This is a genomic window from Streptomyces synnematoformans, assembly GCF_039531005.1.
Lineage (GTDB): Bacteria > Actinomycetota > Actinomycetes > Streptomycetales > Streptomycetaceae > Streptomyces > Streptomyces synnematoformans.
This window is the reverse complement of record NZ_BAAAPF010000025.1, coordinates 1-41,470: the sequence shown is the minus strand read 5'-3', so window position 1 is coordinate 41,470 and position 41,470 is coordinate 1. Positions and strand designations below refer to the sequence as shown.

Genomic DNA, 41,470 nt, shown 5'->3' with positions numbered 1-41,470 from the left:
GGGCCAGGGCACGGGCACGGGGCGGGCGTCGGGCGGCGGCAGCGGGTTCTGCTCCGCCTCGACGGGGCCGCCGACGCCCGCACCCCCTCCCCCGCCCTGCGCGCCACCGCCCGCAGGCTGGGCCGCCAACTGCTGCGGGCCGCCCGCGCCGCCTGGCCGGCCGCGGAGCTGGACGCCCTCGCCGAGTCCCGCCCGCGCGGCGTCCACCAGCCCGTCGTCCTGGGCGTCGCCGCGCGGGCCGCGGGCCTCGGCCCTGCCGACGCCTCGTACGCCGCGGTGTACGAGGCGGTCTCCGGGCCGGCGACCGCGACGGTACGGCTCCTCGGCCTGGACCCCTTCGAGGCCACCGCCGTCCTCGCCCGCCTCGCCCCGGAACTGGACGACGTCGCCGCGCGGGCCACGACGGCGGGTGTCCGCGCGGCCGCCGGGGGCCGGACCGACGTGGACGTGCTGCCCGCGGCGGGCGCCCCGCTCCTCGACATCGCCGCAGAGGAGCACGCCGTCCGCACGGCGCGGCTCTTCGCCTCGTAGGCAGACCTCGGCCGACCTCGTACGGACCCCAGGGAGACGGCATGCACCTCGACCACTCCGAGACCACCGCTCCGCAGCACCACACCTCCGGCGCCCCCGCGCGCCGCGTCCTCGGACCCCCGGCACCGGCCGGACGCGCCACCCGGCGCCGCGCCCTGCGCGTCGGGCTCGGCGGTCCGGTGGGCTCCGGCAAGACCGCCACCGTCGCCGCGCTGTGCCGGCTGCTGCACGACGAGCTGTCCCTGGCCGTCGTCACCAACGACATCTACACCCGCGAGGACGCCGAGTTCCTGCTCCGTGAGGCCGTGCTGCCGCCGGAGCGGATCACCGCCGTGGAGACGGGCGCCTGCCCGCACACCGCCATCCGGGACGACATCTCCGCCAACGTCGAGGCGGTCGAGGAACTGGAGGCGGCGGTGGGGCCCCTGGACGTGGTCCTGGTGGAGTCCGGCGGCGACAACCTCACGGCCACGTTCTCCCGCGGCCTGGCCGACGCGCAGCTCTTCGTCATCGACGTCGCGGGCGGTGACGACATCCCCCGCAAGGGCGGCCCCGGTGTCACCACGGCCGACCTGCTCGTCGTCAACAAGACCGACCTCGCCCCCTACGTCGGCTCCGACCTGGCACGCATGGCGCGGGACGCGCGGGCCCAACGCGGCGGAAAGCCGGTCGTGTTCACCTCGCTGGCGCAGGAGGGCGGTGTGCGGCCGGTCGCGGACTGGCTGCGCGAGCGCGTCGCCTCGTGGCGCGCGGCGTGACGGACGCCGCCGCGGCGCCCACCGCCGAAGTCCGCCCATCGGACGGAACCCGTGCCACCGCCGAAGTCCGTCCCCAGGGCGGAACCCGTGCCACCGGCGGAGTCCGGGCGCACGCCCGCATCACCGCCGCCCCCGACGCGCGCGGCGGTACCGCGCTCCCGGAGCTGGCCGGGGACGGGCCCATCGCCCTGCGCCGGGTCCGCGCGGGCGCGGGGGAGGCGCGGGTGTGTCTGGTCGGCGCGATGGCCGGCCCGCTGGGCGGCGACCGGGTGCGGCTCGACGTACGGGTGGAGGCCGGCGCCGCCCTGCGGGTCACCAGCGCCGCCGCGACCCTGGCCCTCCCGGGCACCGCCGGCGAGCCCGCCCGCTACGACGTGTCCCTCGCCGTCGGCGACGGCGCCGAGCTGCACTGGCTGCCCGAGCCGCTGGTCTCCGTCCGCGGCAGCCGGCTCCACGCGACGTACCGCATCGACCTCGCCCCCACCGCGCGCCTGGTGTTCCGCGAGGAGCAGGTACTCGGCCGCACCGGCGAGCCGCCCGGCCGCCTCGTCTCACGCCTCACGGTACGCAGCGGCGGCCGCCCGCTCCTCGACCAGGCCACCGACTACGGCCCCGGCGCCCCCGCCTGGGACGGCCCCGCCGTACTCGCCGACAACCGCGCCACCGGACAACTGCTCGTCGCCGCCCCCGGGTTCGCCGCCACCCCCGCGAAACCGCACGTCCTCGCCCCCGCCCAAGCCGCGCTCACCCCCCTCCCGGGCCCCGCCGCACTCACCACCGCCGTAGCCCCCGACGCCCTACGTCTACGCACCCTGCTCGACGAGGCCCGCACCCACACCACCGCCGCATACGAAGCCCGCTAGCTCCGCAAGTCCCGACCCCGGCGTTCCACGAAGGCCGTCCGGACCTACCGCCCCCAGCCGGGGCACGGTCCACCACCTGTACCCGACCCGGTAACACTAAGCCGGGTGCCCCGCCTAGCCGGGGCCGCACGGGAGGACTACCAGCAGCCATACATCGAGCAGACCTTCTGTAGCCAGCACGCCACACTCCGCTCCAAGGAGAGCACCTCCCGGTCGAGCAGCGCCACAACGCACTCACTCGCCAACTGCATAACTGCCGAGATCAGGCTCGTGTACGACAACACGCCCCGCGCGGAGCACCAGTACCGCAGTCCTCGGCACGAGAGGACATGTCATATCTCCGTGACAGGCCTGATGCCCCAGACGGCCACCGGGCACTACTTCACCAGCCGGCTCACCGCCGGCGATATGGACTTCACCCTGCTCAGCTGCTCCACCGGCTTCGGCACGTTCGCCGAAGCCCAGGCGGCCGACCCGGAGCACACCACTGGCTGACCACCGTCGCGCTGCGTGCTGCACGTGGAGTGGTCGTCCTGACGTCGTGTGCGCTGACCCTGGTATGGCCGGGGTTCAACACGAACCACCAGTAGATCATCGACCTGCACACGCAACGCAAAGCTGCACTGCAGAAGCTCCGCGATGCCTACCAGGCCCACCAGAGCCGTCCATCGGCCACCGGCCGGCTGAGCTCCGCACGAGGTTCCGGGCGCCGATTCCGCAGACTTGGGCCGGACGCCCCGGTTCCGCAGGCAGGATGAGAACGCAGGCTCCCGCGCGGTGGCGGCAGCGCGACAGGAGGCCGTTGCGTGGGTGAGGGGTGTGGTCATGTTTCAGCGTCATCTTCACCGTCATGACGATGTCAACCTGGTGATGTCCGCTCTGCGTGGTGATCCCCAGCGTCTGCTCGTTCTGATCGCGCTGGGTGCGGCGCTGCGCAGTGACGTCGCCTCCGCTTTACGTGAGGTCATCGCGACCGGCGCCTGGATGCAGAATTTCCGTGTCCGCAGGGAAGCAGCCCACTGGCGTCATGAACCCCGGTTCCAGCCTTTCCTCGATCACGGGTTCGAAAGACGGCGAGATCGCGGGCCCAAGTACGAGCACCTGCAGGCGGCCCTGCTGACGTACCCCGAGACGCGCGCCGCGCTCCTCCGAGTGTATGAGGCGGAATGCCCGCAGCACTGCCGCACCGAGACCGCCGCTCTCGCCGAAGACCGGCATATCGATGACTACCGGGAGGCGCTGTTCGGCTGGTACGCCGCAATCCAGTACGCGCACGCCTGCCTGGTGCGGGCCGTACGCTGGTGGGAGCATCAGGATCCGCATCACCCGCGCGATCCAGACGCGTCGGAGAGCTTCACAGACTGGATGGCGGCGACCGGGCATCACCGAGGAACCCGGGCCGGCCAGGACACCACGTCGGCCACCCACGCCCTTCAGGAACTCATCCTCATGATGCACGCCTGGAGTCCACATACCCTCGATGCCATAGACGTGGCCTTCCGCAAGACAGAGGGAGAGAACGCCTCCCATGCTTGGGGCGGCGGTTTTGAGCCCGCTGGCCGCCCCGAGGCCCAGGCAGCCGCAGAGGCACTTGCGAGCATCCTTTCCTCGGAGGAACGCCAGCAAGTGCGAGACATCATCAACGGCCTTGAATCCGACGCCTCATGGGACCGCGACATGGACCTGGCAGTCGACGTCATGCTGCCCTGCACCAGCGACCAGCACCGCTCCTACAGCGCCGACACCGGGGAACGCGAGGCCTGCGCCAATGCCCGCGGCCGTGTCTTCCAAGAGGCGTCCCAGTCCTGGAGTGAAGGCATCGACCGCGCGGTCTCCGCTTCCCGACTGGCCCGGTTCCTTCTCGGGGCCCGTGCCGACCGCGTCGACGCAGCCCTGGCGGCGGCCCGTGCAGACGTTTCCCGTGACGCTGCCGAGAGGGCACCTCAGATCTGGCATGACAACGCCAAGATCCTCAGCGGTATCCGTGAGGCCGTCGGCCTCGACATCGACAGAGCCGCCGGATTCCTGGGCATCAAGCGAGCCACACTCCAGCGATTCGAACAGGCTGCGGGCAAGGTCCCTGGACGCCGGATCTCCGTCGGCTATCTCCAGTTGCTCACGCTCACCTGTGCCGAGCAGGGTCAGCCGGTACCCGACAGCATCCCGCAGCCCATCTCCGAGCCGGCAATCTCGCTGCCGACCGCCTTGTGACGCTCACTCCACCCACTGGCGAGGAGAACCGTGTTCGAAGAAGTCCATCAACGTCCCTGCGGTCGCCCCACCAAGTCCGGCAGCCCGTGCCGCGCTCAGTTCTCCGGCCCCGGATTCGCCTGCAAGATACACACCACCGAGCACGAGAGAGCCCTCGTGGAGGCCTATCAGCAAGGCCTTCAAGCCGGCCGAACACAAGCACGGGAATGGGAGCGGAGCGCCGCCGCCTCGCGTGTCGAACACCTTGAGCAGCAGATCCGTACGCTACAGGAACAGCTGGACGCCAAGACCCGCCGCTACGAAGTCGACGGCGACCAAATCGTCACGGTCGACGGCTACGGATACCGCTGGAGAGGCGCCGACCCACTCGAAGTCGGAGACCGTGTGCTCTTACCCGAGAACCATGTCAGCGCCCTGCGCCATGGCCCCGGCCCTTTCCCCGGGACCGTGACGGCGCTGGGCACCACCTATTCCGGGGCCCTCAGCACCATCACCTCCCGAGCCCTCGATACCACCCCTCGCCAGACCACCTGAACCACTCAAAGCGGTGGCTTCCCAGCCGCCGCCATCACGACGAGCCAGAAGTCACCGTGGACAACCGAACCCAGGCAGCGGAGGTCATCCGTGAAGCGCGATCGTGCCACGTCACTCCTCAAAGACATGCTCGACCGACTCGAGGAGGGCGGCTGGCCGCTGGACCTCATCGACGAGATCCTCGTCTTCGGATCGTACGCTCGCGGCGCACTGAACCCGGCAGACGTCGACGTCGTTGTCGAGCACCGCACCGACGAGCGTCTCACCTCCGAGTTCGTCCACGCCCTGTCCTACGGCCGTGACCCGTCTGCATCGATGAAACGCGCCCTCAAAGGAAGCAGCCGCGGCCTGCAGATCCACTTCCGCGAACGCAAGACCCTGGAAGAGGAAGGGTTCGAGATGACCCTGCTGTGGAGCCGGGGCGAACCTGTCTCCGCCGCACGCACCCGGCTCGAAACGCTCACGCCCGATCCGTCAGCAGGTCGCGCCCCTCGGGATCACATGATCGAAGCCTTCGACGGCATCGACCGCTGGGTGCCCCGCCCGGTCCGGATCGACCTCATCGACCTGGTTCACCGCAAAGCGGCCACCATCGAGCAACTCCAACTGCCCGACGCCCAACCCACCGATCCAGCAGCTCTCCAGGCCCTCACCCGATGGAGCGAGACAAGCCCCCTAGGTCGGGCCGCAGCTGCAGTCCTCGCCCACCTCGAACGCACTTCTCGCCCCCTCGACTCCGTCTACCTCCACGGAGCTCCAGTACTCGGCAGTCGCTACAGCGATACAACCTGGCAGGTCGGCATCGGATTCGGTTGGCGCTACTACCAGAGCATCGTTCACCATCTGCAGGAGGGCGATGAATGGTTCGAGGTCGTCCGCCCGACACGCACCCAGCCCCTTCACACCCTCCACATCACCGTCCAGGACCGTGCGGCCCTGCCACGCTCTTGACGGGCATTCGCACCCTGTGGCGGCGCCGCCACGCTCGATCTTGGAGGCCACTGAACCGTTCTGGCATCATCGGAGGCTCGATTACATGAACGTCACACGGCCGCCTGTCGGTGGCTTTGCCACCCTTCTCCCTGAACCCACTGCGGGTGGTGCACTGAGGATAGGGCTAAGTCAGAGGATGCCTTTACGTTTGGCCCAGGTGATGAATTCACCGGGCGGGCACGGGTAGCGCATGCCAGTACTGATGAGTGCGTCGACCAGGGCCGTAGCCGCGTACTCGGTGGTGTGGCCAACTCGGACTGACTCGGCGACGATGCGCAGAGAGCCGTATACCTCCAGTCCGCCCGTCCGGCCGATCCGTCGAGCGTCGCGGTCGTCGATGACAGCGATGGCGTCGTGTGTTTCGGCGTAGGCGAGCACCGTGGCTTCCCCTTGATTGGACCTCTGGCCGGAGACCCGCTCCATCCACCGGACCAGCGCGTGGATCTCCTCCAGACCGTCGACGTGCACGATCTCCAGCCATCCCAAACCATCGAGGGGCAGTTGGTGATAGAGCAGCTCGTCGATGACTGCCTGTGTGGTCAAGTTGCGTCGACGCCCCTCGCCCGCATTCCGGGCCATGTCCCCCAAGATATCGATCTTTTCGGCCTTGATCGCGTGGTGGAGTGGAGATGTGTCCCAGACGAGCACCTGTGCGTCGGACGCCTCCGGCGTGCCGACGGTAGAGGTCAAGGCAGGCTCTCCTCCAGCTGGCGACTGGGGAGCTCGTCTTCCCGGATGGCGCCGTAGAGGAGCTCGACGGCTCGCGGCGCCGTAACTGCTCCTTCGCTCCACGCCGACATCACCGCACGCCGCCACTGGGCACCTGTGGCTCCCCCTTCCAGGTCCGGCGCCGGCGTGCTGCCGTATACCGCCAGGAAGTCGCCGCGTACGGGCGTATCCGCCTTCTGCCGCCTGGCTTCACCTCTGTCCAGCACTCCCAAGTGGACAGCCCTGTTCACCACGGCTCTCCAAGAGAGACGGAAGCGAGCCGCCAAGTCGACCATGACCGATCTGGCGGACTGGCCGCTGTCGACGCTCTCCCAGGCGCGGAGCAGGTCGTCTGCGGGTAGCAGGAACTCCTCGGTGAACTGGTCGATGATCTGCTCGCGCTCATCGCGTCCTGCGGCTACGCCAGCGTCGCTGTGGTACTCGTCCTGCAGCAGGTGGTGGCCGAGTTCATGTACTGCAGTCCATCGGCGCCTGCCTGGATCGGCCTTGCCGCTGATCACAGCTACACCGTAGCCGTCGAGGAGGAGCGAGGCGCCCTCGGCTTCCTCGTCAACGACCGTCAGGTAGAGGCCGAGTCGTTCCAGTACGTCGGCCAGAGGACCGAGAGGCCCACTCGGCGCGTCCACGGCCCTCCTTGCGGCCTGTGCGAGGGCAACTGGATCGGCCTCGGCGGCACCCCGTTGCACGCCGGGTTCCGGCTGCGGCGGTGCAAGGAAAGCATGGGTGATCAACCACTGGGCGTGGCGGGCATGCTCCTCCAAGTGGGCGTCAAGACGGTAACGCGCTCGTTCAGCGACGTCTGCCATCTCCTCCAAAGCGCTACGCCGGGAGACCAGCGAAGTCGGTGGCCTCGACACCAGATGCGCAAGCGGCACCTCCAAGGCGTCGGCGAGATGGAACAGCTCGAGAGCTGTGATCCGCCGGTCTCCGGCCTCTATGCGCACGACAGCCGTCCGATCCAGGCCTACCTTCGAGGCCAGATCGCCCTGGCTCAGGCCGGCGGCTAGGCGCGCTTCGGCGATGCGGCCGCCTACTTCGACCCAGCTCTGCGCCCCATCCATGTGTGTGATTTTTGCACACCCCGAGGCGAGGCGCCAGCGTATCCTTGTGACCTGCGAATTCTTGCCAGGTGAGGTGAGGCGTCAGCTGGTTGCCAGTGACGAGTCCGCGTGGATTGGAGTGCTGACCCGGTCTCCTCGCTCTTGCCAGATCGACCGGAACGGGTGTCGGAATATTTCGTGCTCTCGTCTGAGGCCCGAGATTCGTGCTGCTCTCCTCCCGTACCGACGCCTACACCAGCCACGTCGTCCTCGACGTGCGCTACCAGCCGCCACGCCACGAGGGCGGCGAGGGCAGCCTCGCCTTGACTGGGCTCCGCCGCCTCTTCGGGAAGGCTCCCGGCTGCCTCGGCGTCACCTGGGACGGCCTGTTTCGCGGCGTCCACCGGGCCGCCATCGCCGACAAGGGCCACCTCGCGATCAACAAACAGCAGGCACCGTCCACCCCCGCCGCCTCGACCCCTTACACCACCGACAAGTGCCACCACGACCTCTGGACCACGGAACGCGGCCGGGTCACCGAACGGCACATCACCGACGGCGGCACCACCACGCCTCGGCCTCCTGCCGATCCTTAAACTCGAACGCCGCCCCACAGCCCGCAGCTACCGCTGATACCACCTCGTATCCATCCCGTGCCGGCACGGCGACCACACGGTGCGCATCCGAGTTGCCTCGAACAGCACATCCGACAAACCCGAGAAAATAGACCGCGCCGAGAAGCTGCTCCAGATCCCGGAGGGCACGGCCACCTTCCAGAAGATCAAGGGACGCCGCGTCGACGCAGAGTCCACGAACGCCTCTCTCGACTCCTTCTTCTGGAATCGCCGCATGATCGCGTACGGGCCCACCCGCCAGACACTGGTCATGCTCGGCTTCGCCATGTCACAGAAGGCGACCAGCCGACTCATCCACTACCGATGCAGCCACTGAGCCCTCACCGCATCCGCCTCGCCCGGTCCGCTACGCTGTCCCCGGTGTCTCTCTCAGTCGACGCTGGGGCAGGGCCGGGGACGGCGTGTATGTGTCCCCGCCCCCAGCTGAGGCCAAGCGGTAGGCACCACCGACGTGCGATGATCTTGGTGAGAGATCCCCCGCGGGATTTTCTACAAGGACTTCAACACGTCCCGCCTCCGTAGCTCAGGGGATAGAGCACCGCTCTCCTAAAGCGGGTGTCGCAGGTTCGAATCCTGCCGGGGGCACCGCTCATTACCGCTCTGACCTGGGGCAACGGTCCGGGCTTCGCGACCGTTCGCGACCCTCGGAAACCGTTCGCGACTCAAGATCGACTCCCAGTTCGCTCCCAGACGTCCGGACACAACAGGCCACCCCCGCCCGGACCCGGCGGCGAACTGGTGCGTGTGCGGGTCGCTTCGCCGGGATGCCGACCCGTGGCGTGCGTGAGGGTACGTCTTCGATCAGCGGTCGATGGCGGCCATGTTGTAGCGCTCGCCGGAGGCCCGGGGCAGGTCGTTGAGGCGGGTGACGTGGGCGGCGGTCAGCTCGATGTGGTCGGCGGCGGCGTTCTCCTCCAGCCGGGCGGCTCGCTTGGTGCCGGGGATGGGCGCGATGTCGTCGCCCTGGGCGAGCAGCCAGGCCAGGGCGACCTGCGCCGGCGTGGTGTCGATCTCGGCGGCCACGGCCCGGACCTCGTCGACGATCCGCAGATTGCGTTCCAGGTTGCTGTCGGCGAAGCGGTGGTTGGTGCGGCGCCAGTCGTCGGCGTCGAGATCGTCCAGAGAGCGGATGTGGCCGGTCAGGAAGCCGCGGCCCAGCGGGGAGTACGGCACGAAGCCGATACCCAGTTCGCGCAGGACGGGCAGGATCCCGGCCTCCGGGTCGCGGGTCCACAGGGAGTACTCGGACTGCACCGCGGTGACCGGATGCACGGCGTGGGCGCGGCGGATCGTGGCGGGGCCGGCCTCCGACAGGCCGATGTGACGGATCTTGCCTTCGGCCACCAGTTCGGCCAGCGCGCCGACGGTCTCTTCGATGGGCGTGCCGGGGTCCACCCGGTGCTGGTAGTAGAGGTCGATGTGGTCGGTACCCAGGCGCTGCAGTGATCCCTCCACGGCCAGGCGGATGTTGGCCGGGGTGCTGTCCGGAACCGGGCCACCGGCGTGGGAGATCAGTCCAAACTTGGTCGCCAGCACGACCTCGTCCCGGCGCCCCTGCACGGCCCGGCCGACCAGCCTCTCGTTGACGAAGGGGCCGTACCCCTCGGCGGTGTCGATATGGGTGACCCCGAGGTCGAGGGCGCGGTGGATCGTGCGGATCGACTCGTCGTCGAACTGGCCGGCGCCGGTGTAGAACGCCGACATTCCCATGGCTCCGAGACCGATGCGCGAGACGTTGAGGCTGCCGAGCGAAACGGTTTTCATGGCGCGGACTTCCCTTCCCTATAATTAAGTACCGGTCGGTTCAGAAACCACCGTAGCACATCAGCACCGATCGGTACTGAACTGCGTTCGCCACCTGGACAGGATGAAAACTGCTGGTCAGCGTGGATCTGTACCGAGAGGTACGCTTGCGGCATGGGCGACTCCCGTAGGGCCGCTATGGGCCGGCCTCGAGAATTCGACATCGACCAGGCGCTGGAACGCGCGATGCGGGTGTTCTGGGCGAGAGGTTACGAAGGCGCAAGCCTCACCGAGCTGACCGGCGCCATGGGGATCACCAAGACGAGCATGTATGCGGCCTTCGGCAACAAGGAACAGTTGTTCCGCAAGGCCCTCCAGCGCTACGGCGCGGGGCCGGCCGCCTATGCCACGCGCGCCCTGGAGGAGCCCACCGCACGGGCCGTGGCCTTGGCCTTCCTCCGCGGAGCGGTCTGCACCACGACCCCTCCCGGCGGCCCCTCCGGGTGCCTGACCGTGCAGGGTGCGCTGGCGTCGAGCGACGAGAGCCGGGCCGTCCACGACCTGCTTGTCGACTGGCGCAACGACGCGGGGGTCCGCCTTGAGGAGCGCTTCCGGCACGCCGTCAACGAGGGTGATCTTCCGCGCGACGTCGACCCTCGACGTCTTGCCCGGTTCGTCATGACGATGGGTTTCGGCATCGCGGTGCAGGCCGCCAACGGCCTCGGCCCTGCGGAGCTGGATGAGATCGTCGACACGGCGATGCTCAGCTGGCCCGCGTAGCGGCCGGACTCCTTCGCTCGTGACGGTGCGGCAGGCGGCTTCCGCGCGCCGGGGTCGGGGCCCGGGCCGCCCCGGGCCCCCGCCGCTACGCCGCCCGGGGGTCCGCCGGGAGCAGCGCCGCTGCTGTCTCGCGTGCGTACAGCGCCGGGGCGCGGCTGTGGGAGATGGCGGCGCAGGTGAGGGAGCCGGCGTAGAGGACGAGGAAGCGGTTGGTCACGGCGTCCGGGTCGGGGGTGCCCGTGGCGGCGATCAGGTCGCGGAGGTACGCGCCCACGGCGCGCTGGTGGTCGTGGACCGCGGCGGCGGCGCGGGCGCTCTCCGCGCCGACCTCGTTGAAGGCGTTCGTGAACGGGCAGCCGCGGAAGCCCGGCTCGCCGAACCACCAGTGCAGCCAGTCGAAGACCGCCAGCACCCGCTCCCGCGGGCGCCCGGTTGCCTCCCCGGCGACGTACTCCGCGAGCGCCCCGCGCACCCGCCGGTCGCGGTCCCGGAGGTATGCCTCGACCAGCTCGTCCTTGGAGGCGTAGCAGCGGTAGAGGCGTTTGAGGGAGACGCCCGCGGCGTCGCGGATACGGTCCATGCCGACCGCGCGGATGCCGTGGGTGTAGAAGAGTTCGCCGGCCGCTTCGAGCACGCGCTCCCGGGCGGCCTCGTTGTCCGCGTCCATGTCCCCTGCTCCGTTCGCCCGCGTTCCCGCCGTCACGCCGCTACGCCGCCACACCGCCTCGCCGCACGTCGGTGACAACGTACCGGCGCTGTCCCGATCCGGTACCGGCGGAGTCCCGCCGCTTGAGAACGACCGTTCTCCACATTACTGTCTGCTGCGAGAACGGTCGTTCCCCGGCCGTTCCACACCGTCGGTGCCGGCGGGCCCGGAACAGGGGACCGGGCCGGCGGGCACCGGCGGCACCTCCCGGCCCGTGCCGGGTTTGCGTTGGAGTGTCCTCCAGGTCGTAGCGTCCGCGACATGACGCACTCGATTACTCCGCAGCAGCGCACCGGCTCCGGCTTCGACGCCCGGAGCACCACCGCCGACGTCCTGCGCGGCGTCGACCTGGGCGGCCGGCTCGCCGTCGTCACCGGCGGCTACGTCGGCCTGGGGCTGGAGACGACCCGCGCGTTCGTACGGGCCGGGGCCCGCGTCGTCGTACCGGCCCGGCGGCGTGACGTCGCCGAGAAGGCGCTCGACGGCCTCGCCGCCCCCGAAGGCCCCGGCGGCGTCGAGGTCGACGAGCTGGACCTCGCCGACCAGGACAGCATCCGCCGCTTCGCCGACCGCTTCCTCGACTCCGGCCGCTCCCTCGACCTCCTCGTCACCAACGCCGGCGTCATGGCCAGCCCCGAAACCCGCGTCGGACCCGCGGGCTGGGAGGGGCAGTTCGCCGTCAACCACCTCGGCCACCACGCCCTCGCCGGCCGCCTCCACCCCGCCCTCGTCCGCGACGGCGGCGCCCGCGTCGTCGCCCTGTCCTCCCGCGGCCACCACCTCTCCGGCATCCGCTGGCACGACCCGCACTTCCGCGCCGAGCCGTACGACAAGTGGGCGGCCTACGGCCAGTCGAAGACCGCCAACGCGCTCTTCGCCGTCCACCTCGACGCCCTCGGCCGGGACTCCGGCGTACGGGCCTTCAGCGTGCACCCCGGGATGATCCTCACCGAACTCGTGCGCCACGTCCCGCACGAGGAGCAGGTCGCGCAGGGCTGGTTCGACGCGGACGGCAATCTCAGCGGCGCCTTCAAGACCCCCGAGCAGGGCGCGGCCACGCAGGTGTGGGCGGCGACCTCGCCGCGGCTGGCCGGCCTGGGCGGCGTGTACTGCGAGGACTGCGAGGTCGCCGAGCCCGCAGGCCCCGGCGGCGAGCAGGAGATGCGGCCGGGCGTACGGGACCACGCCGCCGACCCGGACCAGGCCGCCCGGTTGTGGGCGCTGTCGGCGGAGCTGACCGGCGTCGACCCCTTCGGCGCCGCACCCGGCCGGGGCTGACCCGCCCGGCAACCCCCGGACTGCTCCCCCGTCGTGCGGAGAGCGCGCGTGCCGGTACGCACCGGCACGCGCCGGTGCGCCGACGGGCCCGCGGCGCGCTCGCGGCCCCGTCGGCGTACGCGCGAAGAACCCCGTCAGCAGCGCTTCTCGGACGCGGCCTGGGCGGGCAGCGGAACGCCCTCGGGGCGCAGCGAGCCGACGGCGGCCGTGCAGTCGCTCACCGTGTCGGTGCCCGGCGTCCAGACCTCCTGCTGATCCGTGTCGGTGGCGCCGGTCCTGCCGAGCACCTTGTCCTGGTCGTAGCTGAACACGCCGAGGGTCAGGTCGTACGGCGTCGCGGTCCTGCGGAAGCTGTCCCACACCCACAGGTAGCCGTAGTTCTCCTTGCACTCCGGCGAGTAGAACTGCTTGACGGAGGCGATGGTCGCGCCGCCGCGCTTGATGTAGCCGGTGGCGCCGATCTGGTACGCGTCGTCGCAGACCCCGGCGGCCCGGGCGCGCTTGCTCTCGGGGTTGCCCCGGGCCGTCGGGGCCGTGTCCTGGGCGGCGGCCCGGTCGCTCTTGCCGGCGGGCGACGGCGCGGGGCCGCTGCCCGCGTACGCGGCGCCGGCGGGCGTGAGGACCAGCGCGGCGGCGGCGACGGCCACAGCGAACTTCCTGAGTCGGGTGGAACGCATAGCTGTACTCCCTTTTCTGGACACAGAGGGATTTCAGAAGCATACGGCTCATGCCCCGGATACCCGGTAAGACCCGTGACGCGGCTGGGGGGTTGTAGGAGCCACCGGCGCGAAACAAGCCATCTCCGGGAGGGGGCGCGCGACGCGCAACGGGGCGCGGGGCGGGCGCGAGGGCGGGCGCGCAGGCAGGGGCGGCGCGGCGGTGTCAGGCGTAGATGTCCACGTGGACGATGAGGTCGCCGCGGCCTTCGTTCCTGAGCCGGGGCATGCCGAGTTCGTGCAGGCGGAGGGCCTGGCCGTCGCGGATACCGGCCGGAATGCGGACGGTCTTCTCGCCGTCGGTCAGGGTCGGTACGCGCACGGCGGTGCCCGCGGCAGCGGCCGCCGCGGGCAGCCGGACGCGGAGGTGGAGGTCGTCGTCCTCCCGGGTGAAGTCGGGGTGCGGCCGTTGCCGGATGTCGATGTACAGGTCCCCCGCCGGGCCGCCGCCCGGGCCGACTTCGCCCTCGCCCTCAAGCTGGATGCGCATGCCGTCCGAGACGCCCGCCGGGATCTTGACGCGGAGCGTACGGGTGGTCCGGACCCGGCCGTCGCCGCCGCACGTGCGGCACGGGTGCGGCAGGATCGTGCCCAGGCCCCTGCATGTGCGGCACGTGGAGGCATCGACCCGGCCCACGCCGCGGCAGGACGCGCACAGTTCCACCGACGTCCCCGCCGCCGTGAGGCCGCCCGCGCAGGCGGGGCAGACGACCGCGGTCTCGATCGCGAACTCCTCGACCCGGTCGCGGGTCATGTCGGCCAGATCCATCTCGAAGGGGACGAGGGCGTCCGTCCCCCGGCGGAACCGGCCCGCTCCCGCCACGCCGTCCACCGGCTCCCGGAGATCCGTGTCGTCGTCCGCCGACGCGGTGCCGTCCCCCTCCGGCGGGCCGCCGTCCTCCTCCGGCGGGTCGCCGTCCTCCGCCGGCTGCGGCGCGGGTACGCGGGCGAGGACGACCTGGTACTCCACATCCGCCCACATCCGGGGCCGCTGCCGGACACCGGTGCGGTGCAGCGACTCGTAGACGTAGTCGTACAGTTCCGTCACCGTGATCCGGCCGTCGCCGTCGAGGTCCGCCGCGCCCGTGGCCAGCCCCTCGATGAGCGCGCCGGTGAAGCGGGAGGGCTGCGGGGCGGCGGTCTCCAGGCGTTCGCCCTCCCAGGCGTACTCGGTGCGGCTGGTCGCGGTGAGCACCACCCGGCCGGAGCCGGCGAGTTCGTCCCGCAGGTGCACCTGGTCGTCGCCCTTGGCGCCGGTCAGGAACGCGCCGCTGTAGCAGCAGTCGAGCAGCACGACGACCGTGCCCGCCCGGCAGCGCTCCAGCCGGCTGCGCAGGAACGCGGCGGGCATGGCCGTCGAGGCGGGCAGGTCGCGGTCGGTGTCGCGGGCGGCGAAGTGGAGGTGGCCGTCGTCGTCCTTGATGCCGTGGCAGGAGAGGTGGAGCAGGAGGAGGTCGTTGCGGCCGCGGTCGCGGAAGAAGCGCTCGACGGCGCGCATCACCCGGTGCGCCGGGGCGTCCTTGAGCTGCTCGGCCCGGAAGCCGCCGATCCGCGGGTCGGCCAGGGCCCGGGCGAGACCGGCGCAGTCCTGGCCGGGCGAGCGGAGGGGACGGAAGGCGGCGTCGTCGTACGTGTCGGTGGCGATGAGCAGCGCGTCGCGCCGGCCGGAGACGGGTGCGGCCACGACTAGCCCCGGTCGGCGGCTTCCCGGCCGGCCGGCTCCTGCCCGGCCGACGGCCCGGCGTCGAGGAACGCCTCGATGAGGCGCTGCTTCTCGGCGCCGGAGGCGTCGCCGAGTTCGAGGCTGCGGCCGTCCAGCTCCAGCCGTACGGACCGCACGGGCCGGTTCTGCAGCCACACCTCCACCAGCCGCACGACGGACCGCAGCACCACCGGCACCAGGGTCACCGCCAGCACCCCGACCGCGACGGCCTCCCCCGGCTTGGCCCCCTCCGGCGCGGCACCGGCCGCCCGCACGGGACGAACGTCGTCGACCTCCAACTCCAGCAACGCCTGCCGCAGCTGCCCGGTGAGCGCGTCCAACTCGTCGTCGTCCGCGCCCCCGACCACGGCCACCCGCACCGTGCCCGCCCGCTCCCCGCCCCTGTCCCTCATGGCTACGCAGTCTAGGACGAACCCCCCTCCGGCCAGGCGACGTTCAGCCCGCGGGGACGTACGGGCCGCCCTCGTCGGGCGGCGGCCCAACCGGGTCCTCGTCGGGCGGCGGCTCGGCGTCGGCGAAGAGGCGGAGGAACCTGTCGGCCTCCTCCTCCCTGCCCATGGCGCGTACGCCCTGGGCCACGCGCGCGGCGAGGTGGACCATCTCGGGGTCGTCGCCGTTGAACCCGAGCCAGCGCATCACCTGCTCGGCGACCCGTTCCTCCGGCGGCACGGCGGGCCCTTCAGGCTCGTGCTCCGGCGCGTGCGAAGCCTCCGGCTCCGGCGCGTACAACAGGTCGCGGAACGGCGGCGCCACCTCGCTGTTGTTCGCCGCGGCCGACAGCTGCGCCAGCAGCCCTATGCGCTCCACCGTCTCCTCCACGTGCTCGTCGTTGCGCGCCAGCCACCAGACGACGGCACTGCCGGGGTCCTTGAGTACGTCGTCGGAGAGGTACATCCGCTTGTTCCGCTCGTAGTTGCGCTCGTGCTCCCAGACGTCCTCGTCCTTGCGGACGTTCGAGAGCTTGCTCAGCCGCTCCCGATCGGAGTCCGACAGGGCGAGGACGACGTCCTTTGCCATGGCCAGCACGCGGCCGGAGCCGTCCGGTTCCATGACGCTCAGCACGCCGTTCAGCTGGTGCTGCACCATGGCGGGCGACCGCGGGGACTGCCGGGCGGCGAACTCCCGGGCGCGCAGCAGCACGGCGTGCACCGCGAGGCCGCAGGGGTCGAAGTGCGGGCTCTCGGACTCCTGCGGGATCCAGCGCACCGTGGCGGAGAAGAGGAAGTCGTAGTCGGGCACGGCGCTGGGCAGCGCGATCCTCGTGATCCGGTGCTCCTGGCGCGGCGGGGGCGGGATCGGGAGATCAGGCTCCAGGGTGCACTCCGGCGGGATGTCGCCGTCGCGCAGTGCACCGGCCCGGACCGCGGCGATCGTGCCGGCGAGCAGCACGGCGCCGTACGCCGGCCACAGCCATCGGGGCCAGCCCGCGGTGAGGCCGGCGATGGACAGGACGAGCAGGCAGATCACGGTGAGGAAGACCGTCACGGTGCGATGGCCGGAACTCATCAGGGGGCCTCCGGGGTGACGTCGGGGTCCGCGGGTGGGGGCGCCTCGGACGGGGGTGTCTCGGACGGAGGTGCCCCGGACGGAGGCGCCTCGGGCGCGGGGCCGATGCCCTGGGCGGCGCCGAGGCTGCGGCGGTAGTGCTCCGCGGTGTCGCGGCGCTGCGCGCGGTCGTCGCCGGGCGCCAGCGCCCACCGCTGCGAGACGACGAACGTCCGGCCGGCGGCCGCGGGATACGGGGCCGCCGCGGCGGCCAGCGTGGTGAGCAGCGCGTCGCGGTGCGCGCGGTACTCCGCGGCCCCGGCGGCGGACAGCCAGGTGCGGACGTGCGGCGTCCACTCCTCGTGCGCGCCGTACGCGAACACGGTGGCCCAGCACTCCGTCAGCCGCCGGCGGGCGACGTGGTCGGTGCACAGGGCCGGGCGCCCGGCGGCCGCGTCGGCGAGGGCGAGGAAGATGCGGGACTCGGACGCCGAGCGGAAGCCGGTGGGGCGGATGCCGTAGGAGGTGAGGCGGGTGAGGAGCAGGACGCAGAGGCGGCGGTCGCTCGTGGCCAGAGAGAGCAGGGCCGTCAACGCGGGTGGGCCGTCGCGGTCGTCCTCGGCGCGGGCGAGGTGGTGCAGCCGGACGAGGGCCTGGTCCGGGTGGCCCACGGCCATCACCTGGGAGCAGACCACGGTCAGGGCCAGCCGGTACGTCCTGGGCAGGTCCCGCTGGCGTACGTCGGCGAGGATCCACTCCCGTACGGCGCGGCCGTGCACGTCGTGACGCACCCCGGCCGCCAGCGCCTGGGCGGCGTCCGGCATGAGTTCCTGTTTCCCGTCCGCCGTCCACTCCCGGGCGAGCGACACCAGCTCTTCGGGCTGCCCGGTGCGCAGCGCCTGCGCGGCGAAGCGTTCGATGACCCGGTCCCGTTCGTCGCGGTCCAGCCGCAGGTTCCGTACGCAGTGTGCGACCCAGGTGCGGAACGTGGGCCGCAGGTCGGGGAAGTACGACCAGAAGTGCGCGAGCACGGTCCGGACGCGGCCGGGCTCCGTGAAGCGCACCCGGCCGCCCCGTCCCGCAGGGCAGTCGAGCTTGGTCAGCTCGGTGTTGAGATCGGCCCGGTCCAGCCGGGGGCGTTCGTCCTCGGGGTGCTTCAGCTCCTGCAGCAGGGCCGTCACGGCGTGGTAGATGGTGTCCGGCGCGGAGCCGTGGAGCATCGCGACGGTCAGGGCCAGGGCGCGCTGCCGTCCGTCCGTCAGCTTGTCGACGAACTCGATTCCCTCGGGGTCGTCCTCCCTGAGCTGCGCCAGCTCGTCCGGCCACCAGTCGTCGAACGTGCCGGCGGGCACGTCGTCCCGGGCGCGGCGGACGCCCTCGGCGAGCCGCGCGATGTCGCGCATCGGGGCGTCGGCGAGGAAGTGGGTGAGTGCGGGGGCGGTGAGTGCGGTTGGGGGCGGGGTGATGTGCGCGCGGCGCAGATGGCGCATCAGCACGTGGTCCGCGCGCGGGCGGTGCAGGCGCACCGTCAGTCGGCGCAACTCCGCGGTCAGTAACTCGTCGAGGTGCGGGGAGAGCACGACGACGAGGCGGGCGCCACGCTCCTCGACGACGGCACGGAAGGCCGACAGCTCACTCTGCAGCCCGGCGAAGCGGGTCGTCTGGCAGTCGGACAGGTCGAGCAGCAGGCGATCGCCGTCGGCGACGGCCTGCCGGTCCAGCGTCAGGCCGCCGGCCTCGCCGTCCTCCGGGTCCACCTCGTGGATGCCGATGCCGGCGGTGGGCTCGTACAGCAGCATCTGGGCGGCCGTGTGCCGGCCGGAGCCCGGTGCTCCGGCGATGACGGCGATGCGGTGCTCGTGCAGCAGGCGGCGGGCCTCGCCGAGGCGCCGGGGCGGGACGAAGCGCTGGTACGCGAAGGCGAGTTGCTCCTCGGCGAGGCTGCGGGGGTCCTTGCCGTGGGTGCCGAGGCGCTGGGACGCCTCGGCCATCGCCGCGATGTAGATGTGCTGGTCGCCGGAGCCGGTGTGGAACGGGGCCTGGGTCCGGGAGACGAAGGTGCCGAGGTCCATCAGCGATCGCCCTCCCGGCGGCGGCGCGCGGGGCCGAAGTTCTGGTTGATGCCGCCGTGGCCGCTGCCGCCGACCACGTTGCCGTCGCCGTTGACCTGAGTGCCGTCGATCTGGTCGCCGGACCCGGTGTGGAAGGGGGCGTTCGCCTCGCCGACGACGGTGCCGACGTGGCCGCTGATGTTGCCGATGCCCCCGCTCTGGCCGGTGTTGTGCATGCCGGTGCCGGGGTCGCGGGGGGTGTCGTCGCCGGGGGCCGGCTCGGCGGGCGGGTCCGCCGGGGCGGCAGCGGGGTCGGGTCCGCGGTCCGCGGCGGCGAGTTCGGGGACCTGCTTGGCGAGCTGGTCGCCGATGAGCGCGAGGTCGTGGCGGGCGGTGCGTAACGTGAAGCGCATGTACTGGCAGTCGGCCAGCGCGACGATGCTCTCGGGGAGCCGGCGGGGGTCGAGCTGTTCGGTGTGGCGGCCGACGAGGACGGGCACGACGGCGACGCCGTGGGCGAACGCCTCCTCGATCTCGCGGCGCACCCAGTCGTTCTCGTGGTCGAGCGCCCGGCTGCCCGGCCGCTCGGGGTGCACGGCGTCGACCCACCCGTGGCCGATCAACGCCAGCAGGACGCTGCTGCGGCGTACGCCCTTGGTCAGGGCGTTGTGGTAGTTCTCGCCGGCGGGGATGGACTGGGCGGCGAGGAAGACCATGCGGTCGCCGAAGCGGCGGGCCAGCTCCTGGTAGATCGCGTAGGCGGCGTCCTTGCCGTCGCTCGTGCGGTAGTTGATGAAGATTTCGGGCATGACGGATCGTCCTCTCGTGCGGATGTGGGTGATCGGTGTTCGTGAGCGGGCGGTGCGGTCAGCGGGTGGTGCGTGGTGGGGCGGCGGTCAGGGCCGCGGTGAGGTCGGGACTCAGTTCGCGTACGGCGGCGTTGCGCGGGTGGCGGCCCAGGAGGCGGGCCGTACGGCGGAGGTCGGCGAGGATGGTGGCGGAGTGGACGAGGCCGACGTGGCCGAGGAGGGGGCGCAGGAGGTCGCAGGCGTGCTCGACCTGGCCGGACGCCGCGTGCGCGAGGGCCAGACGGACACCGGCGCGGGTGCGGGTGCGCAGTGCGTGCGACGGCATGCGCTCGGTCTCCCGGGCGAGGTAGTCGGCGGCGCGCTGGGGACGGCCGAGGTGGTACAGGCACCAGCCGGTGTACAGCGACACGACGTCCGGGACGTGGGAGGCGCCGATGACCGGCTCGGCGAAGTCCGACCGGTCGAGGGCGAGGAGTTCGCGGGCCCGGTCGAGGCTGTGCATGCACGCGCTGTAGTTGCCGTCGAGCGCGTGGCCCTGGGCCTCGTGCTGGGCGGCCAGGCCGCGGATGCGGGGCGGGGCGTCGGCGTCGCGGGCGTGTGCGGCAAGGCCGATGGCCAGGGCGACATCGCCGCGGAGCAGGCTGACGAGGGCCCGCCGGACCAGGCCGTACGCCGCCAGATGGCGGTCGTCGCCGGCTTCCGCCAGCTCCACGGCCCGGTCGGTCCACCACAGGGCGGCCTCGTCGTTGCCGGACTCCTGGGCCATCCAGCCGGTGTACTCGGCGAACCGGGCGGCCAGGACGAGCAGGTCGCGCCGCGTACGCGGGCCGGAGTGCAGGGCGAGTTGCTCCGTGGTGTGCGTCTGGGCGATCAGCGAGGGCAGCAGGAGTCCGGGACCGGCCGTCTGACCGAGCCGGCGGGACTGGATGAACGCCGCCCGGGACGCCTCGACCAGCGTTGTCCCCGCGGCGTCGGCTGCGGCCCGCAGGCCGCCGAGGTCGAAGGCGAAGACGGCACCGGAGCCGCGGCTCGCACCAGCACCGGCACCGGCACCGCGGCCGACCGTGGAACCGGGCTGCCGGGCCGCGGATTCGAACCGGCCCGCCCCTGCCTTGTGCATGCGCAACGACCACACCTCACCGTCACTGCTCGCCGGAGGAAGTCGGGCGGACACGGCGCGCTCCGGCACGAGAGCGGCGAGCACGCCGCCCGCGTCGAGCGCGGTGTCACACCACCGGGCCAGCTCCGGCGTGGGACCCTTCTGCCCGGTCTCGACCTTGCTCAGATGGCTCTTGCTGTAGTGCACCAGCGCGGCGAGGCGATCGAGCGTGAGCCCCGCCGCCAGGCGCCGCCTGCGGAGTTCGGGCCCGAACTCGTGCGTGCGCTCAGGCATCCGGCCTCCCGTGACCTTGCCGCTGCCGCGGCCTTCGGTCACCGGCACCGGTCAGCTTGCGGCACCGGACTCGGGTGGAACAAGGCGCATGTGGTTGTTTCCCGTTTCCCATTCTGTGAGTGAACGAATGGGTCACCTCGGCTGTCGAGCGTGTCCTGCGCCAATCGTCAGGGGGTTGCGGAGGCGGGTGGTGCGGGGGTCGAGAAGTGGGGCGGGGTGGGGGTGGGGTGGTGGAAGGTGGCGTAGGGGCCGTTGCGGGTGAGGAGGGCTTCGTGGGTGCCCTCCTCGACTATGCGCCCGGCGTCGAGGAAGACGATGCGGTCGGCGTGGCGGACGGTGCGCATGCGGTGGGCGACGATGACGACGGTGCGGCCGGCCATGAGGCGTTCGATGCCCTGGTGGACGGCGGCCTCGTTCAGCGGGTCGAGGGCGGAGGTGACCTCGTCCAGGAGGACGACGGGCGCGTTCTTCAGCAGGGCGCGGGCGATGGCCACGCGCTGGCGTTCGCCGCCGGAGAGGGCCGTGCCGCCTTCGCCGACGGGGGTGGTCCAGCCGTCGGGGAGGCGGGCGACGACCTCGTCGAGGCGGGCGGCGGTGGCGGCGGCGCGGACCTCGGCGGCGGTGGCGTCGGGGCGGCCGAGGCGGACGTTGTCCTCGATGGTGCCGTCGAAGAGGTAGACGTGCTGGAAGACGATCGCGATCTTGGACATCAGGGTCTCGGTGCCGATCTCGCGGACGTCGTGGCCGCCGACGCGGACGGCGCCCGCGTCGACGTCGTAGAAGCGGGTGAGGAGTTGCAGCAGGGTGCTCTTGCCCGCGCCGGACGGGCCGACGACGGCGACGCGTTCGCCTTCGGCGACGGTGAGGGAGACGCCGTCGAGGACGGTGCGGTCGCCGTGGCGGAAGGTGACGGCGTCGAACTCCAGGGTGTGGTCCGCGGGGTGTGCCGGGTCGGGGGCCTCGGGGAGGGGCGGCGTGCTCAGCACCGTGTCGAGCCTCGTGAGGACGGTGCGGGCGGCGCGGAACTTGCCCGCCACGTCGGACAGGGACAGCAGCGGGTCCGCGCAGCGCGCGGCGAGGACGAGGAGCGCCAGCACCTCGGCCGCGCCGACGTCGCCGTGGAGGGCAAGGTAGGCGCCGAGGGCGAGGAGGGTGGTGAAGAGCGCCTGCACGGTGACGGTGAGGCCCAGGGTGCCGGGCAGCACCGACAGCGTGGTGCGACGGGAGGCACGCTGCACGTCGTGCAGGGAGTCGTCCAGGAGGCGGAACCGCTCGCCTGTCCTGCCGCCGGCGCGCAGCACCGGCTGGGCCTGGAGGTACTCGACGACGCGGGCGGTGGCCTCGTGGTCGCGGGTGGCGCGCTCCTCGTCGGCGGCGGCCATCGACCGGCTCGTCCAGACCTGCGTCGCGGCGACCACCGGCACGGCGGCCAGCGCGGCCAGGCCTAGCTGCCAGTTGAAGGCGAGCATGACGGCGACGATCGTCAGCGGGGTCACGGCAGCGGAGACGGACGGGGCCAGCAGGTGCGCGATAACGCTCATGGCCTGCAGGACGCCCTGGCCGGCGAGGGTGGAGACCTCGCCGACGCGGCCGGCGCCGTACCAGCCGACGGGGAGGCGGGCGAGGTGGTCGCCGAGGCGGTGGTACAGCCCGCGCAGCAGCTTGATGCCGACGCGGAAGCCGGCGAGGTCGCTGCTGAACCGCAGCACGCCGTACGCGGCGAAGACCGCGGCGAAGGCGGTCAGCCAGGGCCAGGCGTCCGCGGGCGTGTCGCCGAACAGCGCGCGCAGGAGGGGGACCAGCAGCGCGTACGACAGTCCCTCCACGACCGCGGTCGCCAGCATCAGCGAGACGGTGCGGCGCACGGGGCCGGTGTGCTCGTGCCCCAGCACGCGGAACAGGATGCGGATCATCGGCGCTCGTCTCCTTGCCGGACGCCGCCGGGGGCGGTCGTCGCGCTCGCGGGGGTGCGGGCCGCTTCCGGGGACCCGTCCGGCGGGGCCGGATCGTCGGCGGCCGCGGCCTGGTGGGCGCGCCAGAACTCGGCGAACGCGCCGTCGCGGGCAAGCAGTTCGGCCGGGGCGCCGTGCTCGGCGACCGCCCCGTCCGCCAGCATCACGACGGTGTCGGCCCCGGCGACGGTCTCCAGACGGTGGGCGATGACCAGGGTCGTGCGGTCGTCGCCGGCGGGGGCCGCCAGGGCGCGGCGCACGGCGAGTTCCGTCCGGGGGTCGGCGAAGGAGGTCGCCTCGTCGAGTACGAGCACGGGGGCGGCGGCGAGCAGCGCGCGGGCCAGGGCGAGGCGCTGCGCCTCGCCGCCGGACAGCCCGGCCTCCTCGCCGATCACCGTGTCGTAGCCGCGGGGCAGTGCGAGGATCCGGTCGTGGATGTGCGCCCGGCGGGCGGCGTCCCGCACGTCCTCCCGGTCGGCGTGGGGCACGGCGAGGGCGATGTTGTCGGCGACGGAGGCGCGCAGCAGCCGGACGTCCTGGAAGACGAACGAGACCGTGCGGTACAGGTCGGACCCGGCCATGTCGCGGAGGTCGACGCCGCCGAGCACGACCGAGCCCGCGACGGGGTCGAAGAACCGCGGCAGCAGCTGGACGAGGGTCGACTTCCCGCTGCCCGACGGGCCGACGACCGCGGTGACGGTGCCTGGTTCGAGGACCAGGTCGATGCCGCGCAGCACCTCCCGCCCCGGTTCGTAGCCGAAGCGGACACCGCGCAGCTCGACGCGGTGACCCCGCGGCGCGCGCGGGTGCGCGGGCTGCGGCAGCGGGTCCACGTCGAGCACGTCCCGGATGCGGCCGACGGCGCGGCGGGCGGCCTGCAGGTCGTCGAAGCCGTGGCCGAGGGCGGCGACGGGAGCGGTGAGCCCGAGGCCGAGGAGGAGGAACGGCAGGAGGTCGGCGGGCGCCAGCGCACCTGCCGTGATCATCGGGGTGCCGCCGACGAGCACGACCAGCAGCACGAACGGCGGCGACAGCGCCAGCTGCATGCCCGCCCCGATCGGGGCGAGGCCGTGGACCATCCGCCGGAAGGTGCCGGTGAAGTCGTCGGCGGCCGCACGGAAGCGGCGGTGCGCGCGCTCGCCGCCGCCGAACGCCTTGACCTCGGAGATCCCCTGCGCGAACTCGACGGCCGCGTCGGCGATCCGGCCCATGGCCGCGTCGTACTCCTCCTGGTCGCGCACCCGCGCCGGGGTCATGAACAGCGGGACGTGCGCGAGGGCGACGGCCACCGGGATCAGGGTGATGAGCGTGAGCCGCCAGTCGACGGTGAAGAGGTACGCCAGGGACACCAGCGGCACGACGAACGCGGAGACCAGCTCGCTGGGTGCGTGGGCGATGAGCGGGTGCATCGCGGCCACGTCCTCGCCGACCACCTTCGCCAGCTCGCCCGTCCGGCGCCGGGAGAACCAGCCGACGGGCACCCGGCCGAGCCCGGCGGCCAGCCGTCGGCGGAACGACAACTGCACGCGGCCGTCGAGGAGATGGCCGGCACCGGTCGAGGCGGCCGTGAACAGCAGCCGCACGAGCAGCCCCGCGGCGCCCACGGCGACGACGGCCCAGACCCGGCCGCGGTCGACGGGCCCGGGGGCCAGCAGCGCACGGCCCAGCTCGACGACGGCGAGGAGCGGCACGAGGCCGGCGAGCGCGCCGACGACCTGCAGCAGCACGACGGCGGCGAAGCCGCGGGCGTGGGGGCGGAGGAGGCGGGAGACGGTGCGGGTGGGCGGCGGCTGCTTCCCGCGGGGTGCCGCGGGGTCCAGCCCCGCGGGGCGTTGTTGCTGCGCGGGGAGTTGCTGCGCGGGGAGTTGCTGCGCCGGGCGTTGCTGCGCGGGGCGTTGCTCCGCGGCCGGGTGGGCGTCGGTGACCGGGCGGGCTTCCGCGGACGGGCGGGCTTCCGCGGACGGGTGGGCTTCCGCGGGCGTGCGGGCATCCGCGGGCGCGTGGGCTCCGGGTTGCGGATCACCAGGGGCGGCATCGGCGTCGTCGGGCTCCGCGGCCGTTCCCCGGTGATCCGCCCCCGGCCCCGGTAGCACCGTGAGCGCGATCAGCACCGCCACCACCAGCAGCGCCGCGCACAGCGTCAGCCCCAGCGCGTACCCCTCGTTCAGGCCGGCGGGCGTCTGCGCCCCTCCCGTACGGTCGTGGGCTGCGGTGCCGAGGGCCGCCAGGCCCAGCGCGGCACCGAGTTGGCGGGCGCTGTTGAGCAGGCCGGAGGCCATGCCCGCCTCGTGGGCGGCCACGCCGCCGGTGGCGGCGGAGACCAGCGGGCCGAGGACGAGGCCGAAGCCGACGCTGGCCAGGATCGAGGGCACGAGCACGTCCACCGCGTAGGTGCCGTCGGCGTCGATGCGGCCGAACCAGGCGAAGCCCGCCGCGGTCAGCAGCCCGCCGCCGGCCAGCAGGACCTTCGGCGCGTACCGGTAGCCGAGCTTCACCGCGAGCACCGAGCCGGCGATCACCCCGAGGGCGAAGGGCAGGAACTGCAGCCCGGTCTCCGCCGGGCCGTTGCCGAGCACCCGCTGCAGGTACAGCGACATGAAGTAGAACGAGGAGGCCATGGCCGCGCCGATCACCAGCGTGTACGTGATCGCGCCGAGCACCGCGCGGTGGGTGAGCAGGCCGAGCCGGACCAGCGGGTCGCGGGTGGTGGTCCGTTCGACCAGGACGAACGCGGTCAGCAGCGCGAGCGCCGCGGCCAGGGTGGCGACGGTGACGGCGGAGGTCCACGCGTGCCGGTCGGTACGGACGATGCCGAACACCAGCAGCGTCATCCCACCCGTCGCCAGCACTCCCCCGAGCACGTCCGGACGCCCCCGGCCACGCCCCGGGTCCCGGTCCCGGTCGCCGCGTCCGGCGGGCCCCCGCGGCCCGTCGGACGCCACGCTCCGCCAGGTCATGGCCAGCGCGATCAGCGCCATCGGTACGTTCACGAACATCACCCAGCGCCAGCCCGCGTACTCCGTGAGCACTCCCCCGATCAGCACGCCCAGCGCGCCGCCCGCGGCGTTCGTCGCGCTCCAGATGCCGAACGCGCGCACCCGCGCCCGCCCGTCCGGGAACGTCGCCGTGAGCAGCGCCAGCCCGGCCGGGGCGAGGGCGGCGGCGCCGACACCCTGGGCGGCGCGGGCCGCGACCAGGTGCCCCGGCTCGGTGGCGAAGCCGCCGAGCAGCGAGGCGAAGCCGAACAGGCCGAGGCCGCAGAGCAGCATCCGCTTCTGCCCGTAGCGATCGGCGGCCTTGCCGCCCAGCAGCAGCAACCCGCCGAACGTGAGCGCGTACGCGTGGATGACCCACGTCAGGCCCACCTCGCCGAAGCCGAGGGCGGCGCCGATCTGCGGCAGGCCGACGTTCACCACCGACAGGTCCAGCGACACGAGGAACTGCGCCACCGCCGCCGTGGCGAGCACGAGCGACGCCCGCCCCGCTCCCCCGGAGCCCCCGGATCGCGCGGTGCGCGTCCCCTTGACCCGGTCCCCCTGGTCCCCCTTCATGGCCCCTCCCGTGGTTCCCCGACTTTCGGAACATGTTCCGGAACACGTTCCCAAAGTACACCACCCACCCGACAACGCCACCCGCAACCGCGAGGCAGCATCATGGGACCGTGCCCGGACAACGAGACCGCCGACAGCCCGCCGCCCCACCCCCCGGCCGCACCGGCCGCCCGCGGGCGACGTCGCGCGCCGAGATCCTGGCGGCGGCCCGCCGGGTCATCGACGAGGACGGCTGGGAGACGCTGACCGTCCGCCGGCTCGCCGCCGAGATCGGCATCGGGACGACGACGCTCTACCACCACGTGCACAACAAGGACGACCTGGTCGTCGAGCTGGTCAACCAGCACCTCGACCAACTCGCCCGCCCCGAGCTGCCCGACGACCCGCGCGAGCGGATCGTGGTCGCCGCCACGACGATGCACGACGCGCTCTCCGACTGGCCCTGGGCGGCGGAGGCGCTGACAGCCGACGGCTTCATCGGGCGGCTCGGCGACTCCGCCCTGTGGATAGTGGAGACGATCGTGGCCGGCGCGGTGGCCGCCGGCTGCACGCAGGAGCAGGCCGTCGACGTCTTCCGGAGCATCTGGTACTACACCGTCGGCGAGGTCCTCGTACGCGCTCGCACCGACCGCCGGCGCGCCGAAGTCGGCGCCGCCGACCTGGCGTTCAGCCTGCGCGGCCTCGACCCGGCCCGGCAGCCGCAGCTGTCCGCCATCGGGGACCTCTGGCCGGAGCGCAGCGCCCTCGACCTCTACCCGCAGGTGCTGCGGATCATCGTCGACGGACTCCTCGCCGAGGCCGGCCGGCCCGGCCAGCCCGTCTAGCCGCACCCCCGCTCTCCAGACCGCCCCGCCCGTACCGCCCCGCGCCCAACAATTTGAACGAAACAACAACTAGAACTATCGTTCAAGAAAGCCCCGAGCGCGAGGGAGAGCCCCGCATGACCACGTCCGCCGCCGCCCACCGCGCCGCCCACCGCGCCGGCCCCCGGGAGTGGGCCGGCCTCGCCGTACTCGCCGTCCCCACCGCACTGCTCGGCCTGGACGTCACCGTCCTCTATCTCGCCCTCCCCGCCCTCGCCGCCGACCTGCACCCCAGCGCCACCCAATCCCTGTGGATCATGGACGCGTACGGCTTCCTCATCGCCGGGTTCCTCGTCACCATGGGCACGTTGGGCGACCGCCTCGGCCGCCGCCGGCTGCTCCTCGCCGGCGCCGCCGCCTTCGGCACCGCGTCCGTGGCCGCCGCGTACGCGCCCAGCGCCGAGGCGCTGATCGCCGCGCGGGCCGTGCTCGGGGTCGCCGGGGCGACGCTCATGCCGTCGACGCTGGCGCTGATCAGCAACATGTTCGCCGACGCCCGCCAGCGGGCGCTCGCCATCGGCGTCTGGGCGACCATGTTCGCGCTGGGCATGGCCGCCGGGCCGCTGGTCGGCGGGGCGCTGCTGGAGCGGTTCTGGTGGGGTTCGGCGTTCCTGGTCGCCGTGCCGATGGTCGCGGTGGTGCTGGTCGCGGCGCCGCTGCTGCTGCCCGAGTACCGGGCGCGTCCGGACGGCCCGTTCGACCTCGTGAGCGTCGCGCTCTCGCTCGGCGCGATCCTGCCGGTGGTCTACGCGGTCAAACACGTCGCGGCGGCGGGCGCCGGCGGGCTGGGCGGCGCCACCGGTCCCGCGCTGGCGGCCGGCGCGGCCTGCGGCGTCTGGTTCGTACGACGGCAGCGCACGCTCGCCGCGCCGCTGCTGGACCTGCGGCTGTTCGCCGAGCGGACGTTCACGGTGGCGCTCGGGCTGCTGCTGGCCGGGCTCGTCGGCGTCGGCGGCGTGATGTATCTGGTCACGCAGCACCTGCAGCTGGTGGAGGGCATGACGCCGCTGGCCGCGGGGGTGTGGATGGGCCCGCCGGCACTGATGATGTTCGTCGCGGCGATCGGGGCGCCGCTGCTCGCCCGCCGGTTCCGGCCGGGGTACGTCGTCGGGGCGACGCTCGGCGTGTCCACGGTCGGGTACGGGCTGCTCGCCACCGTCGACCGCACCGACGGCGCCGCCCCCGTCGTCGCCGGCTTCGCGCTCGTCTACCTGGGGCTCGGCGCCCTCGCCGCGCTGGGCACGGACCTGGTCGTCGGGTCGGCGCCGCCGGCGCGGGCGGGGTCGGCGTCGGCGCTGTCGGAGACGGTGCAGGAGCTGGGTCTCGCGGTGGGCGTCGCGGTGCTGGGGAGCGTCACGACGGTGGTGTACCGGGCGCGGATGGAGGGGTGGATCCCGGCCGGGCTGCCGGACGGTGCGCGGGAGGCGGCCGGCGACGGCCTTCCGGCGGCGGCCGGGGCGGCGGCGGAGCTGCCGGAGGGGGTGCTGCGGCGGTCGGAGGAGGCGTTCGTCGCGGGGTTGAACGTGGCCACGGGGATCGCGGGGGCGGCGGTGGCGGTGCTCGCGGTGGTGGCGGCGGTCGCGCTGCGCGGGATCGGCCCGACGGGGGCGGGGGACGCGGGGCCGGACGCTGACGCAGCGACGGAGGCGGAGACGGAGGCGGAGGCGAAGGCCGAGCGGGGCGGGTGACCCCGGGCGGCCGACGCGGGCGGGCCGTCCGGCGGCCGGCGGTACGCACCGGAGCCCCCGGCCCGTACGCCGAACGCCGCCGCGGCCCGCCCCTGGCTACCCTGGTCGCACCGACGACCCCGACGGGAGGCCCGCACCGTGGAGCAGGGCGTGACGCGCCGCAAGGCCGAACCCGTCACCGACGGCCGCCGCGCCCGCGGCCTCCGCCGCCGGGCGGAGATCATCGAGGCCACACTCCGCGTCGTCCAGCGCGACGGCGCCGGCGGCGTCACGCACCGCACCGTCGCCCGCGAGGCGGACGTGCCCACCAGCCTCACCGCGTACTACTTCGCCACCCTCGACGACCTTCTGGTCGCCGCGCTGTCGACGGTCGCCGACGAGTACACGCACCAGCTGGACGAGATCATCGAGGGCGAAGGAGACGACCTCGACGGCCTTGCCGCCCTCGTCGCCTCCGCGGGCGGCGACGGCCGCAAGCGCGCGCTCGCCGAACGCGAGCTGTCCACGCTGGCCGCCCGCCGCCCCGCCCTCCGCCCCGTCGCGCGGCGGTGGCGGGACGTCGTGGCCCGGATCGGCGCGCGGCACACCTCCGACCCGAGGGCGGTCGACGCGCTCGTCGCCGCGACCGACGGCCTGTGCGCGGACATCCTGCTCACCGACGCCCGCCCGGACGTACGCCGCATCCGCGCCGTGCTCGCCCACAGCCTGCGGACGGACGAGGACTGACGGACCCGGAGGGCAGGGCCGGGGAGGGAGCGGGCGGGGGTGCTGCTCCCCGCTAGCCGGCGGGCTCCGCGGGCAGGCGGTCGGCGATGGCCTGAACGGCGGCCAGCACGGCGGCGAAGCCGTTGGTGACCTTGGTTTCGATCGCGCCCACCTTGGTTTCGATCGCGCCCACCGTGGTTTCGAGCGCGCCCACCTTGGTTTCGAGCGCGCCCAGCCTCTGGCCCTGCTCCAACTGCGTCTCCCGCAGCGCCTGCAGCACCTGCTTGTGCGCCCGCAGCTCCGACTTGAACTCCGCCACGTCCCGATCGTTTATCGCGACGACCGCCCTCGTGGTGGTCAGGTGCTCGCGGAGGGCATCCATCTCGGCCTCCAGGGCCTCGATGCGGCGACGGAACTCGTCGGTCTCACTCATACGGCCCAGCGTATCTGACCTGCACCGATGCAGGGTCGTTTCTCCTCCGCACCCCTTCGAGGGAGTCAGATCACGCCGTCGAGGTCCTGCAGCAGCCGGGTCCTGGAGCGGGCGCCGACCACGGAGCGGACGGGCTCGCCGCCCTGGAAGACCAGCAGCGTGGGCACCGCGAGGACGCCGTGGGCGACCGTCGTCTCCGGGTTGTGGTCGACGTCGAGGCGTACGGCCTTCACCCGGTCGCCCAGTTCGGCGGCGAGCGCGCCGAGGACGGGCGTGAGCTGCTTGCACGACGGGCACCACGCGGCGGTGAACTGCACCAGCACCGGCACGTCCGCGCGCAGCACCTCCGCGGTGAACGTCTCGTCGGTGACGTACGGAACGTCACCCGTCGTCTGCGTCGTCGTCATGTGCGCTCTCCCTTCAGCCGCCGCACAGCGGCACGTCTCCACGGTCGCCGCCCGCCCCGCCCGCACCGCACGGCGGCGGCATCGCCTCCGCGCGTGCCAGCTGCGCGGTCAGGTGGTCGCGTGCCGCCCGCAGTTCGGCCATCAGCTCGTCGAGTTCGGCGATCTTCCTGCGGTACACCGCGCGCGAGTCGGGGCAGGAGTCGCCCGCCGGGTGGCCGGCGCGCAGGCACTCCACGAAGGGCCGGGTGTCCTCCAGCTCGAAGCCGAAGTCCTGCAGCGTGCGGATCTGCGCCACGAGCCGCAGGGCGTCGTCGCCGTACACGCGGTGGCCGTTGGCGCCGCGGTCGGCGGCGGGCAGCAGCCCGCGCGACTCGTAGTAGCGCAGGGTCCGCGTGCTGACCCCGGCTCTCGCGGCGAGTTCCCCGATGCGCATACGGCCGACGTTAGACGTTGAGGCCGACGTCAGGACAAGCGCGGGACGCGCGCGCTACGCCTCCGGCCGGCGGGCGAGGACGTACGCGCGCGTCGTCTCGGGCTCCTGCGGGTAGTGGGCGCGCTCCAGCGTAGCCTCTGTCTCGAAGCCGGCCGTCTCCAGCAGGCCGGCGACCGCCGACGGGAGCAGGAAGCGGAAGTCCACGTCCACCGGGTGCCCCCACCAGTCGTCCAGGTGCCGCACCTCGGTGCCGGCGTGGAACGAGACCAGCAGCCGGCCGCCGGGCCGCAGCACGCGCCGCGCCTCGGCGAACGCGGGCGCCAGCTCGTCCGGTTCGAGGTGGATCACCGAGTACAGCGCGACCGCGGCGCCGAACTCGCCGTCCGCCGCCGGCAGCCGCAGCAGGTCACCCTCGCGGAACTCCGCCTCGGGGTGCTCCCGCCGGGCGAGGGCGACCATGCCCGGCGACAGGTCGACCCCGACCGCCCGCGCCCCGCGCGCCGCGAGCCACCCCGTGACGTGCCCGGGGCCGCAGCCCAGGTCGGCGACCGGGGCGCCGTCCTCGGTCTGCTCCAGGAGCGCGGCGAGCAGCGCCCGGTCCAGCGGCTTGTGCGCCAGCTCGCCGCCGACGGTGTCGAGGTACGTCTCCGCCACGGTGTCGTAGCTGCTCCGCACCGCCCGCCGCGCGTCGTTCCCCGTCGTCCCGGTCATGGCGTACAGCCTCCCACGCGGCTACGACATCCCGCGCGGCCCGCCGCGTTCAGGCGCGGGCCGGGACCGCCGCCTCGGTCGCGTCGTCGGGCAGCGGCATCGAGTCCATGAACGAGCTGACCGAGAACACCGCCCGCCCCGCCCCCGGCGGCCCGTATCCGGGCGGGGACGCCAGCCCGTGGGTGTCCAGGGCGTCCTGGTACGTCTCCAGCAGCCGGATGTGGTACTCCAGCGGCGCACCCTCGGGGTTGGCCTTGCCCAGCGGCGTCGTCGGCTCCGGGCACCAGGTGGTGAACCGGGGCACGACCCCGTGCGACATGAAGAAGTCGAGCCCTTCGCGGGTGGACGCGATGGCCTCGTCGACCGTCGTGAAGCCGAACGGCTCGGCCATCTCCACGCCGGCGACGAAGTTGGGGATGACGTTCGCCGGGCCGAAGACGTCGGCGGAGTCGAGGATGCGGCGGTGCCACTCGTCGCGGCCGACGTAGCGCTCCTTGCCGGGGCAGTACAGCTCGAAGAGCCGGCGGTCCCACACCTCGAAGTTGGGGTGGTAGATCTGCGCGCCGTGGTCGCGGAAGCGCTGCACGTCGGCCTTCGGCAGCGCCTGGGCGACGACCTTGCCGATCCAGCGGCCCGGGAAGCGCTCCTCGATGGCCTCGGCGTACTGGCCGTAGAAGTCGGCCTCGTCCTTGCCGCCGACGTGGCGGGTGACGGCGCCGCCGGTGAGGGTGTACGCGGTGGAGGTCTTCGCGGTGTCGTACCGGTTGATGATCTCCAGCGCCTCCAGCACCTCCTCCACCGGCTTGACGCCCGTGTACGGGCGGCCGGCGGCCTTGTGCTGGCGCCAGTTGTGGTTGATGTCGCAGTACTGGCACTCCTCCTTGGCGCCGAAGTACTGGCAGACACGGAAGACCGTGAGGTAGATCAGGTAGCCCCACTGGATGGTGGGCGCCACCTCCATGACGGACTTGCCGTTGGCGAGCGTGTGCCGGTAGTAGTCCGGCATCGGCGGCAGGCCGACGTCGGCGATGCGGGCGCCGTCGAGGTAGAGGCCGAGGGCGCCGTCGTCGCCGGGCTTGACGCGGTACGGGGACGAGGGGTTGACCCGTACGGAGACGACGGTGCGGCGCAGGTCGTACGGGCCGCCGGTGAGGACGACCTCCTCCGGCGGGCGGTTGAGGGCGGCGGCTCCCAGCTCGGGGAGCGTGCCGTGGTCGAAGGAGAAGATGAAGTACGACTTCGGCTTCACCTCGCCGGAGCCGTCCTCGCCCGCGCCGCTGAGCGCGGAGTCGTCGAAGGCCATCCCGCCCCGCAGCAGGTCCTCCTTGATCACGGCTTCCCGGGGCACGTGCGGGAAGCGGGCCATGAGGCCCTCGACCAGGTCGGTCCGGCTGCGGCTCGCTGCGGTGTCGGTGTCCATGTACTTGCTCCCTCCGGGCGTCCGTGGCGGAGCGACGCCGCACCCTCCATTGAACACGTGCGCCCGCCCGCGCCGGGCGGCGGGGCGCGGGCGCGCCGTTCAGCGCGGGCCGGCGGGCGCGTCCGGGGCGGCCTCGAACGCGGGGCCCTGAGCAGCCGGTACGGGGCGTACGGCCACCGCGTCGACCTCGCAGAGCATCTCCGGCAGGGCCGGCGGCGCCACCCCGACGAGGGTCTGCGCGGGCAGTGAATCGCCCCACACCCGGCGTAGCCCGGCGAGGACGGCGGCCAGCCGCTCGCGGTCGTGGCCGACGACGTACGTGCCGAGGCGCACGACGGCGTACGGGCCATGGGGGCGGGTCCTTTCAGGTGAATCCGGGTGAGGGGGTGAGGGGTGCGCGGGTACGGGGCGGGGCCGGCGGGCTCACGGCGTCCCGGTCGGTGCGGCGGCGGGCGCGGTTGCGGGCGCGGCGGCACGCGGCCCGGAATCTCCTCCCTCCCGGCCCGGCCGGCCCGTATCCGAAGAGTTCCGTCAGCCGTCGGCGAGCCAGCGCCGCAGCCTCCCGGGCGGCCCGCCACCGGGGCCCTGCCGCCGGATCTCCGTGCAGCGGAATACCTCCGTCCGGGCCCTCGACGGCGGCGACGACGTCCATGAGCGTGATCCGCGCGAGCGGCCGGGCGAGCCGGAAGCCGCCGCGCGGCCCGGACTGGGTATCCAGAATTACCAACGCAAGCAGGAGAGCTGCGAAGCCGTGGATACGTACAGCAGACCGTCGGACATCTCGACTTAACGCCCAAGACGGTAACTTTTCAGCACAGCTGACTTTCGCGGCACACACTCAAATGGCGGATCAAATCCGGATACTCCGGCTACTGTTCTCCTCAAGTCGCAATAGCTAGAGGGGAGTAGTGCGCAAATGGGGCCGATGAAGAAGATCCCGGGACAGCGCAGTCCTGTGGAGTGTGCGCGCGCCTTGGACCAGGCACTTGAGGCCCAGCGGGCCCGGACCGCGCTCGTCCGGGCGGTCCGGAACGGGGAGGTGGACTGCGTGCAGGCGCTGGAGCGGGCGGCGCGGGACGCCCTGGCCGGGGACATGCTGGCCAAGGACTTCCTGCTGGCGCTGCCGGGCGTGGGTCCGGCGCAGACCGCGAAGCTGATGACGCAGCTGGGGCTGTCGGACGGCCGCAGGCTGCGCAGCCTCGCGCCGGGCCAGCGGGAGCTGATCGGCGCGGCGGTACGGAGCTGACCCCGCCGGGGGCGGGGGTGCGGAAGGCGCGAGCCGCGGACGGCCTCCCGCCGGGGGCGGGCCGCGCGGCCCGGAGGTCCCCGGGGGCAGCGGACCGGGCACGGAGAACCGGGCACGGACGACCGGAGACGGAAGTCGGCCGTGGCATTCGGCGCGGGGCCGGGGGTCGGGGCCGGGCCGTGGACCGGGACCGGGGCGGTAGGGGTAGGGGCGGGGTTCGGGTCGGCCAGAGCGTGGACCAGGGCCGAAGTCGGGCCGGGCCGTGGACCGGAACCGGGGTCGGGCCGGGTCGTGGGCCGGGGATCGTGTCGTATGGACCGGGCGCAGGGCTGCGGGCCGCGACGCACACACGCTTCCCCACACTCCCGCCCCAGGGTAGGCCGCCACTCTGACAAGCACCGCTCAGCGGGTGTCGGGGTGGCCCACCGCGGCACCTGGCGGCCGACAGGCAAGCCTACGAAGCGACCCGCCCGGGCCCGCCGCTGAGGCGGCAGGCCGGAGAGCCGGGCCGCCGGCTCGGCCGGCACGCCCCCGCGCCCGGGGCCGCCGCTAGGCGTGCGGGCCCACCGTCACCGGGCCCACCGTCAGCTCCGCCCGGCCCTCCATGATCTCCCCCAGCCGCTCCACCTCCCCCTCCAGCGCCCGCCTGCGCGCCGTCGGCAGCCGGTCGAGCGGCTCGACGGTCACCGCGATCCGGCGGCCCGAGCGGCGCTGGTGCCACACGCCCGCCGCCTCGCCGTCGACCAGCAGCACCGGGAAGTTGCCCGCCTGGCCGCCGGCGAGGGCGCGCTCGTAGGCCTGCCCGGGAAAGAGCAGTTCGCGGGGGCGGCAGGCGATGGCGTACGCGTCGAAGTACGGCAGCAGCCGCACCCCGCGCGCCTGCTCGGCCGGCGCCGCCGGCACCGCCGTGTCCCCCGCCACCACCCACGACGGCACCCCGGCCAGCTCCACCGGCTCGATCGCGTCCGCCTTCGCCTGCGCCGCGAACAGGTCCCGGGCCCAGCCGGCCGGGGCGGCCAGCCAGCGGGCGAAGTCCTGCGGGGTGGCGGGGCCGTAGGCGTGCAGGTAGCGGCGTACGAGCGCGCCGAGCGCCGCGTCCGGCGGCGCGGGGGCGAAGCCCGGCAGCCAGCGCTGCGGGCTCGTGTACGTGACCTTCCGGCCGCGGTTCGGGCCGAAGCACAGGGCGCCGCGGTGGGAGGCCAGCGCGGTGGCCGCCCGCCAGCGCGGCCACGTCGACTGGAACGCCTCCATCACCGGGTCCGCCGCCCACGACCCGGCGCGCTCGGCGATGGCGTCGGTCAGCTCGTCGACCGTCAGCTCCGCGTCGGCGAGGGCGTCGGCCGCGGCGGCGACGACGGCGTCGGCCTGGTCGGGGGTGAGCAGGCCGAGGGTGCCGCCGCCGTTGCCGGAGCCGGCGGGCAGCGCGCCGAGGGCGCCGGTCCACAGCGGCAGGTCGGCGGCGGGGAGGAGGTGGACGGTGCCGCGGGGGCCGAAGGTCTTGACGACGGTGCGGTCGTCCCAGAGCGCACGGCGTACGTCGGCGCGGGTGGCGCCGGCGATGCGCATGCCGACGGAGAGTTCGGCGGCGGAGAGCACCTGGGCCTGGGCACCGCAGAGGGCGCGGAGGACGGCGGCGGGGGTGCCGTCGGGCAGCTCGCGGACCCCCGCGGAGCCGCCGGCCGCGTCCCGTTCCACCGCGGAGCCGGTACGGCGCCCGGAGCCCGCGCCCGCGGCGCCCTCCGCCGGCGCCGGCGGCGCCAGCCCGCTGCGGGCCAGCCGCCTTGCGCTGGCCTGCTCCCACGTCATCGTCCGCGCGCCCATCCGCCGCCCTCCTCGCCGTCACCGCTCCGTCCGGGAAACCGACCGTAGAACGCCTTCCGGTCAGCCTCTGTCCGCAACCCCCTACGGGACCGCACGAACCGCCCTCTACCACCGGCCTCACCCCCACGCGGCCGTTTCCCGCGGAATCGGCCCGGGCGGACCCGGCCCGCAGCAGACTGGGGCACGGGTCGGCGCTCGGGGCGGCGGCACGGCCGAGGAGGTGTTCGCCGATGGCATGTGGCTGGTGGAACTCGCGCCGGTGCCGGACCCGGCGCTGCTGGCGCCCGCCGCGGCCGTGCCGCTGCGGCGCGCCGACGAGGCCGCCCGTACACAACCGGAGGTGCTCGGCGGGCGGCGGGCGGGCGCGCACCTGCCGCCGCTGAAAGCGCCCCGCGAAGGCACCGCCCGCCGCGCTACTCCAGCACCGCGGTCGCCTCGACCTCCACCAGCAGGTCCGGCTCCCCCAGGGCCGCCACCCCGAGCAGGGTGATCGGCTTGACCGGGTCGACGCCGAGCTTCGCCGCCGCCCGGTTCACCCCCTCGCCCAGCAGCGGCATCTTCTCGGGGCTCCAGTCGACGACGTACACGGTCAGCTTCGCCACGTCGGCGAAGGAGCCGCCGACCCCGGCCAGGGCGGTGGCGACATTGAGGTAGCTCTGCTCGACCTGCGCGGCCAGGTCGCCCTCGCCCACGGGCCGGCCGTCGGCGTCGCGGGCGACCTGGCCCGCGAGGAACACCAGCCGCGACCCGGTGGCGACCGACAGCTGCCGGTAGACCTCCGGCTTCGGCAGCCCTTCGGGGTTGACCAATGTGACTGCCATGAACGGCACCTTCCTCTCGCCTCGCCTCACGCCGCACTATACATAACAGCGTTATGTATAGTGCGGGCCATGGCGCGGACGAAGGACCCGGCGGTGCGTTCCCTGCTGCTCGAACGGGCCGCGCAGATGCTCCGTACGAGGGAGCCCGTCACGCTCCGCACCCTGGTCGCCGGCACGGGCGTCTCCACGATGGCCGTCTACACCTACTTCGGCGGGCTCGACGGGCTGTGGCGGGCGCTGCGGCAGGAGGGCTTCGCCCGGCTGGCGGCCCGGCTCGCGGCCGTCGACACGACCGCGGACGCCGTGCGCGACCTCGCCGCGCTGGGAGCCGCGTACCTGGTCAACGCGGTGGAGAACCCCGACCTCTACCGGATCATGTTCGACGCAGGCTTCGACCTCGACGACCCCGGCGCCGCCGACGAGACCCTGCACAGCCTCGTCCGCACCGTCGAACGCGCCACCGCCGACGGGCGCTTCGCCGCCGGGACCGACCCGCTGGAGCTGGCGACGCAGAGCTGGGCCGCCGGCCACGGGTTCGCGTCGCTCGTCACCGCGGGCCCCCTGCCGTACGCGGCGCTCGCCCACGGCGTGCCCCTGCTGACGGCGCTGTTCACGGCCGCGGGCGACGAGCCGGGCCGGTGCCGCGCGTCGGTCGCGCGCGGCTGGGCCGAGCTGCCGGCCACGGCTCCGTGACGGTACGCCCCCCGTCCGTACGCCCAGGGCCCGCACGCCCCCCGTCTGTACACTCGGCACACTCCGCGCGCGTACGCGCGCCCGAACGCCCCGCCGCGCCTACTCCGGGCACTGCGTGCCGCGCGGCAGCTGGTACGGCGCCGAGATGCGGTATGTGCCCGGGCGCGGGGCGTGCAGGCGGGTCCAGTCGCCGGCCTTCGTCACGCAGCCCTCCGGGTTCACGTACAGCTGCCCGCTCTCCGACCACTCCCGGACCCCGTCGACGTCCGGGTCGTCCGAGCCGTCGTCGTCCAGCACCTGCGGCGCCTCGACGCCCTCGCCGTCCTCGTCGACGAGCCCGAGCCACGGCGAGAACGGCACCCGCACCAGCACAGGGCCCGCGTACTTCACGTCGATGACCAGCTCGCCCTCGTCCGCCCGCCGCACCTCCGCGGGCGCCTCGACCAGCGGCGTGGGGTTGTTGACCCGGAACAGCCGCCAGTTGGCGTCCGCCCAGATCTCGGTCAGGTACGGCTGGCCCTGGGCGACGATCTCCGCCTCCTCGTGCGCCCCGGTGTCCGGCCGGTCCTCCACCGGCAGCACCACGTACCGCACCGCCCAGTGCTTCAGCCAGCCGCGGTACGTCTCCGGGGTGAGGCTGCCGTCGTAGAAGATCTCGTGCCGGTCCAGGTCCGCCTGCCGGTTCCAGCCGCGGGCCAGGCTCACGTACGGCGCGAGCGCCGACGCCTCCCGGTGGCTGCGCACCGGCACCACCTCGACCCGGCCCGCCTCCGCGTCCACCTGCCGCAGCTGGTCCACCAGCGGCGCCAGCTCGCGCGTCCAGGCCGCGTCCGGGCTGGTGAGCACGAGGTCGACGACGGGCTTGACGACCGTCCAGACGGTGATGGCCGCGAACGCCAGATACACCGCGGCCACCGAGCGCAGCAGCCGCGGCGCGGCCGGCCGCGTCCCCGACTGCGCGATGACCAGCAGCACCGTGCCGCCGAAGATCAGCGCCAGCCGCTCGACGTTGCTCCCGATCGGCGAGGGGATGACCCAGCAGGCGAGGGTGCCGAGGAAGTACACCGCGGCGCCGATACGGACCGTGCGCCACGACTCGGGCGCCATCAGCCAGATCAGCGCGGCGGTGATCATCGGCGCCACCGCGGAGATCCACGGCATCGGCTGCGTCCCCTGGAACGGGAACAGCCAGGTGGACAGCGCGACGACCACCGGCGGCGCCAGCCCGAGCAGATACGCCTCGGTGCGCCGCTTCTGCAGGAACAGCACGCCGGCGACCAGCCCGACGAACAGCCCGGCCACCGGGCTCGCCGCCGTCGCCAGCATGGTGGACAGCACGACCGCGGTCCCCCGCCAGCCGCCCACGCGCCGCCGGCCCTTCCCGGCGCCACCGGCCCCGTCGTCCCCCTCGTCCTCGTCGTCGCGGTCACCCGGGAAGACCAGCGCGATCGCGACCAGCCCGAAGAGCAGCCCCAGCCCGAACGTGACGCGGCCCGAGGCCGCGTTGCCCAGCAGCGCCAGGGCGCCCCACAGCGACGGCACCAGCGGCCGCGGCACCTGCCGGCAGCGGGCGAGGATCAGCGCCAGCACGCCGGCGGACAGCGTGCCGGCGAGCACCATCGTCGTGCGCACGCCGAGCACGGCCATCAGATAGGGCGAGATGACGCTGTACGAGACGGGGTGGAGGCCGCCGTACCAGGCGAAGTTGTACGCCGTGGAGGGGTGGCGGCCCGCGAACTCGGCCCAGGCGTCCTGCGCCGCCAGGTCGCCGCCCTCGTTGGCGAGGAGCAGCAGCCAGAGGATGTGCAGGACGCCGGCGGTGACGAGCGTGGTGAGCACGGGGCGCTGGGCGAGCCAGCGCAGCAGGTCACGGAGCTGGTCGGGCAGAGGGCGGGAGCCGGGCAGAGCGGCGCGCAGCCGGTCGCCGAACGGGCGACGGGCGGTGGCGGGGCCGGTGGGAGCGGGAGCCCCGGTGCCGGTCGCCGGGTCCGTACGGGCCGGGGCGCCGCCGGGGCCAGCCAGGCCCGCACCGGCGCCGGTGCCGGCAGTGCCGGCACCGTCACCGCCGCGTACGGCGCCACCGCCGTCGTCGTCCCGTCCCACGTCCGTATTGTCCCCACCGCCGCCGTCGCCCGCCGCGCCGGAAGCACCCTTCGGGCCGCCGCTCTCCGCAGGGTCCGCGGACGCGGGCGCGGGCACGGCCGCGTCGGCGGCGGCTCCCGCGGCGTCTCCCGAAGCTGCTCGGCCGCCGGCCGCGGCCTCGCGGTCCGGCTGCACGGTGGTCACTGCGACGACTCCCCGTCTTCCCTCGACGTCCCCCGGGGGCGGTGCCAGCGACGCTAGCACGGGCGTACGACACCCCCGGCGGCTAACCGAGCCTGGTGAGCTTCGCCCCGGTACCAGGCTCCGACAAGTCCTCCGCCAGCGCCACGGGCACCCGCACTTCGCCCTGGCCGGAGCCCATCGTCAGCATCCCGGCCACGTCACCCTTCGCACCCTCGTGCGGCACCTCTCCGGAGCGTCCCGGGCCGAGTTCCAGGCGGACCTTCAGCCCGCCCCAGCCCGGCGCCACGACGTCCTTCGCCGCCACCACCGGCGTCGTACCGCCGAGGCCGTCGTCGATCTCGCCGACGACGTCGCCCTTCTTCACGACGGTCATGTCGGTGAGCGCCTCCTCGCCCGCCGCCATCAGCTGCCGGCCGTACTCCATCGCGGTCGGCAACTGCGGCACCGCGTACTGCCCGAGGACCGCGCCGACGATCAACTGCTCCTCCCCCGCGGCCTCCTTCTCGGTGGCGAAGAGGAAGTTGCCGCCGGCCTTGGTGGTCGAGCCGACCTTGATGCCGATGCCGTGCACCGGAACCATCTTGTTGCTGTTGTCGTGGTCGTCGCCGCGGCTGTCGGTGTAGACGGGCATGGCGACGATCTGCTTGAACAGCGGGTCTTTCATCACGACCTTGCCGAGGAGCACCTGGTCCTCGGCGGTGGAGACGGTGGAGTCCTTCAGGCCGCTGGGGTCGGTGTAGGTGGTGCCGTCCATGCCCAGCTCCCGGGCGGTCTTGTTCATCTCGTCCACGAACGCCTGCATGTCGCCGTCCGAGTGCCAGCGGGCGAGCAGTCGGGCGACGTTGTTGGCGGACGCGATGAGGAGGGCCTGCAGGGCCTCCTTCTGGCTCAGCTCCGAGTCCGGGTCCAGCTCGACGGTCGTCTCGCCCTCGGAGCTGAGGGCGGCCTCCTCGACGGCGGTGTCGTCGACGGGGATGGAGGCGCCGTCGCCGCCGGGCTTCATCGGGTGGTCGCGCAGGATGATGTACGCGGTCATGACCTTGGCGACGCTGCCGATCGGGACCGGCTTCTGCTTCCCGTACGAGCCGAGGGTGCCGAGCCCGGCGACGTCCATCGACGCCTGGCCCTCGTCGGGCCAGGGCATCTCGGGGGTGCCGCCCTCGAAGGTGTAGCCGGGGGCGGCGGTGAGAGTGAGGGACGTGGCGGGCAGCGGGCGGACCAGTTGGACCACGCCGAGGACGATCGCGAGCAGGACGACCAGCGGCGTCCAGATCTTCACGCGCCGTACGAGGGTACGGGCGAAGGTCTCGGGCGGGGGCGGGGTGTTGGTCAGCTCGGCGAGCAGGTCGAGCGGGCGCTTCTCCTCGTACGGCGGGAGCGGCTGCTGCTGGGTCCGCTCCCGGCCGGGCGGCGTCGCGGGCCGGTCGGCGGCCGCCGCCGGCGGCGCGGGGTTCGCCGGCGG

At 73.4% G+C, this 41,470-nt stretch carries 39 protein-coding genes, 1 tRNA gene and 1 pseudogene; 17 read left to right on the top strand and 24 right to left on the bottom strand.

Going from position 1 to position 41,470, the window contains the following annotated elements; translation table 11 throughout:
- The 7 genes from ABD317_RS07480 to ABD317_RS07450 form a co-directional block, all read left to right on the top strand.
- Positions 1-531: urease accessory protein UreF (locus tag ABD317_RS07480; RefSeq protein WP_344288999.1), on the top strand; the 531-nt coding region annotated here is incomplete at its 5' end.
- Between the two features lie 41 nt (positions 532-572).
- A complete protein-coding gene (ureG, locus tag ABD317_RS07475; RefSeq protein WP_027754685.1) occupies positions 573-1,289 on the top strand; it encodes an urease accessory protein UreG in 717 nt (238 codons plus the stop codon).
- Complete coding sequence (locus ABD317_RS07470; RefSeq protein ID WP_344288997.1) at positions 1,274-2,152, top strand: urease accessory protein UreD; 879 nt, start codon at positions 1,274-1,276, stop codon at positions 2,150-2,152. The genes ureG and ABD317_RS07470 overlap by 16 nt, the downstream gene beginning before the upstream one ends.
- A 105-nt stretch (positions 2,153-2,257) precedes the next feature.
- Positions 2,258-2,647 carry a Cap15 family cyclic dinucleotide receptor domain-containing protein gene (locus tag ABD317_RS07465; RefSeq protein WP_344288996.1) on the top strand — a complete coding sequence of 130 codons (390 nt, stop codon included), beginning with the start codon at positions 2,258-2,260 and terminating at the stop codon, positions 2,645-2,647.
- 330 nt (positions 2,648-2,977) lie between these two features.
- Positions 2,978-4,363, top strand: coding sequence for a hypothetical protein (locus ABD317_RS07460; protein WP_344288995.1), 1,386 nt, complete (start codon positions 2,978-2,980; stop codon positions 4,361-4,363).
- A 30-nt stretch (positions 4,364-4,393) separates the two neighbouring features.
- Positions 4,394-4,897: a FliH/SctL family protein gene (locus tag ABD317_RS07455; protein WP_344288994.1), complete on the top strand. Its 504-nt coding sequence runs from the start codon at positions 4,394-4,396 to the stop codon at positions 4,895-4,897.
- 90 nt (positions 4,898-4,987) lie between these two features.
- Entirely contained in the window at positions 4,988-5,848 is an 861-nt protein-coding gene (locus ABD317_RS07450) for a nucleotidyltransferase domain-containing protein (RefSeq protein WP_344288993.1), read from the top strand.
- A 171-nt stretch (positions 5,849-6,019) separates the two neighbouring features.
- On the opposite strand, the gene ABD317_RS07445 is transcribed toward ABD317_RS07450, so the two are convergent.
- Together ABD317_RS07445 and ABD317_RS07440 are read right to left on the bottom strand one after the other, a co-directional pair.
- Positions 6,020-6,580, bottom strand: coding sequence for a PIN domain-containing protein (locus tag ABD317_RS07445; RefSeq protein WP_344288992.1), 561 nt, complete (start codon positions 6,578-6,580; stop codon positions 6,020-6,022).
- Positions 6,577-7,680: a helix-turn-helix domain-containing protein gene (locus ABD317_RS07440; protein ID WP_344288991.1), complete on the bottom strand. Its 1,104-nt coding sequence runs from the start codon at positions 7,678-7,680 to the stop codon at positions 6,577-6,579. Before ABD317_RS07440 ends, ABD317_RS07445 begins: the two co-directional genes overlap by 4 nt.
- A gap of 203 nt (positions 7,681-7,883) precedes the next feature.
- Between ABD317_RS07440 and ABD317_RS07435 the strand changes: the two genes are divergently transcribed.
- From ABD317_RS07435 to ABD317_RS07425, 3 genes are all read left to right on the top strand, one after another.
- Entirely contained in the window at positions 7,884-8,255 is a 372-nt protein-coding gene (locus ABD317_RS07435; RefSeq protein ID WP_344288990.1) for a hypothetical protein, read from the top strand.
- Positions 8,256-8,334: 79 nt separating this feature from the next.
- The gene (locus tag ABD317_RS07430) at positions 8,335-8,610 is read left to right on the top strand and encodes a hypothetical protein (protein WP_344288989.1); all 276 of its coding nucleotides are present in this window, start codon (positions 8,335-8,337) and stop codon (positions 8,608-8,610) included.
- A gap of 196 nt (positions 8,611-8,806) precedes the next feature.
- A tRNA-Arg gene (locus ABD317_RS07425) sits at positions 8,807-8,879 on the top strand.
- A 216-nt stretch (positions 8,880-9,095) separates the two neighbouring features.
- On the opposite strand, the gene ABD317_RS07420 is transcribed toward ABD317_RS07425, so the two are convergent.
- On the bottom strand, positions 9,096-10,058 hold the full coding sequence (locus ABD317_RS07420; protein WP_344288988.1) for an aldo/keto reductase: 963 nt from the start codon (positions 10,056-10,058) through the stop codon (positions 9,096-9,098).
- A gap of 153 nt (positions 10,059-10,211) precedes the next feature.
- On the opposite strand from ABD317_RS07420, the gene ABD317_RS07415 reads away from it, so the two are divergent.
- Positions 10,212-10,817, top strand: a complete 606-nt coding sequence (locus ABD317_RS07415) for a TetR/AcrR family transcriptional regulator (protein ID WP_344288987.1) — start codon at positions 10,212-10,214, stop codon at positions 10,815-10,817.
- 85 nt (positions 10,818-10,902) lie between these two features.
- On the opposite strand, the gene ABD317_RS07410 is transcribed toward ABD317_RS07415, so the two are convergent.
- Positions 10,903-11,484: a TetR/AcrR family transcriptional regulator gene (locus ABD317_RS07410; RefSeq protein ID WP_344288986.1), complete on the bottom strand. Its 582-nt coding sequence runs from the start codon at positions 11,482-11,484 to the stop codon at positions 10,903-10,905.
- Between the two features lie 300 nt (positions 11,485-11,784).
- Here ABD317_RS07410 and ABD317_RS07405 point away from each other — a divergent pair, with 300 nt between their 5' ends.
- Positions 11,785-12,801 (top strand): SDR family NAD(P)-dependent oxidoreductase, encoded by a 1,017-nt coding sequence (locus ABD317_RS07405; RefSeq protein ID WP_344288985.1) that lies wholly within the window; start codon positions 11,785-11,787, stop codon positions 12,799-12,801.
- A gap of 134 nt (positions 12,802-12,935) precedes the next feature.
- Here the strand turns inward: ABD317_RS07405 and ABD317_RS07400 are convergent, their stop codons facing one another.
- The 9 genes from ABD317_RS07400 to ABD317_RS07360 all read right to left on the bottom strand — a co-directional run bounded on the left by ABD317_RS07400 (position 12,936) and on the right by ABD317_RS07360 (position 26,397).
- Positions 12,936-13,478 (bottom strand): hypothetical protein, encoded by a 543-nt coding sequence (locus tag ABD317_RS07400; protein ID WP_344288984.1) that lies wholly within the window; start codon positions 13,476-13,478, stop codon positions 12,936-12,938.
- Positions 13,479-13,683: 205 nt separating this feature from the next.
- A complete protein-coding gene (locus tag ABD317_RS07395; RefSeq protein WP_344288983.1) occupies positions 13,684-15,201 on the bottom strand; it encodes a caspase, EACC1-associated type in 1,518 nt (505 codons plus the stop codon).
- A 2-nt stretch (positions 15,202-15,203) separates the two neighbouring features.
- Complete coding sequence (locus tag ABD317_RS07390; protein WP_344288982.1) at positions 15,204-15,632, bottom strand: hypothetical protein; 429 nt, start codon at positions 15,630-15,632, stop codon at positions 15,204-15,206.
- Positions 15,633-15,675: 43 nt separating this feature from the next.
- The gene (locus ABD317_RS07385) at positions 15,676-16,746 is read right to left on the bottom strand and encodes a hypothetical protein (RefSeq protein ID WP_344288981.1); all 1,071 of its coding nucleotides are present in this window, start codon (positions 16,744-16,746) and stop codon (positions 15,676-15,678) included.
- Complete coding sequence (locus tag ABD317_RS07380) at positions 16,746-18,797, bottom strand: ABC transporter substrate-binding protein (RefSeq protein ID WP_344288980.1); 2,052 nt, start codon at positions 18,795-18,797, stop codon at positions 16,746-16,748. The genes ABD317_RS07385 and ABD317_RS07380 overlap by 1 nt, the downstream gene beginning before the upstream one ends.
- Positions 18,797-19,585 (bottom strand): toll/interleukin-1 receptor domain-containing protein, encoded by a 789-nt coding sequence (locus tag ABD317_RS07375; protein ID WP_344288979.1) that lies wholly within the window; start codon positions 19,583-19,585, stop codon positions 18,797-18,799. The genes ABD317_RS07380 and ABD317_RS07375 overlap by 1 nt, the downstream gene beginning before the upstream one ends.
- Positions 19,586-19,643: 58 nt before the next feature.
- Positions 19,644-20,978 carry an NsdA family TPR-like regulatory protein gene (locus ABD317_RS07370; RefSeq protein ID WP_344288978.1) on the bottom strand — a complete coding sequence of 445 codons (1,335 nt, stop codon included), beginning with the start codon at positions 20,976-20,978 and terminating at the stop codon, positions 19,644-19,646.
- 167 nt (positions 20,979-21,145) lie between these two features.
- On the bottom strand, positions 21,146-22,891 hold the full coding sequence (locus ABD317_RS07365) for an ABC transporter ATP-binding protein (protein WP_344288977.1): 1,746 nt from the start codon (positions 22,889-22,891) through the stop codon (positions 21,146-21,148).
- Entirely contained in the window at positions 22,888-26,397 is a 3,510-nt protein-coding gene (locus ABD317_RS07360) for an MFS transporter (RefSeq protein WP_344289000.1), read from the bottom strand. The genes ABD317_RS07365 and ABD317_RS07360 overlap by 4 nt, the downstream gene beginning before the upstream one ends.
- A gap of 194 nt (positions 26,398-26,591) precedes the next feature.
- Here ABD317_RS07360 and ABD317_RS07355 point away from each other — a divergent pair, with 194 nt between their 5' ends.
- The 3 genes from ABD317_RS07355 (at position 26,592) to ABD317_RS07345 (ending at position 29,758) form a co-directional block, all read left to right on the top strand.
- Positions 26,592-27,305, top strand: a complete 714-nt coding sequence (locus ABD317_RS07355) for a TetR/AcrR family transcriptional regulator (RefSeq protein ID WP_344288976.1) — start codon at positions 26,592-26,594, stop codon at positions 27,303-27,305.
- Between the two features lie 116 nt (positions 27,306-27,421).
- Positions 27,422-29,032, top strand: a complete 1,611-nt coding sequence (locus tag ABD317_RS07350) for an MFS transporter (protein WP_344288975.1) — start codon at positions 27,422-27,424, stop codon at positions 29,030-29,032.
- A 150-nt stretch (positions 29,033-29,182) separates the two neighbouring features.
- Entirely contained in the window at positions 29,183-29,758 is a 576-nt protein-coding gene (locus ABD317_RS07345) for a TetR/AcrR family transcriptional regulator (protein WP_344288973.1), read from the top strand.
- Positions 29,759-29,810: 52 nt separating this feature from the next.
- Here ABD317_RS07345 and ABD317_RS07340 read toward each other — a convergent pair whose 3' ends face one another.
- The 7 genes and pseudogenes from ABD317_RS07340 to ABD317_RS37780 form a co-directional block, all read right to left on the bottom strand.
- Entirely contained in the window at positions 29,811-30,170 is a 360-nt protein-coding gene (locus ABD317_RS07340; RefSeq protein ID WP_344288972.1) for a hypothetical protein, read from the bottom strand.
- Positions 30,171-30,235: 65 nt separating this feature from the next.
- On the bottom strand, positions 30,236-30,577 hold the full coding sequence (locus ABD317_RS07335) for a thioredoxin family protein (protein ID WP_344288970.1): 342 nt from the start codon (positions 30,575-30,577) through the stop codon (positions 30,236-30,238).
- A gap of 13 nt (positions 30,578-30,590) precedes the next feature.
- On the bottom strand, positions 30,591-31,010 hold the full coding sequence (locus ABD317_RS07330; RefSeq protein WP_344288969.1) for a MerR family transcriptional regulator: 420 nt from the start codon (positions 31,008-31,010) through the stop codon (positions 30,591-30,593).
- Between the two features lie 54 nt (positions 31,011-31,064).
- The gene (locus ABD317_RS07325; protein WP_344288967.1) at positions 31,065-31,721 is read right to left on the bottom strand and encodes a class I SAM-dependent methyltransferase; all 657 of its coding nucleotides are present in this window, start codon (positions 31,719-31,721) and stop codon (positions 31,065-31,067) included.
- Between the two features lie 49 nt (positions 31,722-31,770).
- Positions 31,771-33,141, bottom strand: a complete 1,371-nt coding sequence (locus ABD317_RS07320; protein ID WP_344288965.1) for a radical SAM protein — start codon at positions 33,139-33,141, stop codon at positions 31,771-31,773.
- Positions 33,142-33,240: 99 nt separating this feature from the next.
- Positions 33,241-33,477: pseudogene (locus ABD317_RS07315) on the bottom strand (RidA family protein); the annotation flags it as partial.
- Positions 33,478-33,505: 28 nt separating this feature from the next.
- Entirely contained in the window at positions 33,506-33,979 is a 474-nt protein-coding gene (locus tag ABD317_RS37780; RefSeq protein ID WP_425582303.1) for an Rrf2 family transcriptional regulator, read from the bottom strand.
- 78 nt (positions 33,980-34,057) lie between these two features.
- On the opposite strand from ABD317_RS37780, the gene mihF reads away from it, so the two are divergent.
- Positions 34,058-34,387 carry an integration host factor, actinobacterial type gene (mihF, locus tag ABD317_RS07305; protein ID WP_027754700.1) on the top strand — a complete coding sequence of 110 codons (330 nt, stop codon included), beginning with the start codon at positions 34,058-34,060 and terminating at the stop codon, positions 34,385-34,387.
- Positions 34,388-34,936: 549 nt separating this feature from the next.
- Here mihF and ABD317_RS07300 read toward each other — a convergent pair.
- Together ABD317_RS07300 and ABD317_RS07295 are read right to left on the bottom strand one after the other, a co-directional pair.
- A complete protein-coding gene (locus ABD317_RS07300; protein ID WP_344288964.1) occupies positions 34,937-36,208 on the bottom strand; it encodes a winged helix DNA-binding domain-containing protein in 1,272 nt (423 codons plus the stop codon).
- Between the two features lie 413 nt (positions 36,209-36,621).
- Positions 36,622-37,029 (bottom strand): RidA family protein, encoded by a 408-nt coding sequence (locus ABD317_RS07295; protein WP_344288963.1) that lies wholly within the window; start codon positions 37,027-37,029, stop codon positions 36,622-36,624.
- Positions 37,030-37,098: 69 nt separating this feature from the next.
- On the opposite strand from ABD317_RS07295, the gene ABD317_RS07290 reads away from it, so the two are divergent.
- On the top strand, positions 37,099-37,722 hold the full coding sequence (locus ABD317_RS07290) for a WHG domain-containing protein (protein ID WP_027754703.1): 624 nt from the start codon (positions 37,099-37,101) through the stop codon (positions 37,720-37,722).
- Positions 37,723-37,821: 99 nt separating this feature from the next.
- Here ABD317_RS07290 and ABD317_RS07285 read toward each other — a convergent pair whose 3' ends face one another.
- Both ABD317_RS07285 and ABD317_RS07280 read right to left on the bottom strand, forming a co-directional pair.
- The gene (locus tag ABD317_RS07285) at positions 37,822-40,008 is read right to left on the bottom strand and encodes an MFS transporter (RefSeq protein ID WP_344288962.1); all 2,187 of its coding nucleotides are present in this window, start codon (positions 40,006-40,008) and stop codon (positions 37,822-37,824) included.
- Positions 40,009-40,090: 82 nt separating this feature from the next.
- The coding region (locus ABD317_RS07280; protein ID WP_425582302.1) for a D-alanyl-D-alanine carboxypeptidase family protein at positions 40,091-41,470 on the bottom strand (1,380 nt) is incomplete at its 5' end.

Excerpts from the sequence above, each read along its gene's own strand:
- ABD317_RS07320 (WP_344288965.1), bottom strand. The coding sequence starts at position 33,141 with ATGGACACCGACACCGCAGCGAGCCGCAGCCGGACCGACCTGGTCGAG.
- ABD317_RS07335 (WP_344288970.1), bottom strand. The coding sequence starts at position 30,577 with ATGACGACGACGCAGACGACGGGTGACGTTCCGTACGTCACCGACGAG.
- ABD317_RS07375 (WP_344288979.1), bottom strand. The coding sequence starts at position 19,585 with ATGCCCGAAATCTTCATCAACTACCGCACGAGCGACGGCAAGGACGCC.
- ABD317_RS07415 (WP_344288987.1), top strand. The coding sequence starts at position 10,212 with ATGGGCGACTCCCGTAGGGCCGCTATGGGCCGGCCTCGAGAATTCGAC.
- ABD317_RS07290 (WP_027754703.1), top strand. The coding sequence starts at position 37,099 with ATGGCGCGGACGAAGGACCCGGCGGTGCGTTCCCTGCTGCTCGAACGG.
- ABD317_RS07460 (WP_344288995.1), top strand. The coding sequence starts at position 2,978 with ATGTTTCAGCGTCATCTTCACCGTCATGACGATGTCAACCTGGTGATG.
- ABD317_RS07380 (WP_344288980.1), bottom strand. The coding sequence starts at position 18,797 with ATGGACCTCGGCACCTTCGTCTCCCGGACCCAGGCCCCGTTCCACACC.
- mihF (WP_027754700.1), top strand. The coding sequence starts at position 34,058 with ATGGGGCCGATGAAGAAGATCCCGGGACAGCGCAGTCCTGTGGAGTGT.
- ABD317_RS07350 (WP_344288975.1), top strand. The coding sequence starts at position 27,422 with ATGACCACGTCCGCCGCCGCCCACCGCGCCGCCCACCGCGCCGGCCCC.
- ABD317_RS07420 (WP_344288988.1), bottom strand. The coding sequence starts at position 10,058 with ATGAAAACCGTTTCGCTCGGCAGCCTCAACGTCTCGCGCATCGGTCTC.
- ABD317_RS07405 (WP_344288985.1), top strand. The coding sequence starts at position 11,785 with ATGACGCACTCGATTACTCCGCAGCAGCGCACCGGCTCCGGCTTCGAC.
- ABD317_RS07400 (WP_344288984.1), bottom strand. The coding sequence starts at position 13,478 with ATGCGTTCCACCCGACTCAGGAAGTTCGCTGTGGCCGTCGCCGCCGCC.
- ABD317_RS07385 (WP_344288981.1), bottom strand. The coding sequence starts at position 16,746 with ATGAGTTCCGGCCATCGCACCGTGACGGTCTTCCTCACCGTGATCTGC.
- ABD317_RS07365 (WP_344288977.1), bottom strand. The coding sequence starts at position 22,891 with ATGATCCGCATCCTGTTCCGCGTGCTGGGGCACGAGCACACCGGCCCC.
- ABD317_RS07300 (WP_344288964.1), bottom strand. The coding sequence starts at position 36,208 with ATGGGCGCGCGGACGATGACGTGGGAGCAGGCCAGCGCAAGGCGGCTG.
- ABD317_RS07440 (WP_344288991.1), bottom strand. The coding sequence starts at position 7,680 with ATGGATGGGGCGCAGAGCTGGGTCGAAGTAGGCGGCCGCATCGCCGAA.
- ABD317_RS07410 (WP_344288986.1), bottom strand. The coding sequence starts at position 11,484 with ATGGACGCGGACAACGAGGCCGCCCGGGAGCGCGTGCTCGAAGCGGCC.
- ABD317_RS07390 (WP_344288982.1), bottom strand. The coding sequence starts at position 15,632 with ATGAGGGACAGGGGCGGGGAGCGGGCGGGCACGGTGCGGGTGGCCGTG.
- ABD317_RS07330 (WP_344288969.1), bottom strand. The coding sequence starts at position 31,010 with ATGCGCATCGGGGAACTCGCCGCGAGAGCCGGGGTCAGCACGCGGACC.
- ureG (WP_027754685.1), top strand. The coding sequence starts at position 573 with ATGCACCTCGACCACTCCGAGACCACCGCTCCGCAGCACCACACCTCC.
- ABD317_RS07295 (WP_344288963.1), bottom strand. The coding sequence starts at position 37,029 with ATGGCAGTCACATTGGTCAACCCCGAAGGGCTGCCGAAGCCGGAGGTC.
- ABD317_RS07370 (WP_344288978.1), bottom strand. The coding sequence starts at position 20,978 with ATGCCTGAGCGCACGCACGAGTTCGGGCCCGAACTCCGCAGGCGGCGC.
- ABD317_RS07340 (WP_344288972.1), bottom strand. The coding sequence starts at position 30,170 with ATGAGTGAGACCGACGAGTTCCGTCGCCGCATCGAGGCCCTGGAGGCC.
- ABD317_RS07325 (WP_344288967.1), bottom strand. The coding sequence starts at position 31,721 with ATGACCGGGACGACGGGGAACGACGCGCGGCGGGCGGTGCGGAGCAGC.